The sequence below is a fragment of the Stackebrandtia sp. genome, assembly GCF_035643755.1.
In the GTDB taxonomy this organism is placed as follows: Bacteria; Actinomycetota; Actinomycetes; order Mycobacteriales; family Micromonosporaceae; genus Stackebrandtia.
In genome coordinates this window covers 1-41,253 of the sequence record NZ_DASQPW010000064.1, presented here as the reverse complement: position 1 = coordinate 41,253, position 41,253 = coordinate 1, and the positions used below count along the sequence as shown (strand labels likewise).

42 protein-coding genes, 1 tRNA gene and 1 pseudogene are annotated in these 41,253 nt (G+C 69.4%); 16 read left to right on the top strand and 28 right to left on the bottom strand.

What is annotated here, in order from left to right; all coding sequences use genetic code 11:
• Positions 1-402 precede the first annotated feature (402 nt).
• From VE172_RS04825 to VE172_RS04815, 3 genes are all read right to left on the bottom strand, one after another.
• Positions 403-1,434, bottom strand: a complete 1,032-nt coding sequence (locus VE172_RS04825; protein WP_349258258.1) for an SIS domain-containing protein — start codon at positions 1,432-1,434, stop codon at positions 403-405.
• A 163-nt stretch (positions 1,435-1,597) separates the two neighbouring features.
• Entirely contained in the window at positions 1,598-2,095 is a 498-nt protein-coding gene (locus VE172_RS04820; protein WP_324797949.1) for a GNAT family N-acetyltransferase, read from the bottom strand.
• Positions 2,096-2,104: 9 nt separating this feature from the next.
• Positions 2,105-2,320 (bottom strand): biotin/lipoyl-binding carrier protein, encoded by a 216-nt coding sequence (locus VE172_RS04815; RefSeq protein WP_324797945.1) that lies wholly within the window; start codon positions 2,318-2,320, stop codon positions 2,105-2,107.
• A gap of 122 nt (positions 2,321-2,442) precedes the next feature.
• Here VE172_RS04815 and VE172_RS25655 point away from each other — a divergent pair, with 122 nt between their 5' ends.
• Entirely contained in the window at positions 2,443-2,517 is a 75-nt protein-coding gene (locus VE172_RS25655) for a 50S ribosomal protein bL37 (protein ID WP_414715064.1), read from the top strand.
• Positions 2,518-2,593: 76 nt separating this feature from the next.
• Here the strand turns inward: VE172_RS25655 and VE172_RS04810 are convergent, their stop codons facing one another.
• Positions 2,594-4,222, bottom strand: coding sequence for an MDR family MFS transporter (locus VE172_RS04810; protein ID WP_414715063.1), 1,629 nt, complete (start codon positions 4,220-4,222; stop codon positions 2,594-2,596).
• Positions 4,223-4,319: 97 nt separating this feature from the next.
• Here VE172_RS04810 and VE172_RS04805 point away from each other — a divergent pair, with 97 nt between their 5' ends.
• Positions 4,320-4,904, top strand: a complete 585-nt coding sequence (locus VE172_RS04805) for a TetR/AcrR family transcriptional regulator (protein ID WP_324797938.1) — start codon at positions 4,320-4,322, stop codon at positions 4,902-4,904.
• A gap of 10 nt (positions 4,905-4,914) precedes the next feature.
• Here the strand turns inward: VE172_RS04805 and rsrA are convergent, their stop codons facing one another.
• From rsrA to VE172_RS04785, 4 genes are all read right to left on the bottom strand, one after another.
• A complete protein-coding gene (gene rsrA / locus VE172_RS04800; RefSeq protein ID WP_324797936.1) occupies positions 4,915-5,172 on the bottom strand; it encodes a mycothiol system anti-sigma-R factor in 258 nt (85 codons plus the stop codon).
• Positions 5,169-5,915 carry a sigma-70 family RNA polymerase sigma factor gene (locus tag VE172_RS04795; protein WP_349258255.1) on the bottom strand — a complete coding sequence of 249 codons (747 nt, stop codon included), beginning with the start codon at positions 5,913-5,915 and terminating at the stop codon, positions 5,169-5,171. Before VE172_RS04795 ends, rsrA begins: the two co-directional genes overlap by 4 nt.
• Before the next feature lie 275 nt (positions 5,916-6,190).
• A complete protein-coding gene (locus tag VE172_RS04790) occupies positions 6,191-6,526 on the bottom strand; it encodes a WhiB family transcriptional regulator (RefSeq protein ID WP_324797931.1) in 336 nt (111 codons plus the stop codon).
• Between the two features lie 152 nt (positions 6,527-6,678).
• The gene (locus VE172_RS04785) at positions 6,679-7,398 is read right to left on the bottom strand and encodes an SOS response-associated peptidase (protein WP_324797928.1); all 720 of its coding nucleotides are present in this window, start codon (positions 7,396-7,398) and stop codon (positions 6,679-6,681) included.
• Between the two features lie 48 nt (positions 7,399-7,446).
• On the opposite strand from VE172_RS04785, the gene aroA reads away from it, so the two are divergent.
• From aroA to VE172_RS04765, 4 genes are all read left to right on the top strand, one after another.
• Positions 7,447-8,742, top strand: coding sequence for a 3-phosphoshikimate 1-carboxyvinyltransferase (gene aroA / locus VE172_RS04780; RefSeq protein ID WP_324797926.1), 1,296 nt, complete (start codon positions 7,447-7,449; stop codon positions 8,740-8,742).
• Positions 8,712-9,725 carry a ribosome small subunit-dependent GTPase A gene (gene rsgA, locus VE172_RS04775; RefSeq protein ID WP_349258254.1) on the top strand — a complete coding sequence of 338 codons (1,014 nt, stop codon included), beginning with the start codon at positions 8,712-8,714 and terminating at the stop codon, positions 9,723-9,725. Before aroA ends, rsgA begins: the two co-directional genes overlap by 31 nt.
• Positions 9,726-9,735: 10 nt before the next feature.
• Complete coding sequence (gene hisN / locus VE172_RS04770; RefSeq protein ID WP_324797921.1) at positions 9,736-10,521, top strand: histidinol-phosphatase; 786 nt, start codon at positions 9,736-9,738, stop codon at positions 10,519-10,521.
• Positions 10,522-10,639: 118 nt separating this feature from the next.
• Positions 10,640-11,617, top strand: a complete 978-nt coding sequence (locus VE172_RS04765) for a hypothetical protein (protein ID WP_324797919.1) — start codon at positions 10,640-10,642, stop codon at positions 11,615-11,617.
• A 7-nt stretch (positions 11,618-11,624) separates the two neighbouring features.
• Here VE172_RS04765 and VE172_RS04760 read toward each other — a convergent pair whose 3' ends face one another.
• A complete protein-coding gene (locus tag VE172_RS04760; RefSeq protein ID WP_324797916.1) occupies positions 11,625-11,900 on the bottom strand; it encodes a DUF1876 domain-containing protein in 276 nt (91 codons plus the stop codon).
• Between the two features lie 188 nt (positions 11,901-12,088).
• Between VE172_RS04760 and VE172_RS04755 the strand changes: the two genes are divergently transcribed.
• The 4 genes from VE172_RS04755 to VE172_RS04740 all read left to right on the top strand — a co-directional run bounded on the left by VE172_RS04755 (position 12,089) and on the right by VE172_RS04740 (position 14,821).
• The gene (locus tag VE172_RS04755) at positions 12,089-12,922 is read left to right on the top strand and encodes a hypothetical protein (RefSeq protein WP_324797913.1); all 834 of its coding nucleotides are present in this window, start codon (positions 12,089-12,091) and stop codon (positions 12,920-12,922) included.
• Positions 12,923-13,023: 101 nt separating this feature from the next.
• Positions 13,024-13,884 (top strand): endonuclease/exonuclease/phosphatase family protein, encoded by an 861-nt coding sequence (locus tag VE172_RS04750; protein ID WP_324797910.1) that lies wholly within the window; start codon positions 13,024-13,026, stop codon positions 13,882-13,884.
• Positions 13,885-13,974: 90 nt separating this feature from the next.
• Positions 13,975-14,682 carry a M50 family metallopeptidase gene (locus VE172_RS04745; protein WP_324797908.1) on the top strand — a complete coding sequence of 236 codons (708 nt, stop codon included), beginning with the start codon at positions 13,975-13,977 and terminating at the stop codon, positions 14,680-14,682.
• A gap of 65 nt (positions 14,683-14,747) precedes the next feature.
• A tRNA-Met gene (locus VE172_RS04740) sits at positions 14,748-14,821 on the top strand.
• Positions 14,822-14,969: 148 nt separating this feature from the next.
• Here VE172_RS04740 and VE172_RS04735 read toward each other — a convergent pair.
• The gene (locus tag VE172_RS04735; RefSeq protein WP_324797906.1) at positions 14,970-15,452 is read right to left on the bottom strand and encodes a GbsR/MarR family transcriptional regulator; all 483 of its coding nucleotides are present in this window, start codon (positions 15,450-15,452) and stop codon (positions 14,970-14,972) included.
• A gap of 59 nt (positions 15,453-15,511) precedes the next feature.
• Here VE172_RS04735 and VE172_RS04730 point away from each other — a divergent pair, with 59 nt between their 5' ends.
• Complete coding sequence (locus VE172_RS04730; protein ID WP_324797904.1) at positions 15,512-16,384, top strand: SAM-dependent methyltransferase; 873 nt, start codon at positions 15,512-15,514, stop codon at positions 16,382-16,384.
• A 469-nt stretch (positions 16,385-16,853) separates the two neighbouring features.
• Here VE172_RS04730 and VE172_RS04725 read toward each other — a convergent pair whose 3' ends face one another.
• The 5 genes from VE172_RS04725 to VE172_RS04705 all read right to left on the bottom strand — a co-directional run bounded on the left by VE172_RS04725 (position 16,854) and on the right by VE172_RS04705 (position 22,381).
• Positions 16,854-18,863, bottom strand: coding sequence for a bifunctional copper resistance protein CopD/cytochrome c oxidase assembly protein (locus VE172_RS04725; RefSeq protein WP_324797902.1), 2,010 nt, complete (start codon positions 18,861-18,863; stop codon positions 16,854-16,856).
• Positions 18,864-18,985: 122 nt separating this feature from the next.
• Positions 18,986-19,771 carry an ABC transporter permease gene (locus VE172_RS04720; protein WP_324797900.1) on the bottom strand — a complete coding sequence of 262 codons (786 nt, stop codon included), beginning with the start codon at positions 19,769-19,771 and terminating at the stop codon, positions 18,986-18,988.
• Positions 19,768-20,502 carry an ABC transporter ATP-binding protein gene (locus tag VE172_RS04715; protein ID WP_324797897.1) on the bottom strand — a complete coding sequence of 245 codons (735 nt, stop codon included), beginning with the start codon at positions 20,500-20,502 and terminating at the stop codon, positions 19,768-19,770. The genes VE172_RS04720 and VE172_RS04715 overlap by 4 nt, the downstream gene beginning before the upstream one ends.
• Before the next feature lie 83 nt (positions 20,503-20,585).
• Positions 20,586-21,878: an ArsB/NhaD family transporter gene (locus VE172_RS04710; RefSeq protein ID WP_324797894.1), complete on the bottom strand. Its 1,293-nt coding sequence runs from the start codon at positions 21,876-21,878 to the stop codon at positions 20,586-20,588.
• The gene (locus VE172_RS04705) at positions 21,875-22,381 is read right to left on the bottom strand and encodes a CBS domain-containing protein (RefSeq protein ID WP_324797891.1); all 507 of its coding nucleotides are present in this window, start codon (positions 22,379-22,381) and stop codon (positions 21,875-21,877) included. Before VE172_RS04705 ends, VE172_RS04710 begins: the two co-directional genes overlap by 4 nt.
• Positions 22,382-22,577: 196 nt before the next feature.
• Between VE172_RS04705 and VE172_RS04700 the strand changes: the two genes are divergently transcribed.
• Complete coding sequence (locus VE172_RS04700) at positions 22,578-23,408, top strand: class I SAM-dependent methyltransferase (protein ID WP_324797888.1); 831 nt, start codon at positions 22,578-22,580, stop codon at positions 23,406-23,408.
• Between the two features lie 41 nt (positions 23,409-23,449).
• Here the strand turns inward: VE172_RS04700 and VE172_RS04695 are convergent, their stop codons facing one another.
• From VE172_RS04695 to VE172_RS04685, 3 genes are all read right to left on the bottom strand, one after another.
• Positions 23,450-24,253, bottom strand: coding sequence for an ABC transporter permease subunit (locus VE172_RS04695; RefSeq protein WP_324797884.1), 804 nt, complete (start codon positions 24,251-24,253; stop codon positions 23,450-23,452).
• On the bottom strand, positions 24,250-25,164 hold the full coding sequence (locus tag VE172_RS04690; protein ID WP_324797882.1) for an ABC transporter ATP-binding protein: 915 nt from the start codon (positions 25,162-25,164) through the stop codon (positions 24,250-24,252). The genes VE172_RS04695 and VE172_RS04690 overlap by 4 nt, the downstream gene beginning before the upstream one ends.
• 99 nt (positions 25,165-25,263) lie before the next feature.
• Positions 25,264-25,719 carry a MarR family winged helix-turn-helix transcriptional regulator gene (locus VE172_RS04685; RefSeq protein WP_324797880.1) on the bottom strand — a complete coding sequence of 152 codons (456 nt, stop codon included), beginning with the start codon at positions 25,717-25,719 and terminating at the stop codon, positions 25,264-25,266.
• 186 nt (positions 25,720-25,905) lie between these two features.
• Here VE172_RS04685 and VE172_RS04680 point away from each other — a divergent pair, with 186 nt between their 5' ends.
• A complete protein-coding gene (locus tag VE172_RS04680; protein WP_349258256.1) occupies positions 25,906-27,609 on the top strand; it encodes a chloride channel protein in 1,704 nt (567 codons plus the stop codon).
• Positions 27,610-27,613: 4 nt separating this feature from the next.
• Here the strand turns inward: VE172_RS04680 and VE172_RS04675 are convergent, their stop codons facing one another.
• Positions 27,614-28,129 (bottom strand): DUF2752 domain-containing protein, encoded by a 516-nt coding sequence (locus VE172_RS04675; protein WP_324797874.1) that lies wholly within the window; start codon positions 28,127-28,129, stop codon positions 27,614-27,616.
• A 116-nt stretch (positions 28,130-28,245) separates the two neighbouring features.
• Here VE172_RS04675 and VE172_RS04670 point away from each other — a divergent pair, with 116 nt between their 5' ends.
• Positions 28,246-28,827: a dihydrofolate reductase family protein gene (locus tag VE172_RS04670; RefSeq protein ID WP_324797873.1), complete on the top strand. Its 582-nt coding sequence runs from the start codon at positions 28,246-28,248 to the stop codon at positions 28,825-28,827.
• Here the strand turns inward: VE172_RS04670 and VE172_RS04665 are convergent.
• From VE172_RS04665 to asnB, 3 genes are all read right to left on the bottom strand, one after another.
• A complete protein-coding gene (locus VE172_RS04665) occupies positions 28,790-29,122 on the bottom strand; it encodes a hypothetical protein (RefSeq protein WP_324797872.1) in 333 nt (110 codons plus the stop codon). The genes VE172_RS04670 and VE172_RS04665 overlap by 38 nt on opposite strands.
• Before the next feature lie 48 nt (positions 29,123-29,170).
• The gene (locus VE172_RS04660) at positions 29,171-30,262 is read right to left on the bottom strand and encodes a hypothetical protein (RefSeq protein WP_324797869.1); all 1,092 of its coding nucleotides are present in this window, start codon (positions 30,260-30,262) and stop codon (positions 29,171-29,173) included.
• Between the two features lie 118 nt (positions 30,263-30,380).
• Complete coding sequence (asnB, locus tag VE172_RS04655) at positions 30,381-31,913, bottom strand: asparagine synthase (glutamine-hydrolyzing) (protein WP_324797867.1); 1,533 nt, start codon at positions 31,911-31,913, stop codon at positions 30,381-30,383.
• A gap of 79 nt (positions 31,914-31,992) precedes the next feature.
• On the opposite strand from asnB, the gene VE172_RS04650 reads away from it, so the two are divergent.
• Positions 31,993-32,748: an IclR family transcriptional regulator gene (locus VE172_RS04650; RefSeq protein ID WP_324797863.1), complete on the top strand. Its 756-nt coding sequence runs from the start codon at positions 31,993-31,995 to the stop codon at positions 32,746-32,748.
• 37 nt (positions 32,749-32,785) lie between these two features.
• Here the strand turns inward: VE172_RS04650 and VE172_RS04645 are convergent, their stop codons facing one another.
• Positions 32,786-33,442, bottom strand: a complete 657-nt coding sequence (locus tag VE172_RS04645) for a response regulator transcription factor (protein ID WP_324797860.1) — start codon at positions 33,440-33,442, stop codon at positions 32,786-32,788.
• Positions 33,439-34,569, bottom strand: a complete 1,131-nt coding sequence (locus VE172_RS04640; protein ID WP_324797857.1) for a sensor histidine kinase — start codon at positions 34,567-34,569, stop codon at positions 33,439-33,441. The genes VE172_RS04645 and VE172_RS04640 overlap by 4 nt, the downstream gene beginning before the upstream one ends.
• Before the next feature lie 86 nt (positions 34,570-34,655).
• On the opposite strand from VE172_RS04640, the gene VE172_RS04635 reads away from it, so the two are divergent.
• Positions 34,656-36,134, top strand: a complete 1,479-nt coding sequence (locus tag VE172_RS04635) for a DUF1349 domain-containing protein (RefSeq protein WP_324797854.1) — start codon at positions 34,656-34,658, stop codon at positions 36,132-36,134.
• Here the strand turns inward: VE172_RS04635 and VE172_RS04630 are convergent.
• The 4 genes and pseudogenes from VE172_RS04630 to VE172_RS04615 form a co-directional block, all read right to left on the bottom strand.
• On the bottom strand, positions 36,112-37,134 hold the full coding sequence (locus VE172_RS04630) for a zinc-dependent alcohol dehydrogenase family protein (protein WP_324797851.1): 1,023 nt from the start codon (positions 37,132-37,134) through the stop codon (positions 36,112-36,114). The two genes, VE172_RS04635 and VE172_RS04630, sit on opposite strands and share 23 nt — an antisense overlap.
• Before the next feature lie 36 nt (positions 37,135-37,170).
• Positions 37,171-38,166, bottom strand: coding sequence for a hypothetical protein (locus VE172_RS04625; protein WP_324797848.1), 996 nt, complete (start codon positions 38,164-38,166; stop codon positions 37,171-37,173).
• A gap of 140 nt (positions 38,167-38,306) precedes the next feature.
• Positions 38,307-39,308: a hypothetical protein gene (locus tag VE172_RS04620; RefSeq protein ID WP_324797845.1), complete on the bottom strand. Its 1,002-nt coding sequence runs from the start codon at positions 39,306-39,308 to the stop codon at positions 38,307-38,309.
• Between the two features lie 47 nt (positions 39,309-39,355).
• Positions 39,356-41,253: pseudogene (locus VE172_RS04615) on the bottom strand (NB-ARC domain-containing protein); the annotation flags it as partial.

The following is a 41,253-nucleotide window of genomic DNA, read 5'->3' as shown; positions in this document are numbered from 1 at the left end:
CCGATCACGGTCGCCAACAGGACACATTGGAACACCATGCTCGCGTGCTGATAAAACTCAAAGGACAGCTGATCGAAATACTCCCCCACATATTGAAAAAATCCCAATATCCTCCTCCGTCCTATTGCGTCAACGCGTCGGACCGGGACCATTTGGGCACTACCCGGCCGACTCAAGCACCTGACGATATCGATATTCAGCCGTTCGTGCGGTCGACGAACTCGGCCATTCGTTATCGAGTTGAAACAGTAGTGCCGAATTGTCGACCCGGCGTGGAGGCCGCGCTCACGCAATGTATGCCAAGTGCGGTACGGAGGCCTCTCCGATCGTTATCAAACGGAGACCTGGGGGCCATCTGGCGATGGTCTGTTTGTTGACAATCTTCAGTCCAGACAGTAGGACCTAGAGCGTCTCGGTGACCTTGCGCAGACCGCGCGGCGCGTCGGGGTTCTCGCCGCGGGTCAGCGCCAGCGCCAGCGCCAGCCGTTGCAGCGGAAGGATGTCCAAAAGGGGCGCGAAGCGCTCGTCGACGGACGGGGTGGGAATCCACATCGCGGCACCCTCCACTTCGTCCGGACCGACCGCCACGACGTCGGCGCGGCGCTCCCCCAGCCGGCCGATCACGTCGCGCATCGCCTCGCCGCCGGGACCGTTGCCGACGACGGCCAGCACCGGTACGTCGGGGTCGGTCATGGCCAGCGGGCCGTGCAGCAGGTCCGCGCCGGAGAAGGCCAGCGCCGACATGTAGGACGTCTCCATGAGCTTCAGGGCGGTCTCGCGCGCCGTGGGGTAGGCGTAGCCGCGGCCGGTGGTCACCAGGCGCTCGGCGAAGCGGAAGCGCGGCGCCAGCTGCGCGGCGGTCTCGTCGTCCAGGACGGTGCGGGCCAGTTCGGGCAGCGCCGCCACGGCCGCGGCCTCGGCGTCGCTGAGGCGGCCGTCGCCGGAACGGATTCCCTCGACGAGCATGAGCAGCGCCAGCAGCTCGCTGGTGTAGGTCTTGGTGGCGGCCACGGCGCGCTCGTGCCCGGCGGACACGTCGATGTGCAGTTCGGCCTGTGTGGACAGCGCGGAGTCGGGGTTGTTGGTGACGGCGAGGGTCTGGGCCCCGGATTCGCCGGCCACCCGCAGCACCTCGGCGATGTCGGGGGAGCCGCCCGACTGCGAGACCCCGACGACCAGAGCCTCGGACAGGTCGGGGCGGGCGCCGTACACGGTGATCGAGGACGGCGAGGCCAGCCCGGCGGGGATGCCGAGCCGGATCTCGGTGAGGTAGGCGGCGTACAGGGCGGCGTGGTCGGAGGTGCCGCGCGCGGCGAACAGCACGAAGCGGGGCCGCTTGGCGGCCACCCGCGCGGCCACCTCGGCGATGGGCGCGGCCTGGGTGTCGGCCAGCCGCGCGAACACCTCGGGCTGCTCGGCGATGTCGGCGGTCATCCCGGAACCGGGACGCGGCGCCGGCGCCGCGTCCGCCGTGGCGTCCGACGCGGACCTGGCGGCTTGTTCCTGGCTCATGACAACCCCTACACGCTCGTTGTATGCGCGAAACTGCGCACCACGAGCATATTCCGCGCAACAGCGATCGGGGGGCGGAGGGCTCCTACAGTGACGCCCGCAACGCCACCAGGTCGATGCCGGGGCGCGGCGACCAGTCGCGCTCGGGCAGTCGGGTGAATCCCAGGGACTCGTACAGGCGGTGGGCGGGGCCGGTGCCCCCGCCGCGGGTGCAGATCACCGCCGAGTGGCAGCCGAGCTGTCGGCCGCGCTCCAGACAGGCGTTCACCAGCGCCCGGCCGACGCCGCGGCCCTGGAAGGCCGGCGCCACGGCGAGCATCCGGAACTCCAGCTCGCCGACGCGGCTGACCTCGGCCATCGGGCTGCCGGGCGGGCAGATCGTCACGGTGCCCGCCGCCGCGCCCGTGTCGGGGTCCACGGCCACCAGCAGCTCGGCCTCGCGGGCGCGAAAGGCGGCGTCGCGCAGCCGATGGACGTACTCGTTGCCGTCGGCGAGCTGCCCGTCCGCGTCGTAGGCCGCCACGGAAACCTCCCCGATGGCGGCCAGCTCCGACTCGCGGGCCCGCCGGATCTCGAAGTCCATCGTGGACCCCTATTCGACCCTGGCGATCAGGTCGCCCTCCTGGACCACGTCGCCCTCGTTGACGGCGATCTCCACGACGGTGCCGCCGTCCTCGGAGTGCACCGGGATCTCCATCTTCATGGATTCAAGAATGACGATGGGATCGTCCTCGGTGATCTCGTCACCCTGCTTGGCGACGACCTTCCACACGTTCGCCACCATTTCGGCGCGAATTTCCTCGGCCACGACCGCCTCCTTCACTCTGGTTGGGCCAGCCGGATCACAATATACGGTCACGCGGTCAGCTCTCGGCCTGCTTCAACGGGTGCGTAAGCTGGACCGTCGACTTACCGCGAGGAGGGATCGAAATGGCGAAGCGTGCACGCAAGCGCAGGGCGCGTAAGAAAAAGGGCGCCAACCACGGCAAGCGCCCCAACGCCTGAGCGCCGAAACGCGAAGCCGGACCCTTGATTCGATCAAGGGCCCGGCATTTCGCTTTCCGGCGGGAAGAAGAAGTACCTACTTCGCGACGGCCCCCACCGGCTCGTCGGAGCCCTCGGCCGGCGGCGCCGCGTCCTCCTTCTTCAGGTTCGCGGTGGACCGCAGCGGCACCTCCTTGATGAACCAGGCCAGCAGGAACGCCACGGCCGCGAACGGGATCGTCCAGATGAACACCGTGGTGATCGCGTCGGTGACACCGCTGGTGATGATGCCGTGGAACGGTTCGGGGATCTTCGACACCTTGGACGGGTCGAGCCCGTTGCCGCTGCTGCTACCAGCGTCGCTGCTGGTGAAGGCGGCGGCCATCTTGGCGGGCAGCTGATCCTTGTGGTTGGTCAGGTAGTCGGTCAGGCGGTTGGAGAACACCGCGCCGAACATCGCCACACCCACCGAACCACCGATGTTCCGCAGGAACGTCGAGGTGCTGGAGGCGACGCCGATGTCGTTTTGCGGCGCGCTGTTCTGCGCCACCAGCATGGTGATCTGCATGAGCAGACCCAGGCCGATGCCGAACAGCACCATGTACAGCGCCAGCCGCCATTCCTGGGTGTCGACGGTCAGCGTGGTCAGCAGCGACATGCCGCCGATCATCACGGCGCCACCCAGGATCGGGAAGATCTTGTACCGCCCGGTGCGGGTGACGATCTGCCCGGCCGCCAGCGAGAAGGTCATGGCGCCCAGCATCATCGGGATGAAGAACAGCCCCGACTCGGTGGGCGTCAGCTTCTGGACGATCTGCTGATACATCGGCAGGAACGTCATGGCCCCGAACATCGCGAAGCCCTGCAGGAAGCCGATCACGTTGATCAGGCTGAAGTTGCGGTTGCGGAACAGCCGCAACGGAAGCACGGGCTCGGAGACGAAGCTCTCCACGATGAGGAACGCGACCAGCGCCGCCACCGAGACCCCGCCCAGGGTGAGGATCTGCCAGGAGTCCCAGTCGTACTGCGTGCCGCCCCAGGTGGTGACCAACACGACACCCGCGGACACGATGGACAGCAGGATGATGCCGAAGTAGTCGATCCTCGACTTGTTCTTGTGCTTGGGCAGGTGCAGCGTGAACGCGATGATGAGCAGCGCGATCAGGCCCAGCGGCAGGTTGATGTAGAAGGCCCAGCGCCAGTTGACGTGGTCGGTGAGGAAGCCACCGGCCAGCGGGCCGCCGATGGTGGCGACCATCATGACCGCGGCCATGAAGCCCTGGTAGCGGCCGCGCTCGCGGGGCGGGACCAGGTCGCCGAGGATGGCCATCACGCCGACCATCAGGCCGCCGGCGCCCAGGCCCTGCAGGGCGCGGAAGGCGATGAGCTGTTCCATGCTCTGCGCGGCGCCGGAGGCTGCCGAGCCGATGAGGAACACCCCGATGGCGAACATGAACAAACGTTTGCGTCCGTACAGGTCACCGAGCTTGCCGTACAACGGCGTGGTGATCGTGGCGGCCAGGATGTACGCCGTCACCACCCAGGACATGTGGTTATAACCACCAAAATCCCCCACGATCGTCGGCAACGCGGTACCCACAATGGTGTTATCCAGCATCGCCAGCAGGATCGCCAACATGAGGCCCGGCAACACCACCAGCACCTCCCGGCGCAGGGGCGGTTTGGACACGCCCTCGACTGCGCCGGTAATGTCCGACTTCGACATACGACTCCTTCACGAAAAACTGACCGGTCGGCAAGTAACTTCGTGAGCTACGATAGATCGGCAACTAGCCGGACGGCAAGTAAGTTTAGGGAGACCGATGAGTGAGGCGCGCGACACCCGCGAGCGAATCAAGCAGGTCGCCATGGAACTGTTCAGCGAACAGGGCTATGACGGCACCTCGCTGCGCGAGATCGCCGAGCGCCTGGGCCTGACGAAGGCCGCCCTGTACTACCACTTTAAGACCAAGGACGACATCGCCCTGAGCTACTTCGACGATTTCAACGCCGAGGTCACCGGGCTGTGCGAATGGGCGCGCGAACAGGAGCCGTCCCTGGACACCCGGCGCGAGATGCTGCGGCGCTACTCCGACCTGCTGGCCACGCACGGGCCCACCATGCGGTTCATGCACCACAACCAGCCCGCCCTGCAGAGGCTGCAGAAGGAAAAGGGCTCCAACAACTACAAGGAGCGGATGCGCCAGCTCAACCACCTGCTGGTCGCCTCGGACGCCCCGATGATTCAGCGCCTGCGCGCCGTCGACGCCATCCTCACCATGCACATCGCGTGGTTCGTGGAGCTCGAGGGCGAGCCCACTCCCGAGGAACTCCAGCAGCCCGCGCTGGACATCGCCATGGAGCTGCTGGACACCAACGAACGCGAGCTGTCGGCCGCGAACGGCTAGGAGGAGGAGTTCAGCCGAGGTTGAACTTGGAGAGTTTCTCGCGCAGCCGCGCCTTCACCTCGACCGGCGCGGTCTCGTTGGAGCAGCACCGGTGTACCAGGGCCCGCACATCCTGCTCGATGCCGTATTCGGCAAGGCAAGGAGAGCACTCGGCCAGGTGCTTCTTGATGATGTCCCGGCGCGCGGAGGCACACTCGGAGTCCAGATAGAAATAGACCTCCGCCAGTACCTCGCGACAGTCCACATCGTGCGGTTCACCGCAGCTCACCGTTTGACCTCCTCGTCATCGTCCGCGGCCGCGAAGCCCCGCTGCGCCGCGTACTCCTGAAGCATGTCCCGCAGCTGTCGCCGACCGCGATGCAGCCGCGACATCACCGTCCCGATGGGGGTGCCCATGATCTCGGCGATCTCCTTGTAGGCGAAGCCCTCGACGTCCGCCAAATACACCGCCAGGCGAAACTCCTCCGGCAGCCGCGCCAGCGCGTCCTTGACGTCGGAGTCGGGCAGGCTGTCCAGCGCCTCGGTCTCGGCCGAGCGCAGCCCCTTGGAGGTGTGCGACTCGGCGGCGGCCAGCTGCCAGTCGGTGATCTCGTCGGTCGGGGACTGCAGCGGCTGGCGCTTGCGCTTGCGGTAGGAGTTGATGTACGTGTTGGTGAGGATCCGGTACATCCAGGCGCGCAGGTTGGTGCCCGCGCGGAACTGGTGGAAGGCGCTGAACGCCTTCAGGTACGTCTCCTGGACCAGGTCCTCGGCGTCCTGGGGGTTGCGGGTCATCCGCAGGCCAGCACCATAGAGCTGGTCGACCAGCGGCATCGCGTCACGCTCGAAGCGCGCGCGTCGCTCATCGGTCGACTCGGCCTGCTCGACGTCGGCCACCGGCTCCCCTCTCGTTGCCTGCTGCGGCGAGGGTACGTCACTGGGGTGATCGACGGGCCAGTCAGGGGCATTGAGCAGTCGCTGCAGCCGCCGGGTGTCGATCGACTCGACTCGTTCGCGAGTGGAGGCCATCATCACGGTTCAGCCGTTCCTTTCCCAGCACCGCCAGCGGGTGCCGTCACGACCGATGTAACAGCGCCCCGCCTCGCGGCATTCCGGGTTCCGGGCGGGGTCATGTCACACCCCGTCTCGTCGCTCGGCGTAACCATCCGTATACGCGATCGTTATCCCCGGTGGACCCATTCGGGATCTCCCATCACAGGCCATTTGGTCTGTGCGCCAACCTCCCAGGCCCTGCCCGGGCCCTGCCGCCGACACCGCGGCGGGGTCCGGGATGGGAGGGGCCCAGGTCACGCGACCGGTACCGCGTCCCGCCAGGCCACGAACATCGCCTGGCGTTCCCGGGGCGTGGTGCCGCCCCACACGCCGTTGCGGTCGCCGGCCTCCAGCGCCGAGGCCAGGCAGGCCGAGCGCACCGCGCAGCCCGAGCACAGCGCCAGGGCGGCGTGCGGGGTCTGGTTGGATTGCGGTTCGGGAAAGAAGGTTTCGGGGTCGACCGACAGGCAGCGCCCCCGCATCCGCCATTCCGGGTCGGTGTGACCCACGTGAAGGGCTCGACGCAGCCGGGGGTCCCGGCGCGCCGTCTCGATCTCTTCCGGCTTCGGGCCCTTGTGTGACCGGCTCATTGGGCATCAGCCTCTCGCATCGATCGCTGGCTCTCGGGCGCGGACGATTATGGAATCCGCGCGTGCATAGTGCTGTGTTTTACAGCACAGGGCGAAGCGAAATCAAGGTATCAACTGCGAATTGGACCAAACGTACGGTACCGACAGGGCTTTTAGAACAGCGTCGGGCGCGCGTCGGTCCCGGCCGAAGTCCCGCCCGCCTCGGGTTCCGCCTCGATCAATTGTGGAGCGTCATTGCGGACGTTGCCGACCGCCCGGCCCACCGGCCGGATCTCCAATTCGGACAACAGCGCCGTGCCCGGGGGCTCCAGCAGGTCGCCGTCCGGTTCCTCCTCGCCCAGCCAGGCGGCGTACCGCTCCGGGCCCAGAAGGAGCGGCATCCGGTCGTGCACGCGTTCCAGGTCCCCGATCGCCTCGGTGGTCAGGATGGTGCAGCTCAGGATCGGCTCCTCCTTGTCCCAGAAGTCCCACAGCCCCGCGAACACCAGCGGCCGGCCGGGACCTGCGGTCATGAAGTATGGCTGCTTTCCCCCGTCGGGGAGCTTGCGCCACTCGTACCAGCCGTCGGCCGGGACCAGGCAGCGCTTGCGGGCGAAGGGCGAGCGGTAGGCCGACTTGGTGGCGACGGTCTCGCTGCGCGCGTTGAACATTCGGGTGCCCACCGACGGGTCCTTGGCCCACGACGGCACCAGGCCCCAGCGCGCCGCGCTCACCACCCGCGAGGAGTGCGTGCGGGAGCGGCGCACCACGGGGACCATCCGGGTGGGCGCCAGGTTGTAGCTGGGGTGAACGGCGTCGCCGGAGTCGTCGAGCGCCTCGAAAAGCAGCGCCAGGTCGGCCACGGAGAGCGTGGAAACGTAACGTCCGCACATGTCCTCACACTACGTTCGCCCTGAGACACCCCCAAGTACTCTGGGCGCGTGAGTGAAACCCGTGTTCCCGACGCCGTGCGCTGGGGCGCTCCCGTGGCGTCCGGGGCGGTGGACGGACGGGTGGGGCTGCCGGGTTCGAAGTCGATGACCGCCCGGGCCCTGGTGCTGTCGGCCGCGGCGCGCACCGCCGGTTCGCTGGCGGACCCGCTGGCCGCCCGCGACACCGCGCTGATGGCCGCGGCGCTGCGCGCCCTGGGAATCCGGGTGGACACCACCAACGAGGCACTGTGGACGATCGAGCCGCGCCCGCTGTCGGGCCCCGCCACCGTCGACTGCGGACTGGCGGGAACGGTGATGCGCTTCCTTCCGCCGCTGGCCGCGCTTGCCGACGGCCGCGTCGACTTCGACGGCGATCCGCACGCCCGCAAGCGCCCCATGGGTCCGCTGCTGCGGGCGCTGACGGCGCTCGGGGTGAGGCTCGACGGCGACCGCGCGTCGCTGCCGTTCTCCATATTGGGCTCCGGCAGGGTCACCGGCGGCGAGGTCACCGTGGACGCCTCGGCGTCCAGCCAGCTGGTGTCGGGTCTGCTGCTGTCGGCGCCGCGCTTCGACCGGGGCCTAGTGCTGCGGCACGTCGGCCCGCCGGTGCCCTCGGCCCCGCACCTGCGCATGACCGTGGACATGTTGCGCGCCACCGGCGCCACCGTGGACGACTCCCGTCCCGACGTGTGGGAGGTGGGGCCGTGCCTGGCCGACGGGCGCGGCTGGGACATCGAGCCCGACCTTTCCAACGCCGCACCCTTCCTGGCCGCCGCGGTGGCCACCGGCGGGACCGTGACGATTCCCGGCTGGCCCGCCCGCACCAGCCAGCCCGGCGACGCGCTGCGCGGCCTGCTCGACGCGCTCGGCGCCACCGTCGGCTTCGGACCCGACGGCCTCACGGTCGCGGGAACCGGAACCATCACCGGCATCGACGCCGACCTGTCCGAAGTGGGCGAGCTGACGCCCGTGGTCGCGGCGCTGTGCGCCCTGGCCGACTCGCCGTCGCGGCTGTCGGGCATCGCGCACCTGCGCGGGCACGAGACCGACCGGCTCGCCGCGCTGGCGACCGAGCTCAACCGGCTCGGCGGCGACGTCGCCGAGACCGACGACGGCCTGCGGATCCGGCCCCGGCCGCTGCGCGCGGCGGTGTTCGACACCTACGACGACCACCGGATGGCGCAGGCGGGCGCCGTGCTCGGGCTGGTCGTCCCCGGCCTCGAGCTGTCCGATGTGGCCTGCACGTCCAAGACGCTTCCGGACTTCCCCGACTTGTGGGCCGCACTGGTAGGGGCGCGGCCCTGACCCGGCGTCGGCAATACGACGAGGACGACGTGAGGGTTCGTCCCGGTCGCGGCACCCGTCCGCGCACCCGGATTCGCCCCAAGCACGCCGACGCCGTGGACGGCTTCGTCGTCACCGTCGACCGGGGCCGCTACACCTGCCGCGTCGCCGACGGCCGCGACGTGACCGCGATGCGGGCCCGCGAGCTGGGCCGCAAGGGCGTCGTGGTGGGCGACAAGGTGAGCCTGGTCGGCGACACCAGCGGTTCCGCCGGCAGCCTGGCGCGCATCGTGCGCATCGCCGAGCGCTACGGGCAGCTGCGCCGCACCGCCGACGACGACGACACCACCGAGCGCATCATCGTGGCCAATGTGGACCAGCTGGTGGTGGTGGCCTCGCTGGCCGATCCCCCGCCCCGCACCGGCTTCATCGACCGCTGCCTGGTGGCGGCCTTCGACGCCGACATCCCGGTCCTGTTGTGCCTCACCAAGGAAGACCTCGAGGACGGGTCGCTGGCGGAGGTGCACCACTATTACGGCGACCTCGAGGTGGACTCGGTGACCTGCCGCCCCGACGGTCCGCTGGGCGAGCTGCGAGACAAGCTGCGCGGGCGGCTTTCCGTCCTGATCGGGCATTCCGGCGTGGGAAAGTCCACGCTGGTCAACCGCCTGGTGCCCGCGGCCGACCGCGACGTCGGCGTCGTCAGCGCCATCGGCAAGGGGCGTCACACCTCCACCAGCGCCATCGCCGTCGAGCTGCCCAGCGGCGGCTGGATCGTCGACACCCCGGGGGTGCGTTCCTTCGGCCTGGCGCACGTCTCGGCGGACTCCCTGCTGCACGCCTTCGGCGATCTCGCCGAGGTCGCCACCGGCTGCCCGCGCGGCTGTGACCACACCGGGGCGACGGGAGACTGCGCGCTGGACGGCCTGCGCGACGCCGACGGGAACCTGCCGCAGCGCGTAGTGTCCTACCGGCGGCTATTGGATTCCTTGACAGGTCAATAGACTGACCGTCATGTCTTCCTACGCCGACGATCTGGGCCTTGCCCAGATGCTGGCCGACTCCGCCGATTCCCAAGCCATGGATCGGTTTCGTGCCCAGGACCTGCGCGTGGAAACCAAGCCCGACATGACGCCGGTGACCGACGCCGACATGGCGGTCGAAAAGGCGATGCGCTCCACGCTGTCGCGGGCGCGGCCCCGCGACGGCGTCTACGGCGAGGAGTTCGGCGACCAGCCCGGCACGGGCTCGCGCCGCTGGGTCATCGACCCGATCGACGGCACCAAGAACTTCGTCCGCGGCGTGCCCGTGTGGGCCACCCTGATCGCGCTGTTCGAGGGCACCGAGCCCGTCGTCGGCGTGGTGTCGGCGCCCGCGCTGGGGCGGCGCTGGTGGGCGGGCAAGGGCACCGGCGCCTACGCCGGGCGCCACCGCAACCGCACCCGCCGCCTGGAGGTGTCGGGGGTGCGCCGCCTGTCCAACGCCTCGATCAGCTACTCGAGCCTGCCCAGCTGGTTCGACCACCGCCGGGGACCGGAGATGGTGGACCTGCTGCGCGGCTGCTGGCGCAGCCGGGGCTATGGCGACTTCTACAGCTACGTGCTGGTCGCCGAGGGCGCCGTCGACATCGCCTGCGAACCCGAGGTGGCGCTGTGGGACCTGGCGCCGCTGTCGATCCTCGTGACCGAGGCCGGGGGCACCTTCACCGATCTGGGCGGCAAGCCCGGCCCCGACGGCGGCTCGGCGGTCGCCACCAACGGCCTGCTGCACGACCAGGTCCTGGGCATCATCGGCAATTAGCCGCGCCACCATCCGACCAGGCCGCCGGGCGGGTATCCGGAAAGCGGATTAACCTCACAGGAGTGTCACGATCGCAACGCACCGCCGTTTCTCATTGCGAAGGGGGCGGTGAATTCGAATGTCAGCGGGTTGGTTCTTCCTCGCGGTGATGATCCTCGCTTACGGCCTGGCGAACTTTCTGCAGGCCGTCGCGGCCAACCGCGAGCGCCCCACCACCACGTTCAATCCCCGGTTGCTGCTCAAGCTGGCCGCCCACAAGACCTATCTGGCGGGCATCGGCTTCCAGATCCTGGGCTTCCTGCTGGCCATCGGGGCGCGCGCCGACCTCCCGCTGTTTCTCGTGCAGGCCGCGGTCGCCGCGGGCCTGGGCGTCACCACCCTGCTGGGCGTGGTCTTCCTGAAGTGGCGGCTGCCGCGCGCCGAGGTGGCGCTGCTGGCGGGGCTGTCGCTGGGCGTGGTGGCGCTGGTGGTGTCGGCCCAGCCGTCGGTGTCGCGCGACCTCAACACCGCCTCGATCCTTTCGCTGGCGGGCTTTTGGCTGCTGATCGCCGTGGCGGGGTGGTTCACCGCCCGCAAGCTGTACGGCGTGCCCGGTTCGGTGGCGCTGGGGTCGCTGGCCGGGCTGGCGTTCGGCGCCGCGGCCGTGGCGTCCCGCCCCCTGGCCAGCGCGATCGACGTGACCGATCTGCTGTCCAACCCGCTTCTGTACATGATCATCGTGCAGTCCCTGACCGGGCAGCTGCTGCTGGCCCTGGCGATGCAGCGCGGCAGCACCACCGCCGCCGTGGCCTCCATGGACGCCGCCTTCGCCGCTCCCGCCGCCGGCGTCGGCCTGCTGTTGCTCGGCGACCAGATCCGTCCCGGCCTGGAGTGGCTGGCGGCGCTGGGCTTCGCGGCCACCCTGGGTACGGTGCTGGCCCTGACCCGCTACGCCGAGCCCCAGCACCACCCGCGGCAGCAGGAGTCGGACGCGCTCGAGGCGCAGGCTCCGCCCCGCGAACTGCCCACAATGGATCCCATTGCGGAGCTGGTGCCACCCGCCATCGACGCGTCCGCGCTCGACAAGCGCCGCGAGGACAAGCCCACCCGGGGCTAGGCCCGCCCTACGGCACGGGGTCCCCGCGCCGCACGTTGATCTCGATCTCGTTTCCCGCGTACGACAGCAGCGCCTGCGTCAGCTGCGACAGGGCGCGGGCGCAGGCGACCTCCTCGCCGATGCGGGCCATGGGCCGATCGGTCGGGTTGCGCCGGGCGTGGCCGGAGCCGTGCAGCTGGCGGCCGGCGGGCGTGTGGAGCGTCGCGGTCGCCACGGTCTGGTCCGGGTTCTCCTCGAACTGGACGTCGACGGTCCAGTGGGAGGTCACGGTTGCCATGGTCATGTCTGCCTCCTTCGTCGGCAGCTGTCCCCCCATTCTCCGCCTCGGCGGCGCCCGATGTTCCGCTTCGGCGACCCAAACCGTTCATCCGTGCCGATTGTCATGTGGCGAAACTCTCGATACGCTGAGTAGTAGGAGAAGTCATCCCCTTCACCTGGCAACCGCATCCAACCACATAGGACGTGACGCCCGTGGCCGAATACGCACCCGAGGGGCTCAAATGGCTCGCCAACGAGATCATCAAGGTGATTCCGTCCGCAGAACTCTCCGGAATCGTGGGGGACTCCAACCACACGTACGGTTACCATCGCGCCCGCGCCGTACTTCCGTCCAGCGACTACAGCGTCAAGACCGCGCCCGACAAGAAGGGCCCCTCGTGGGCCGCGTCCGCTTTGGACATGAAGTACAGCGCGTCATGGATGAAGAAGATCACCAAGCGCCTGCTGGACTCCGCCAAGGACCAGCACGATCCGCGCCTCAACTACATGCGCGAATTCTTCGGCACTTTGGACGGTAAGAAGGTCACCGGCTGGGACACCTACTACGGCAAGCCCGTAACCAGCGACGACTCTCACTTGTGGCATGTGCACATGTCCATCTTGCGCGAGTACTGCGACGACAAGAAGCACCTGGCGAACATCCTGTCCGTAATCAAAGGAGAAGACGACATGGACCTGTCCGACAAAGTCAAGGTCTCCGACTGGATCACCGAGCACTGGGATGGAATCGGCGACACCATCTCCGTCAATACGGCGCTGGGCTCCGGCTACGGGCATGCCCGTCAGGCGAAGGACATCGTCAAGGAGGGCGTCCCCAAGATCCTGGAGGGCCAGCAGGCCATCCTGGACGCCATCAACGGCAAGGGCGCCAGCGCCAAGAGCGCCGCGCTGCCCGATGGCCTGTCCGACAAGCTGACCAAGTCGATCACCGATTCCCTCGCCGACGACCTCGACGGCAAGATGGACCACGACGACCTGTCGGCCGCCGTGAAGAAGGCCGTCGCCAAGGCCCTCAAGCAGGACTGAACCTCCCTCCCCCGGGCGGGTCCGCGGCCCTCCCCCGCACTGGCCGCGGACCCGCCCACTCTTCGCTTGACCCCGCCCCCTCGCCCCGATAGGTTGCCGTCATGCGCTTTCGCCTGCTGCTTTCCGCCGCGTTGAGCGTGCTGACGCTCGCCGTGGCCGCCCCCGCCTTCGCCGCCGACAACGACGACGCGGGCGGCGGCATCCCGCTGACGGTGGCGACGTACAACATTCACGCGGGCGCGGGCATGGACAACGTCTTCGACATCGACCGCACCGCGGCGGCGGTCAGGTCGCTGCACGCCGACGTGGTGGCGCTGCAGGAGGTCGACGTGCACTGGATGGACCGCAGCCAGTGGCGCGACCTGGCCCGCGACCTGTCCCGCCGCACGGGCATGCACGTCTACTTCGGATACATCTACAGCCTCGACCCGCCGAGCCAGGGGGCGCCGCGTCGCGAGTTCGGCAACGCCCTGCTGTCGCGCTACCCGATCCGCCACGCCGTCAACCACGAGATCACGCGCCTATCCACACAGGACCCGAACCCGGTTCCCGCGCTGGCGCCCGGTTTCCCCGAGATCGACATCAAGGTGCGCGGCGAATGGGTGCGCGTGTACGCGACCCACCTGGACTACCGCGCGGACCCGTCGGTGCGCGAGGCCCAGGTCGCCGACATGCTATCCATCATGGACAAGCACCCCGGCACGCCCCACATCCTGCTCGGCGATCTCAACGCCTCGGCCGCCTCCCCCGAGCTGACGCCACTGTGGAGCACCCTGACGGACGCCTGGGGTGCCACCGGCTCGTCCGACCCGGGCTACTCCTACCCCGCCGACAAACCCGACAGCCGCATCGACGTGATCGCCCCCAGCAAGGGGATCGGGGTGCGCTCGGCCGCGGTGGTCGACACGCTGGCCTCCGACCACCGACCCGTCGTGGCCCGCCTGAACATCCCCCGCCACTGAACCCTCCACAAGGGTCGCGGTTAACCGCGCGATTCCCGTCGGCCGCGCGGTTCGGGTATCGTCGCCACCCTCACGCAGAAGGGAGGCGCGATGTCGGACCTGTGGGCCGCGATCGGGGCCACCAACCACCCCCTCGACGAGATCGCCGTCATCGCCACCGGCATCGCCGCGATCGCCGTCGTCCTGGTCCGCGTCACCTGGCGCTGGGCCCGCAACGTCATCACCATCGCCCACGAGGGCGGCCACGCCTTCGTGGCCGTCATCACCGGCCGCAGCCTGCACGGCATCCGCCTGCACGCCGACACCTCGGGCCTGACGTACACCCGCGGGAGCCGCGGCGGCCCCAGCGCCATCCTCACCCTGATCGCGGGCTACCTCACCCCGGCCGTGATCGGCCTGCTGGCGGCCTGGATGCTGTGGCTCGGCAAGGTGGTGCTGCTGCTGTGGATCATGCTGATCCTGTTGGCCGCCATGGCGATCTTCATCCGCAACCTCTACGGAGCCTTCGCCATCATCGTGGTCGGCTTCGCCGTCTTCGCCATCGCCTGGTGGGCAAGCGAAGACGTGCAGACCACAGTGGCCTACGCGGGCGCCTGGTTCATGCTCCTGGGCGCCGTCCGTCCGGTGTGGGAGGTCTGGCTCCAGCGGTCCCGTGGCCAGCAACGCAGCTCGGACCCCGACCAGCTCGCCGAGATCACCCACATCCCGGGCGCCGTCTGGTTGCTCTTCTTCGCACTGTTCAATGTGGCCGTTCTCGCCCTCGGCTTCCGTTTGATGATCCCCGACGGCCTCTGGTGACCCAACGCACGACCCCCACGTTTGCGACCCCCCATGACGTGTTGTAAAGTTGCAAACGCACTCGACGCGGGGTGGAGCAGTTCGGTAGCTCGCCGGGCTCATAACCCGGAGGTCACAGGTTCAAATCCTGTCCCCGCTACGGAAACGGGAAACCCCTGTTTGGCTTTGCCAAACAGGGGTTTCCTTCGCTATTTTTTGCCCGCGCGGAGCGCGGGCGGGCGGGGGCTTCGCCACCCGCACCCCCAACGCCAGTCACGCTTGGTGGGTTAGTGGGGCGGGGGTTTCCCTCAGTTGCGTCGTCGCGGCGGGGCGTTGTCGAAGACACGGGTCATCCATTCGAACGTGTCACGGGCCTCCCTGACGCGCGCGGCTCGGCGGGTGCGAGGCCCGAGAAGGTTCATGCCGTCGGCGGCCAGCTCGCGGAACGCGCCCAGCGAAGCGATCTGGCGACGCACCACGTTGTCCCACGCGTCATCGTCGACGCGGTAATACATCGTGCGTTCGCCCGCGCGGACGCGCGTGGTGACGAACCCCATGGCCACCAGCAGCCGCAGGTTGGTGGTCATCGAACCCCGGCTGGCGCCGATCGCCTCGCCGATCCGGGCGGCCGACTGTTCCGGCGGGTCGCACACCATCAGCCAGCCCAGGCAGCGCGCCGCGATCGGCGACACCCCGTCACGGGCCAGAAAGGCGGCCAGCCTCTCCACCCACTCCAGCAGCGCGGCATCGTCGTCGCGACCGATGGCCGGACGGCGGTCTTCTTTGCTCATGAGTTTTAGTATAAGTTAAAACTCATGAAGTCATTGCTTGAGCTGACGTCGAGGCGATCATGACCAATCCCGCCACCAAGACCGCCATCGGGCCGATGACGGTCGTCGCGATCGAACAACACGAGGCGCCACGGCGCCGCATCATCACCGATCCGCTGGCCCACTCGATGCTGCCTCTCGGGGTGAAGGCGATCGTCAGGGCCTGCGCGGTGCCGATGGTGCGCCGAGCGATGGTCAACGGGCTCGACGGGCAGGCCCCGGGCATGTGGGCATCCTTCTTGTGCCGCAAGCGATACATGGACGACCTGGTGGCCGAGGCGCTCACCGACGGACTACCCCAGGTGGTGATCCTCGGAGCGGGCTTCGACACGCGCGCGTGGCGCCTGGACGTCCCGGCCTCCGCCTCGGTGTTCGAAGTGGACCTCCCGGAGAACATCGCGCGCAAACGCGCCACCCTGCGGCGACTCCTGGACCGCGAGCAGGACAACGTCCACCTGGTGGAGTGCGACTTCGAAACCCAACCGCTCGCCGAGACCTTGGCGGGACACGGCTACCGAGACCAGGACCCGACGGTGTTCGTGTGGGAGGCCGTCACCCAATACCTCACCGAACCCGCCATCCGCGGCACCTTCGAGTTCCTGGCCACCGCGGCACCTCCGAGCCGACTGGCGTTCACCTACATCCGCCGCGACTTCCTCGACGGTGACAACGTGTACGGCGGGGCGGCCATGCGCAGGCGCTTCGTCGACAGGCAACGGTTGTGGAAATTCGGCTGGCACCCCGATGACGTGGCGCCGTTCCTGCGCGAATACGGATGGGCCGAAACCGAACAGCTCGGGCCCGAGCAATACGTGGCCCGATACGTCGCTCCTTCCGGACGCGACCTGCCGGTATCCGAGATCGAACGCATGGCCCGCGCCGACAGGCACTGACCGGCACCCCGACGGCGTACGGCAAACGGCGCGATTGCTCGCGCACCAGGGATTCCTGATGCACGAGGGTTTCGCCGAGGAGACCGCGACCGAACAGGCTCGGGAGGTCGGCGACACCAACCCGTTCGGCGCGTCGCGGGTGACCAACGAAGTGCTGCCCGGCATGCGGCGACGGCGACGCGGCCGTCATCACCGACTACGACGGATTGCGCGAGGCCGCCGGGAACCGCCCGCACGGGAGCCTGCGCCGGGGTGGCGATCCGCGCGACGTCGCGCGGCTGGTGGCCAGAATCGCCCGGGCGCGATCCCCGAGATCCAGATACGCCGCCGGGCGCGACCGACGCTGGGTGCCGCTGTTGACCGTCCCGCTGCCACAGCGCGTGGTGGACTACCTGCTGATGCGCGAATTCGGCCCCCCGCCCGGCGAGAACAGGGTGTCAGACCAGGTCCATGGGCGACAGGACGGGCCCTACTCGCGCAGTCCCGCCTTGCGGTCGGCCTCGGCGAGCCGCGCCAGGTAGGCGTTGTACTGCTCGTGCGGGTCGTCCTCGGGGTGGCCGCTTGCCTGGGCGCGGTCGGAGATGCGGTCGATGCGCCGCGCCGCGCGGTCCTCACTGCGCGACCACTGCCAGATCAGGGCGGCCTCGACTATCAGGCTGGGTGGCTCGCCGAAGGCCCAGGCGATTCCGCCGCCCGCGTGTTGACTGGCCAACAGCTGGGACTCGGTCAGCCGTCCGAGCGCGTGATACCACTCGTGCGCGATGATCCCCGTCGACATCATGAGCGTCAGGCCGAAAATGGTGTGGAAGACGATGGCGATGAAGTACAGCAGGGCCTTGGCGGGGTAGGGAATCGGGCGGGGCGCGGGGTCGGCTCCGATGACCACCCAGTAGAACAGGCCGCCCGCGAACATGAAGTGGAGGATCATGAACAGGTGGCCCACGTGGTCATGCATCGCCCAGTTGAAGAAGCCCGTGAAGTACATCAGGTAGAGGCTGGCGGCGTACTGGGCCAGCGCGATCAGCGGATGCGCCAGCCAGCGCACCGGCCGCGAGTGCAGGATCATCACCAGCCACTCGCGGGGGCCGCGTTCCTCGGCGGGTTTGAGCGCGCGCAGCGCCAGGGTGATCGGGGCGGCCAGCACCAGCAGGATCGGCACCAGCATGTTGAGCGTCATGTGCTGGATCATGTGGGCGCTGAACAGCACCATGCTGAACTGGCTGATCCCCGAGGACGTGGCGAACACCGCCACCGCCCATCCCGCGACCCACACCAGGGTGCGAGAGATCGGCCAGTAGTCGCCCCGGCGGTACAGCCGGACCACGCCCGCGAGGTAGAGACCGACCGCCGCTATCGCCATGCCGCACACAATCAGCTCGGGATACCAGTGCAGGACCACGGATTTCGCGGTCACGGGCGGCGGCATGTCGAAGCCGAGCAACGTTCGGGCGGCGGATTCGGTGGTGTACTTGGGCGGGGACGGGGTGCGTGCCAATGCCGCCGCCAGACCGAAGGTCGCGGCCATGATGACGATCTCGACGGCGGCGAAACGGCGGAAGAGCCCGGGGTTGATCTCCAATTTGGGCAGCGTCACCCGTCGGTGCCACAGTCCGAAGCCGCCCAGCAGAATCAGCGCCACGGCCTTGCCGACCACCTCGCGTCCGTACGCGGTCCTGAACAACTCCGTGATGCTCTCGAAGCGGGCGTAGGAGTTGATCAGGCCCGAGACCGTGACCGCGGCGAACGCGATCAGTGCCATGCGCGAATAGCGGCGCGGCGCCCGCGAGTCGATCCTGCGGGACAACAGTAGGGCCAGCAGACCTCCAGCCCACAACACGGCGCCCACCACGTGGTAGAGCATGGAGTCCACGGCGATCTGATGGTCGCCCGCGGAGGCGGAATGGCCCGTGAACACCTGCGGCAGCGCGGCGGCCAGGGCGAAGCCCGCCGCCACCGCGGCTCCCGTGACCGTCAACGTATTCAACGCGATGATCGCGGCGACGACGGCCAATACGGCGGCGATCCCGTAGGCGAGGCCGTTGGAGGTGGAGGCGATGTAGCTCCAGACCCCGTGGAGGCTCAGGGAGGACAGCGGCTGCACGGTCGTGTCGGCGAGGTTGGCGGGCGCCTGCGCGACAACCACCACGGCCCACGCCGCGGCGCACCAGCCGCCGATCCGCAGCCAGCGGTACGCCCGGGCCCGGATTCTCCCCTCGTCACCGTCGGCGAAGAACGCCGCCGCGACGCAGCACCCCACGACGGCGGCGGCCAGCAAATCGTTGCCCAGCTTGAGCATCGGCACCAGCCAGGTGACCACGGCGTCCCGCGCGGGAAGTCCCGGAACCGCCTCGGTGATCACCCCGCCGCCGAGCTTCAACACCACCACGGCCACCGCCACGGCGGCCACCATCGCGCCACCCACCGCGAGGGCGCGGGGTGGGGCGACGCGTGGTTTCGGAGCGGCGTCCTGCTGGGTCACCACCCGATCTTCTACGACCGGTCGACGACGCCGACACGGGGGCCGGTCACACCACGATTCGCCACAGTCCGAGTCGCGGACGTACCCCTTGTCCGCGATGCGTAAGCCGGGGCGGCGGGGCCTCACACGGCTTCGGGCGGGGGTGTGCGGTGCCACCAGGCGATGGTCGCGGCCGCCCCGGCCACGCCGACGAGTATCGGTACAAGGAGTTGGACGGCCGTGATGTGTGTGGCGGCTTCATGGCCGCCGAGGCCGAGCCACAGACCGGGTGCGGCGTAAGGAAACCAGCCACCGAGTCCGGCGGCGGTGGCAATTTGGGTGGTGACCACGAGGGCAAGGAGCACCGCGATCCCCGTCAGGTAGCCGCGGCCCGCGCTGGCCGCCAGAGCCAGGGGCGTGGTCATGGCGACGGTCAGCAGCGCCGCGACGGCGAGCTTGCCGAGCACCAACCAATCATGTGTGCGCGGTGAGCCGAGTCCGTTTGGCAGACCGGCGACCACTGTGGTCAACGTCGCGCTCACACAGACCGCCGCCGCCCAAGCGGCGACGACAACGAGTTTGGCGGAGGCGATCATGGTGCGCCGCACGGGAAGCGACACCAGCGCGCCGACGGCGTGGTCGGTGTATTCCCGGCCGAACACCCAACATGCCACGATGCCCACGACGACGAACACAGCGACGCTGAGGAACTGCCCGGCCACCGCGAACTGCGCGGACCAGCCGGTATCGGTGACCATGATGCGGGCCTTGATCGCCAACTGGCTGTCGGAGTCCGAGCGTGCGGCCAGCAGCAGCCCGGTCGCCAGCAACGGCGCCACCAACACGAGGACGATGCTGGCCGTCCATGCCACGACCGAGCGACGCAGCTTCAGCCACTCGAACCCGATGGCGGCGGCGAGGCCGGTCACGACTCCCCCCTCAGTTCGGCGGCGTACACCAGGTCGAAGAACTGTTTCTCCAGGTCGGCGTCTCCGGGGTCGATGGTGGCGATCACCCGGCCGCGATGGATGACGGTGATGTCGTCGGCTATGCGGGAGACCTCGTCAAGGTGGTGGCTGGACACCAGGACCGCCGCGCCATGTTCGGCGGTGAGCTGGCGCAGCATGTGCCGCAGCCTCACCACCGCCAGCGGGTCGAGGCCGATGGTGGGCTCGTCGAGCACCAGCAGCTCGGGACGGTGGGCGACGGCCGCGGCGAGGGCCACGCGCTGGCGGTTGCCCAGCGACAGGGTGCGCACCCGCCTACCGGCCTCGGTGTCGATGGCGAACCCGGTGATCACCTCGTTCGTGGCCTCACGGGCGGCCGTTCGCGATAGCCCGTGCAGTCGCGCGGCGGAGTAGATGTTCTCGCCGCCGGTCAACTCGCCGTACGAAAACGCGGTGCCGATCAGGTATCCGATGCGGGCCCAGACGCGGGCCGGTGCGGTGACGGCCGGGTGCCCGAACACCCTGACCGCACCGGCGTCCGGACGCAGCATTCCCAGCGTCGCGCGCATCACGGTGGTCTTCCCGGCACCATTGAGGCCGACGATCGCGTGGATCCTGCCCGCGTCAAGGGACAGGTCGATGCCGTGCAGCACCCGTCGGCCCCGGTAGCCACACTCGAGTCCGTCCACGTTGATCGGTTGCGGCCGGTTCATCGCCACCGCGTGCTCCCTTCGGCGGCCAGCTCGCGAAACGCGCCCGCGACGCGATCTGGTTCGCGTTTTTGACCATAGTTGCCTCACGACAGGACGATGTAGCGCAGCCACAGATAGGCCATGGCGATCGTGATGGTGACGACGGTGGTGATCAATCCGTACTTGGTGAACTGCCAAAACCCGATGGGGTGGCCGGCGCGTTGGGCCATGCCGACCATGACGACGTTGGCCGAGGCCCCCACCGCGGTGGCGTTGCCGCCAAGGTCGGCCCCCAATGCCAGGGCCCACCACACGATGTCGTTGCCGTGGGGTCCGGCGCCGTGCAGCTCGGCGACGATCGGGCTCATGGTGGTGACGTACGGGATGTTGTCCACGATGGCCGACAACCCCGCCGACCCCCACAAAAGCAGCATGGCCGCGCCGGAACCCTCATTGCCGACGGCGGCGGTGGCCGCGCGGGACACATGATCGATGACCCCCGTCGACACCAACGAACCGACCACGACGAACAGCCCGGCGAAGAAGACCAGCGTGTGCCATTCGACGTCCTTGACGACGCTGTTGACGTCCAGTCTCGACAGTGCCAGCAGCAACAGGCCGCCGATGAGCGCCACTATCGACGGCGCGACGCCGATCACGGTGTGGGCCATGAAACCCGCGGTCACGGCGACCAGCACCCCCAGACCGACGACAAGCAGCCGCCGGTCGCGAATGGCGTCGCGGGCGCGCAGGCCGGCGATGTGGGCGGCGGCGTCGGGGTCGTAGGTGAAGGCGGCGCGGAACATGAGGCGGCACAACCCGACGAACACCGCCAACAGGATCACCACCAGTGGCGCCAGGTGGATCAGAAAGTCGTTATAGGACAGACCGGCGCGGCTGGCGATGATGATGTTCGGCGGATCCCCCACCAAGGTGGCGGTGCCGCCGATGTTGGAGGCCAGTACCTCGGCTATCAAGAACGGCGCGGGCGGTGACTTCAGGCGTTCGCACACCAGGAACGTGACCGGCGCGATCAACAGGACCGTGGTGACGTTGTCCAGCACGGCCGACGCCACGGCGGTGATCAGCACCAGGAGCACCATGACCCGAAAGGGACGGCCCTTCGCGCGCTGGGCCGCCCAAATCGCCAGGTATTCGAACACTCCCGTGCGTTTGAGAACGGCGACGATCAGCATCATCCCCAGCAGCAGGAAGATGACGTCCCAGTCGATGCCCGTGTCCTTGTCGAAGAACGCGGTCTCGGCGGTGCCGGCGCCGATGGCGAGGATGACGGCCGCGCCGCCCAACGCGGCGGCGACGCGGTGGACCCTTTCGGTGGCGATCAGGACATAGGTGATGGTGAACGCCGCCACCGCGGCCCAAGCCAAGCCGCTCATGCGCTGAGCAGCCGATCCAATACGGCGTCCACAGTGATCGCGCCGACGAGAGCGTCGTTGGTGGACACGACGGCCACCAACGGAATGCCACACTCGGCCATGGCCGCGGCGGCCTCCAGAAGGCTGGCATCCACCCCCACTACCGGCAGGTCGGGCATGGGGCTGGGCAGCACGTCGTTGACCGTGCCCTCGGCGACGTCGCGCGGGAAGATACTCGCGGCCGGCTCCTCGACCATCCGAGCGCGCACGGAATCGTCACGACCCGACGTGGGAACGGCGTTGTGCAGCAGCCGCGTGCCCTCCAACATGGTCATCGGCCGTTGCGCGGCATCGACGACGATCAATCTGGTCACGTGATCACGGACCAGCAACCGGGCCGCGTCAATCGTCGCCGTGGACAACGTCACGGTGGGAAACGGGTCGGCGAGAACAGCGGCGCGCATCCGGAACACCTCTTCAGCATCGCGAAACATGGACAACGCCGACCAGACTTCCCGGCACACCTGCGGTAACCCTAACCGCCGCGACGCCACCTGGCCCTACTCCCCCGCCGCCGGTGACGCACGTCCTTGCCACCAGCGCCGTGTACTCCGGTGGTCGTAGGTTCAGATACCCGCCCCCCGTATGACGACGATTGGCCGGGAGCGCGCCAGCATTGTCGCCACACAACACGCGGCGCAAGGCGAAGGAGACGGCGTGATGACGATGCACGAGGCGACCAACGCGGCACAGCGGCTGGCGTGGAACGGGGCCGACGCCACCCATTGGGTCCATAATAGAATCCGGCTGGACGACATGTCGGCCCCCACCACCGACCGGCTGTTCGCGACGGCGGCGATCGCCGCGTCCGAGCGTGTGCTGGACATCGGTTGCGGCACCCGGCAGACCACTCGGCTCGCCGCTCGCATCGCCGCCCACGCGACCGGAGTGGACGTCTCGGCGCCCATGCTGGCCGCGGCGCGAGGCGATGCCGCGTCCGAGAGTCTGTCCAACATCGACTTCATCGAGTCCGACGCCCAGACTCACCGGTTCGACCCGGCGACCTTCGACGTGGCGATCAGCCGAGCCGGGGTGATGTTCTTCGACGACACGCGTGGCGCTTTCGTCAACATCTGCGCCTCGCTGAAACCCCACGGACGGTTGGTGTTCGTCTGCCACCGCCAGGCCCCCGGTCCCGCCGGCGAAGTCGTCGCGGCCCTGACCTCCCCACTACCGTCGGCGTCCCATCCCGCCGCGCCATCGGGCGCCACCGACTTCACCGACGCGGACCAGGTCCGTGACCTGTGCCGGGCGTCGGGATACACCGCCATCACGATCGAACCGGTCGACTACCTCAGCCGCTGGGGCACCGATGTGGACGAAACCGTCGACTTCATGGTCGACGTACACCTGGGGTTTCTGGCCCGGGCCATGGATCCCGCCCAGCGTGACGCGGCCAAGTCGACCGTCGCCGACATCCTGCGCGGCTGCCATACCGAAGCAGGGGTGCTCGTCCCGGCCGCCGGTTGGGCCGTCAGCGCCAGGCGATGAACCGGCGGAGCCACTGCGGCAAGCGCGGTGGCGCGACGAGGTCAGCGTAGATCCCGGCGGACGAAGGCGATGGTGCCCGCCGCCGCCAGGACCACGGCGGTGGCCACGGCGGGAAGCCAGGACCCGAGCGTGAGTCCGTGGTGGATCGGGTCGGCGTGGAACATCCAATGCCAGGGGCTGAACCGCCGCACCTGGCGCAGCGGCTCGACCTGTTCGGCGAGACCCTCGATGACGAAGCCCGCCACCGCGATCGCCGAGGCCACCGCCAGCGCCGCCGGTCGCGAGCCCGTGCCGGCACCCACCGCGAAGGCGATCGCGGCGAAGACGAACGCCATCGCCCCGGCCGACGTGGTCGCGGCCATCATGTGCCCGATCGGCAGGCCGTCGTCCAGACCGGCGGGGACGGCGAGCGCCGCCAGCGTCGCGGCACACACTCCCGACAGCCCCGCCAACGTGACCGTCACGGCGGCGAACCGTCCGATCCCGACCTTCCAACGGCTCACCGGGTTGGCCAGCAACAGTTCCAGCGTTCCCGCGGCCTCGTCACCGGCGATCGTCCAGGCGGCGAATCCGACGGCGAACACCAGCAGCATCACCGGCAGCACGTTGGCGAACAGATTGCTCTCGAGGTAGCCGGCGGGTGAGGTGAAGGCGGCCCCGGGAGCCAGACCGAGCAGGCGGAGCACGCTCGGCGGCAGCTTGGCGATGGTGCTGTCCAGTTCGGAGTTGTCGTTGAACGCCGGAAACGCCACCGCCAGCAGGCCCACCATCAGCACCATGCCGATGCTCCACATGAGAAAGCTCAGGCGGCGCCTGGTGACCGCGTGGCCGAAAACCGCGATCACGGCTGCCGCCCTTCGACCGACTCTTTGTCGTATATGGACAAAAAGAGGTCCTCCAGATCGTCGGTGGCGCTTCGGACTCGCAGCAGCGGTACGTGGAGTCCGCTGGCTTCCCTCATCAGTGGGCCGACCGGCCCGTCCACCGTCACCGTGGCGTGCGGTCCACGGACGTCCACTGTGACGACGCCGTCGATGCCCGACAACGCCTCGGCGGAGACGTCGCCGCCGAACCGCAGCTCCAGGCGACACAGCGACCGGTCCAGCAGTGTGTCGGTATCGGACACGGCCACGAGTCTCCCCGACCGGATGATCGCCACGTGCGAGGCGATTCGCTCCACTTCGGGCAGTACGTGCGAGGACATCAGCACCGCGGCGCCCCGCGCGGCGCGTTCGGAAAGGATCGCGCCGAACTCCCGCTGTACCAAGGGATCCAGGCCGCTGGTGGGCTCATCCAGGATGAGCACCTCGGGGTCATGGCACAGCGCCTGTACGATGCCGACCTTCTGCCGGTTCCCCTTGGACAGCGTGCCGAAGCGCCGCGACGGGTCCAGATCGAGCCGCTGGGTCAGCTCGTCGATCCCGCGGCGGTCGACGCCGCCGCGCAGCCGCGCGAACCAGGCGAAGAGCTGGGTCGCGGTCATGCCGGGATCGACCCGCAGGTCGCCGGGGAGGTACCCGATGCCGCGGCGCGGCCGGGTGTCGCGGGCGGGGTCGGAGCCCAGCACCCGGCAGCCGCCGGACGTCGGCGAGATGAATCCCAGCAGCATCCGGATCGTGGTGGTCTTTCCCGCGCCATTGGGTCCGAGGTATCCGACGATCTGCCCGGGGCGCACCGACAGGTCGAGGGCGTCAACCGCGGTGACCTTCCCGAAACGCTTGGTGAGGCCCGTGGTGGCTATCGCGGTGTCGTCCATCGGTCCGCCCCTTGACGATTCACGGTGAATATTTGCCCTATGCAAACATCATGCCACGTTTTCATCGTGAGGCGACGATCCGAGCCGGGACGCCCGACCTCATCCCGGCGGAACGCTCGTCCTGCCTCCGGCCTCGTTGAAGGCGTTCAGGGCCTCGGCCAGCGCACCGCGCTGCGCCGAGGGCATCCGGGTGATGATCGCGGCTATCTCGGCGCGCCGGTGGCTGGTGACATCGTCGACCAGACGCCGCCCGGCGGGTTTGAGCCGAATCACCCGCTCGCGACGGTTGTCCGGATTGACTTCCTGCACGACCAGGTCGGCCTTTATCAGGCGGGTGATCATGCGGGTGGCGGTGGAGGGGTTGACACCCAACTGGTCGGCCAGATCGACCAGCTTTGCCGAGTCTCGTGTGGACAACACAACGAGCATGCGGTACTGCGGGAGCGTCACGGTTTCCTCCATCGCCGCCAGCGATCGAGCCGAGATCGCGACAAACAGGCGCGACGTGGTCAGCACCGCCGCCGTCACCGCGTCGATGTCGTCGTGGGTGTGCATCACGTATTTGTACCCCGGCGGGCGGCCCATTCGCGATGTTTGCATAATGCAAACGATTCATGGAGAGGATGGGTATTGAAGTCGACACGCCAAGCGACCCCACAACCGAGGCGATCGGTCAAGCTACGAGCCCGCGGTGGGCTTCGCGCCGCCGCCAACGGACTGCGCCAGACCCATTGGGGCGTCATGGTGCTGGCGGTGTTCGTCGGCGCCGGGGCCGGTGGCGGGTCCATCGTGTTCCGCTGGCTGATCATGACGTTCACCCGACTGTTCACCGGTCACGACGACTATTCCGATGCCCACGGCGCGGCAAACTCCCTGGTGCCCGGGCTGGGCGCCTACTTCGTGCTGTTGGCCCCGGTGGTCGGCGGTCTCGTGTACGGACCGCTGGTGGACAGGTTCGCCAAGGAGGCGCGCGGACACGGCGTCCCCGAGGTGATGCTCGCCGTCACCCAACGCGGCGGACGCATCAAACCAAGCGTCGCCGTCGTCAAGGCCCTGGCTTCGGCGCTGTGCATCGGCTCCGGCGGCTCGGTGGGACGCGAGGGCCCCATCGTCCAGATCGGATCGGCGCTGGGCTCCACCGTGGGCAGGCTGGCCCGGGTGGCGGAGGGCCGCACCCGGCTGCTGGTGGCCTGCGGCGCGGCCGGAGGCATCGCCGCGACCTTCAACGCGCCCCTGGCCGGCGTGTTCTTCGCCATGGAGCTGATTCTCAGCGACTTCGCCATCGAGTCCTTCGGCGCCGTGGTGCTGTCGAGCGTGGCCGCCAGTGTCATCGGGCGTGCCGCCTTCGGCGACGTCGCGTTCCTGTCACTACCGTCATTCCATATCGAACACCTGGTGGAGTACCCCCTGTTCGCGCTGCTCGGGGTGGCGGCCGGCGCGGTCGGCGTCGGCTTCACCAGGGTGCTGTACCTGATCGAGGACGCCTGCGACTGGGGATGGCGGCTGACGCGCGGGCCCGAATGGCTGCGTCCCGCCGTCGGAGGCCTGCTGCTGGGCGGCCTGCTGCTGGTACTGCCACAAATGTACGGCGTCGGCTACCCGGTGCTGGAAAACGCCACCGTCGGCGGCTACGCCACGGGGTTCCTATTGGTCCTGTTGGTCGGCAAGGTCCTCGCCACCAGCCTCACCATCGGCATCGGAGGCTCCGGCGGCGTCTTCGCCCCCAGCCTGTTCATCGGCGCCATGCTGGGCGCCGCCTACGGCGCGGGCCTGCATCACCTGATGCCCACCGGCGCCGGACCCGCCGGGGCGTACGCGCTGGTCGCCATGGGCGCCGTGTTCGCCGGCGCCGCCCGCGCCCCGATCACCGCCGTGGTGATCCTCTTCGAACTCACCGGCGAGTACTCCATCATCCTGCCGCTGATGCTGGCCATCGTGACCGCCACCGTCACCAGCCGCCTGCTGTCGCGCGACACCGTCTACACCCTCAAACTCTCGCGGCGCGGCATCGACCTGACCGCCCCCGCACCGGGCGCCAGGCTCGGGACGCAACGCGTCACCGAGGTGATGGAGGCGCTTCCCCGTCCGCTGCCCGCCGATACGCCGCTGGAGATCGCGGCCCGGCTGCTGGCCGGCTCCGTCCACGGTGTCCTTCCCGTGGTCGACGCCGGCGGGTGCTACCTGGGCACCCTGACCGCCCGCGATGCCGCCGAGGCGCTGGCCGAGACCCCCGACACCGACCGCCCCGCCGGTCTCACCGCCGCGGACCTCGCCGAAGCGCCCATCCCGGTCACCGGGGACATGACACTGGCGGCGGCCCTGCACGGCCTGATGGCCGCCACGGGTTCCGGGCTGCCCGTCCTCAACACCGAGCGCACCGACCTCATCGGATGGATAACCCACCACGGGGTGCTTCGCTGTCTGGGCCCGGGAATCACCGGGTGAGCCGTCAGCCCAGCCACCCGAAGAGCCACGGCGTCATGTCGGGAATGTCGAACCACGTGAACGGCCCGAACGGGAGATTGCGCAGCACCGACGTGAACACCACCCAGGCGATGATGTAACCGTTGAAGACCCGGGGCGGAACGCGCACCACGGGCAGTCGGCGCCCGGTCCACGACCGCACCGTCCACCACACCAGCCCGTAGACCGCCAGCGGCACGGCCGCCAACGCGAAGGCGTGATACCTGAACGCCTGCACCAGATCGCCGTGCAGCAGGTACCAGATCATCCGGGTCCCGCCGCAGCTCGGACCGTTGACCCCGAACAGCAGGTGGAAGAAGCACGGCAGGCCGGGGTCGGGGCGGGAGTCGGCGGGGTCGTTGCCCCACACGTACGCCACGGCCGCCGCGATCCCGAGCCACATCATCACCGGACCCCACTTCGTGCGGGTCACCCAGTGCGGCAACAACAACCGCAGGGTCGCGACCTGGCCATCGGACCCGGGTAGCTCCAGTGTGGTCACGGCACCTGCCTTCATGACGGGATGGACCCCGCCATTGTGGCGCGCCGCGTCTTCGCGATGAGTTTCGGGTGCGGGCGCGGTCTACCTCCACAACCAATGAAAGGGACCGACTCACCATGAGAAACCTCAAGATCATCGAACACGTCTCCCTCGACGGCGTGATCCAGAATTCCGACGATGGAGACGGATTCCCCTATGACGACTGGACCGCGACCTATCGAACCCCCGCTGGCGGGGAGGCCGTCATGGCCGCGCACGGCGACAGCTTCGACCTGCTGCTGGGCCGTCGCACCTACGATATGTGGTCGGGCTTTTGGCCCAAGGTGCCGAGCATGCCGATCGCGGACCGCATCAACGCGGCGACAAAACACGTCGTCACCCACCGCCCCGAAAGCCTCGCATGGGGACCGGTCGAGGGCGTGGGGCCGGACATCGTCGAGGGCGTTCGCCGCGTCAAGTCGCAGGACGGCCCGGACCTGATCGTCTCGGGCAGCTCCACGCTGACGTCGACGCTGCTCGAACACGGGCTCGCTGACGAACTCCTGCTGATCGTCTACCCGGTCCTGATGGGCACGGGCAAGCGAATCTTCGCGGAAGGAACCCCCGCGCAGTCATTCACGCTCGGTGACACGACGACAACCCCGTCCGGCGTCACCATCGTCACGTATACGATCGCGGGTCCCCTGAAGACCGCGTAGTGCGGCGACCGGCCGTGTGGCCCAGGCGTCCCCGGGTCGCCAGGAGCAGGATCGCGGCCACGAGCCCGAAGGCCAGGTCCTGCACGAACTCGTAGGTCAGCGAGTTGGCGACGCCGGGGAACAGCACCGGCAGCAGGGAGGCGTTGACGAGGGTGTGCAGCAGGATGGCGATCGGTCCGCTGCCGGAGGCGTTGTTGTACACCCAGGTGAACAGGTACGAGACCACGACGGTGAAGACAAGGAACACCAGGTAGGGGACGCAGAGCCCCGCGAGGTCGGCACGGTCAAGACCCACGACGAAGGGCCCGGGGCCGAAGCCCCGGGCCCGCCGTGTGTCGCGAGGTCAGACCTCGCAGGTCCACATGTACGCAACGGTGACGGCGGATTCGTCGTCGCCGCGCAGCGCGTTGCCGACCACCACGTGGCCGTCGGAGCTGGCGTCTTCGGGATTCACCATCTTGAAGTCGCCGTCGCCGACCGGCAGCGGGGTGACCTCGCCGTCGGCACCCATCTCGGGCTTGCCGTCGGCGTCCACGCCGTAGACGCGGCCCTTGCCGTCGATCGCGGAGGCCTTGCCCGTCACGCTGCCGTCGTCGTTCTTGGCGGTGATTTCGTGGACGGTCGGCTCGCTGCCGTCGGCCCGATTCCAGCGGAACTCGTCGGCCAGCATCCAGTCGCCGTTGACGACCGGGAACGAGACGTAGTCCTGGACGATGGAATTGGCGTCCTTGATCTCGATCTGCTGGGACTTTCCGTCCTTCGAGATCGCCCACATCTTGGGGCTGTTGTACGGATCCGTGTAGCCATAGACGGTGCCGTCGTCGCCGAGGGAGGTGACCGCGATGTCGTCGGGGCCGCCGACCAGCGTGGCCGTGTCGCTGTCGGGCGCCCAGGTCGCGGCCACGGCGACGTTGTCGGACGACCTGGTCACGGTCCCGGCGGCGGTGCCGTCGTCGTCGATGAATGTCGCGGACGATTGTTCGTAACCCTTGGGCGCCTTCAGCGCGACGGCCTTGCCGTCCTGGTAGCGAAACGAGCCGTACCCCGACCCGTCCTCGGGGTCGGTGGTGCCAACGGCCGTTCCCGAGGAGTTGACGCTCCCGGCCACGGCGCTCTTGGCCTTCGGGATCACGTTTTGGACCTTGGACATGAACTCGGTTGGCTTGCCGTCGCGCCAGACGACCGGTTTCGAGTCGCCGGCACCGTCGTTGCCCGGGTCATACGCGTAGGTGCTTCCCGCGACGTATTCGCCTGAGGCGCTCACGCCCTGGGCGGAACCGAGGTCGTCGCTCAGCACGGTGAGTTCGCATCCCGCCTTCGCGCTCGCGTGGCCGGGCTTTGACGTGTCGGCCCAGGCCATACCGACTCCGGCCGTGGCGATCGCCACGCCGGTCACCGTCAGCGCCGACACCCAGATGGCTTTCTTCTTATGCACTCATACACCTCTCGATTTTTGCCGGGCGACCCCTATATCGGGATCCCCACAAGTACACGCCCCAAAAGTCCGTCTCGGTTGCGCCGTGTCCGGAATCCGCCAGATTTCCTCAAGCCGGTCAGACCGTGGCGAAGCGGGTCAGCACCGCGTCCGGGCGGACCGCCGGGAGGGCGCGGCGAAAGGCCCGGTAGTAGGCCAGCTCCTCCTTGGTGCGCAGGTTCTCGTCCGACCGGTTGTTCTCCACGGCGAGTTCGGCGTCGCTGACGTGCTCGTCGAAGTACGGCGTGAGCAGGTCCTGCGCGCCGCTGCCCGTGCCGAACTGCACCTTGCGCCGCCACAGCAGGTTCTCGGGCAGCCAGCCGACGAAGGCCCGCCGCAGGTGCCCCTTTTCCATGCCGTCCGGCTCCAGGCCCTTCCACTGCGGGGGCAGGGACATCGCGTGGGCGATGACGTCCGCGTCGAGGAAGGGGACGCGGGCCTCCAGGCCGTGCGCCATCGTCACGCGGTCGCAGCGTTGCAGGTTGAGGCCGTGCAGCTGGCCGAGGGTGCGCTCCAGCTCGCGATCGAGCTCCTCCGGGGCGCCGTGGTCGCGGTGGTAGTAGTCGTAGCCGGCGAACAGCTCGTCGGCGCCCTCCCCGGTCAGCACCGCCTTGACGTGGCGCGAAGCCAGTTCGGACAGGAACCAGTTGGGCACGGCGCTGCGGATCAGGCTCGCGTCGAAGGACTCGACGGAGGCGACGACCTCGTCCACCGCGGCGATGGCCCGCGCCGCGTCGAAGACGGCCTCGTGGTGATCGGTGCCGAGGAACCGGGCCGCCTGGCGCGCCGCCACCAGGTCGGGAGACCCGGCCGTCCCGACCGCGAAGGTCTTCAACCGCTTGCCGGCCTTGGAGTACTCGGCCGCGGCGACCGCGGCGATGAGGCTGGAGTCGAGCCCGCCGGAGAGGAACACGCCGACGTCGACGTCGGCCATCAGGTGGCGGCGGACCGAGTCGGCCAGCACCTCGCGGGTGGTCTTCTCGGCGACCTCGGCCGTCACGCCGTCCCACTGGCGGGGGTCGTGGTCACCGACGGCGTCGGCGAAGCGCACCACGCCGGTCCGCGGAGTCCAGTAGCAGCCGGGAGGAAACACCTTCGCGGACGATTGCACGCCCTCGGGGAAGGCCCGCAGTTCGGAGGCGAAGTAGACGGATGCGCCGCCGCGCGACCAGTACAGCGGCTTGATGCCGAGCCGGTCGCGGGCGGCGACGAAGCCCCCGTCGGCGGTGGCGGTGCACAGGGCCCACATCCCCTGGAGGCGGTCGAGCGCCTCCGGCCCACGCATCCGCAGCAACGCGAGCGCGGACTCGCTGTCGGAGGCGGTGGCGAAGTTCTCCTCGCCGAGTCGCGCGCGGACGCGACCGTGGTTGTAGATCTCGCCGTTGCACACCAGGGACCACCCGTCGGGGGATCCCAGGGGCTGTCGCCCCCCGTCAAGATCCACGATGGATAGTCGCGTGTGTCCGAGCCAGGCATGGCGCCCGATGCTCCAGTGGTCTCTGTCGTCGGGGCCGCGGTGCGCGAGGCGCGCGAGCATCAGCTCGCCCACGGCGCCGATATGGAGGGGGTCAGAGGCGTTCGGTTCGCTGTATACAGCGGCTATGCCACACATGAGAATCCATCCTAGGCCGCGGGAGTTTATACGGCAACGCTCGTTGCGCCATACACACGCCCTCGCCTAGACTCCGCGCATGAGCAACGACAGCCTCAGCAGCGTCCGCAGGGCCCTGAACGTCCTGTGCGCGCTGGGCGAGGGCCCGCAGCGGGTACAGGACGTGGCCACGGCCCTGGGAAAGGAGAAGTCCCAGGTCTCGCGCACCCTCAAGGTGCTCGCCGAACAGGGCTTCGTGGAGCGCGACCCCGAGACCATGGAGTACCGGCTCGGCCGACAACTGTTCGCCCTCGCGGGAACGGCGGGCGACGACCGGCTCCACCGCGACGGCCCGGTCGTACTGCGCTCCCTGGTGAGACAGCTGGGCGAGGCGGCCTACCTCACCGTGCTCGCCGGGGGCGCGGCCGTCACCGTCCTGACCGAGCGACCCCGGCGGGCGCTACAGGCCCACGAGTGGATAGGCCGCGCCACGCCGCTCAACTGCACATCCTGCGGGCGCGCGCTGCTCCTCGGCCTGCCCGACGACGAGGTCACGGACCTGCTCGCGGCCCATCCGCAACCGCTCCCGGGCTCGGGCCTCGCCCCCCGAACCACCCCCGAGGTGCTCCAGCGGCTGCGCGCTGAGCGCTCCGCCGGATACGTGGTGGCGGCGGAGGAATACGAACCGGGCCTCACCGCCGTCGCGGTCCCGATCACCGACTTCCGCGGCACGGTCGTGGCCGCTCTGAACGTCTCCGCCCCCGTCTTCCGCCTCCCGCCCGAAGCGCTGCCGCACGTCATCGAGGCGGTGACCATCGCCGGCACCCGCCTCTCCACGGCCCTGGGGGCGCGCTGAGTCGCGATTGTCCCGGGCTCCCGACATTGCTTACCGCTCAAACGATGCGGTACCCCACCGTCGGCGTTGTCGCGATGATCGGTGGGGGGCCGAGTTTGCGGCGGAGGCGGCCGATCGTTACCGCGACCGTGTTGGTGAAGGGGTCGGCGTTTTCGTCCCAGACCTGGTCGAGGAGGGTTTCGGCGCTGAGGTGGGCGGGGCTGGCGCGCAGGAGGGCGTGGAGGACGGCGAACTCCTTGACCGACAGGTCGAGCGGGCGGCCGTCGCGGGTCGCCGTGCGGCGCATGGGGTCCAGTTCGATGTCGGCGACGCGCAGGATCGCGGGGCGGGCGTCGGGGCGGCGGCGGGCGAGGGCGTGGATGCGCAGGACCAGTTCGGGGAAATGGAAGGGCTTGGCGAGGTAGTCGTCGGCGCCGAGGGTGAGGCCGCTGACCCGATCGCCCGGGGCCGAGGCGGCGGTGAGCATGAGGACCATGGGGCGGTCGGGGCGTTGGGTGATGAGCTGGCACAGGGCGTCGCCGTGCAGGCGGGGCAGGTCGCGGTCGAGGACGACCACCTCGGGGGTGGCGGTGTCGAGCTTGGCGGCGGCGTCGAGGCCGTCGTGGGAGAGGTCGACGGCCATGGCCTGGTCGCGCAGGCCCTCGGCGATCACCTCGGCGAGGGCGGGGTCGTCTTCGACGACAAGGATTCTCATGACGATGGTCCCTTGGGGAGGGTGACCGTGACGCGCAGGCCGCCCTCGGGGCGGGCGGTCAGGGCGAGGGTGCCGCGGTGGGCGGCGGCGATGGCGTCGACTATGGATAGTCCGAGACCCGAGGCGCCCGTGCGGTCGTCGCCGAGGCGTTCGAAGGGGCGGGCGAGGCGTTCCACCTGGGCGGGGTCGAGCGGGGGGCCGCCCGAGTCGACGGTGAGGGTGGCGACGTCGGCGGGATCGGTTGCGGCGATGTGGATCGCCGCCTCGGGGGTGGTGTGGGTGACGGCGTTGTCGACGACGTTGGCGACCAGGCGGGCCAGCAGCGCGGGGTTGCCGTCGACGGGGAGGCGGGTGGGGGCGGCGACGGTGACGTCGAGGCGCTTGGCGTCGATGTCGGTGGCGCGGTCGCGCAGCGCGGTGCCGACGAGGGCGGCGAGATCGACGGCGGTGGCGTCGGGGAGGCTGCCGTGTTGGGCGCGGGCCAGGACGAGGAGGCCGTCGAGGAGGTGGTCGAGGCGGTCGAGCTGGGGGCGGAGGCGTTCGGCGAGGGCCACCGTGGTGGTCGCGGGGTGGGGCTTGGCGGCGGCGACGTCGACGTTGGCCCGCATGGTGGCCAGCGGGGTGCGGAGCTCGTGGGAGGCGTTGGCGGCGAAGCGGCGTTGTGCCGTGAACGAGGTCTCGAGGCGGCCCAGCAGGTCGTCGACGGTGTCGGCGAGGTCCTTGACCTCGTCGTCGGGGCCCGCCACGGCGAGGCGGCGGTCCAGGCTGTCGGCGGTGATGCCGCGGGTGGCGGCGGTGATGAGGCGCAGCGGCCGCAGCACGCGGCGGGCCAGCAGGCGCCCCAGCACAAGGGACACCGCGATCATGATCAGCAGCGCGACCAGCGCGGCGCCCAGGAGCTGGCGGGACCGTTCGGTGTGGGCGCGGTCGAGTTCGCGCTGGAGCTCGGCGACGCGTTGGGACGCCGTGTTTTCGTCGGGGGGACCGCCCGCGTGCTGGGTGTCGCTGAACGTGGCTCCGCCCAGCACCGCGGTGAGCCCGAGCAGGGCGACCGCCGAGGCCAGGAACGTGGCGGCGTACAGCGCGGTGAAGCGGGTTCTGGCGGTCTTATCGCGCGGCCTGAACATCCGTCCAGCATGACCGCCGCGGCCTAACAGGGATATAACAACATCGATTCGGTCCGTGTTACGCGCCGCTGGGTAGAACCGTCGGCATGTCATTTTTCGCGAAACTGAAACAGGAGTGGGTGGCGTTTCGCCGCCCCGGTCGGCTCATCGCCCTGGGCTGTGCCGTTCTGGTGGTGATCGGGCTCGGACTGCTGTTCACCGCGGGCAACACGTCCACATGCGATGGACCATGCCCGTCCGATCCCGTGGCCGACAACGGGACCACGGTGAGCGACCACTTCTGGTTCCGCCACCGCGACCTGGGTCGCCACGGCAGCATCACCGTGCGGCTGACGTCGATGAGCGGGACGATCACCTATCCGCCGCCGCTGCACCAGTACTTCGTCGCGGGCCTGGTGCCGTGGGCGAAGACGGGCATCATCATCAAGGACGGCACCCGCCGGGGATCGCGCTACGCCGCGCTCATGATGACGGGCAGCCACGGCGTGCGGTTCCAGTACGACTACGACAAGGACGTGGCGGGAACCCGCGGCGGCGTGTCGAGGGAACGGCCACGCTGGCTGCGGCTGACCCGCGCGGGCGACACCATCACCGGCGCCGAGTCCCCCGACGGGAAGCGTTGGCACACCGTGGCATCGGCGACCCTCGACGGGCTGCCCGCCACCATGCAGATCGGCCTGTTCTCCGCCTCCCCCGGCGATCTCACCCTCCACGGGGTCGGCCTGGGCGGCGCGGTCGAGGAGGTGCGCACCACCGACACCATCGGCGTCTTCGATCACGTCACGGTGGACGGAAAATCGGGCGGCGGCTGGCACAGCGAACCCGTGGGCGACGCGAACCACACGGAGCTCGAGGACATCCACCCGTCGGGCGCCGTGGTGAAGGACGGGACGGTCACCGTCACGGGCCTCGGCGACATCGGGCCGGTGCCCGAGGAGGGCGGCGGCTTCTTCGTCACCATGGTCCTGTTGGGACTGGTGATCGCGTTGATCATCGTGCTGGTCGTGGCGGCGCGCTACGGCGCCAAGGCTTCGCGCCGCGGCCTCGCCGCGGGTGCCGCCGTGGTCGGGTCCGCGGGGCTCGTCACCGGGCTGGTCGCCGTCGGCATCACCCTGCCCATTGGCATGGCGATCCTGAGGTCCCACGACATCCCCGCGCCCGCGATGCCGTTGCCGCTGCTGGCGCGGGTGGTCGTCGGCGTCGCGGTGACGATCGGGCTGTGCGCCGTTTTCGCCTTCGGGGTGGGGTTTCGGCTGCGGCGCGGGTGGCTGTCGGTCCTCATCGCACTGTCGCTTGTCGAGGTTCCGTACGCGCTGGCGGCGCTGCCGTTGCTGCCCGACGGCGTCGCCGACTGGTTGCTGAGCAACACCCCCGCCGCGGGTTTCGCGACGCAGCAGGCGTTCGCGGAGTATCCACAGGCGACCGAGCACTATGCCCCGTCGTCGGGTTACTATCCGCTGCCGTGGTGGGGCGGGCTGGCCGTCCTGGCGTCCTACACGCTGGTGGCCCTGTGGGCGGCGCGGTTGATCGAGCGGCGGCGGGTCAGGGACGCAGCAGCGTCTTGACGGCGCGGCGCTCGTCCATGGCCCGATAGCCCTCGGCGACCTCGTCGAGCGGAAGCTCGAGGTCGAACACCCTGCCCGGGTTGGTCTCCCGCCGCCAGATCTGGTCGATCAGCTCGGGCAGGAACCGGCGCACCGGCGCGGGTCCACCGTGGAGGTGGATGCCGGAGAAGAACAGCTCCCGGCCCGGCAGCTCGACGCCGTGGGACACGCCCACGTACCCGAGGTGCCCGCCGGGACGGGTGGAGCGGATCGCCTGCATCATCGATTCCTGGGTGCCCACGGCCTCGATGACCGAGTGCGCGCCGAGCCCGTCGGTGAGCTCCTTGATCCGCTCGACGCCCTCGTCGCCGCGCTCGACGACGATGTCGGTGGCACCGAATTCGGCGGCCAGCCGCTGGCGGGATTCGTGGCGGCTCATGGCGATGACGCGTTCGGCGCCGAGCCGCCGGGCGGCCAGGACGCCGAGCAGGCCCACGGCGCCGTCGCCGACGACCGCGACGGTCCTGCCAGGCCCGGCCGCGGCGGCCTCGGCGGCGAACCAGCCGGTGCCCCACACGTCGGAGGCGGCCAGCAGACTCGGGATCAGGTCGTCGTCGGGAAGACCGGGCGTGGCCACGAGGGTGCCGTCGGCCATCGGGACGCGCAGCAGCTCGGCCTGGGCGCCCAGCGCCCCGATCGACGCGGCGTGCACGCACCTGCTCTGGTAGCCCGATCGGCAGATCGGGCAGGTGTTGTCGGAGGCGAGGAACGAACCCACCACGAACTGCCCGGGCTCGATGATCGACACGTCGTCGCCGACGGCCTCGACGACGCCGACGTACTCGTGCCCGATGGGGGACGGCGTGGCGACGGCGTCGGCGCCCCGGTACTGCCACAGGTCCGAGCCGCACACGCACGTGGCGGACAGCCGCAGGATCGCGTCGGTCGGGGCGGCGATGACGGGGTCGGGCCGCTGTTCCAGACGGATGTCGCCGGGGGCATGGAGAACCGCTCCGCGCATGGCACGACCACCCTTCGAGTCCGGCCCGTGTGCGATTCAGACCTTACAGGTGGTGGCGGCCCTGAGGACCACGGGCGCGAAAGCCGCCAGCCCCATGTTCTTCTCGGGCGAGCCCAGATTGGACAGCGCGTAGTTCTTCACCGGGGTGTAGGTCGCGGCGGCCTTGGAGCAGTCGTACGGGACGAGATCCACGGCGGACGTCGAACCGGTGTAGTGCCGCCAGTAGGCCGCCAGCGCGGTCGTGCCGATCGAGGGGTCGGCCTCGTACATCGCGGACACGGTGGCGCCCAGGTGGCCGGGGTCGTCCAGTTTGTTGGGTCCGTTCTCGATGTAGTTCCAGCCGCCCAGGGAGGTGCTGTAGTCCTCGCGCACGTGGTTGCGCCAGGTGCGCACCTTGGACAGCAGCGCGTCGCCGGTTCCGTCGGGGTAGAGGCCGTTTTGGTAGGCGCGCCAAAGGAACCAGGCGCTCGCGGCGCCGACGTTCCACACGCACGGGTACGTGGAGTCGTTGCGGCTGGTGGAGTACGCGACGCAGTCGCGCTTGGGAGACTGTGGAGTGTCCAACAGCGACTTCACCGCCGCGACGACGCGCGAGGCGGGGACCCCGCCGCCCTTGTACCCGTCGATCAGCATCCTGCCGACGTGCCAGGAGGTCGTGATGCTGTAGGTGGTGTCGGCGGGGTTGACCGTCCCGTCGCCGAAGTAGTCGTGGGCGATCCCCGTGCCGTAGCCGCCCGTGGGGGTGGCGCGGTCGTAGACGCGCTTCAGCCAGGTCTGGGTGCGGTCGTCCTTCCAGCCGGAGCGTTGGCCCGCGTACCAGGCGATCGCGGCGACGTGGAACGCCTGGACGTTCTCGCCGCGCGAGGTGACGGTGTCGTAATTGGACGAAGCGTTGGCGTAGATCTTGTCCGCCAGGGTCTGCCAGGTGGAGTCGCGGTCGTCGGCGCGGGCCGAGCCCGCGATGACGGCGCTCAGGGCGACGGCGAGGACGGCCACGGCCGCGGCGAGGACGCGCTTGGGGGTCTTGTTCATGATCGGCTTTCGGCTACCGGGTATACGGGTGTGGGCAGCCTATGGGAGCCGGGTCCGAAACACCAGTGCCGCACGAAAAGTGGCGCGAAAAGGCCCCACCCGGCAGACTCAGGTGGGGCCTTGGCGTGCGGTGCTCGGGCCTACACGGCGAAAACGTTGATGATTCCGTCGTCGGAGCGCCCGTGGATGTAGTACGGGTGGTCGGCGCGCAGCGTGTGCTTGGCGTAGACCGAGAAGATCGGGACGCAGCCGCCGCCGGTCACCACGGGGACCTTGGAGTTGTTGAGGTAGATCGGCTTGTGGTGCACGTACTGCGGGATGCGGGTGTCCTGGGTGTAACTGGAGGACTTGCACACCGACCCGTCCTTTTTGAACTGCGTGGCGACCAGGGTGGTGCGCACCAGGGATCCCTTGCCGTTCACCGAGGTGACGGGGCAGGGCGCCTTGTCCTTGCCGTAGCAGGTGGTGAGCTGGAAGTCGCCGAAGACGCTGAGGCGCTTGGCGCCGCTGGGGGCCGCCCACAGTCCACTGTGCTTCGGAACCGACGCGGTGCCCTTGACCGACGGGGTCCACACCGTCTTACCCGCCGACACCAGGGCCCGGGTGGAGGTGGCCGCGGTGGCGGTGTTGCGGTACTTCCCCGCCACCTCAACGAATCCGCTGGTGAGGCTGACGCGGCCCGCCGCGCCCAGGGAGCGCGTCCACACCGACACGTCGCAGCGGAAGTTGGCGGTCACCTTGCTGGGCAACAGGAAACGGCTGGTCAGCGACACCGCGGACAGCGATCCGTTGCCCTTGGCGAAGACGTTCTGGCTACGCAGCACCTTGCGTACCGACACGCCCTTGTTGTTGACGCACTCGAGCTGGTTGTCGACGAGGATGCGCGTAGATGCGTTGCTGAAACGCAGGTTGCTGTTGAGGTACGCGGACTGCCCGGCGGACACCGCGACCTTCACCGAGGCCAGCTTGACGTGAAGCATGGCGGCGCTCGAGGCGGGGGCGCGGAAGCTGGTGGCCTTGACGGCGACGCGAGTGGGGTCGGCCATGGCCTCGCGCGCCACCATCAACCCGGTGGCGGCGACGGCCACCGCCAGGGCGCCGTAAATCCACCGGCGCAGAGACTTCTTTCGATGGTTCAACATGCGCGAATGCTACCGAGCTTCGCCGCCCGTTCGGCTTCAAAACGGCTTCAGCGCCGCGCGGCGTCACGCCGGTCGACGTCTTGGAGCGGGGGCGGGGGCGTGGTTGCCAGGATGGTGTCGTAATCCTTGGGACCGATGACATCGCGCCTCAGCAGGATGTCGGCCGCCCGATCCCACAGCCGGCGGGCCCGTTGGGGTTCGCGCGCCGCGTAACAGGACTGGGCCATACCCCACAGGCGGTCGGCATGCACCGCCGTGTCCGTGAGCCCGTGCGCGTCGTCCAGCTCCAGGGCCTCGCCGTGGGCGCGGATCGCGGCGTCGTGGAGGCCCGCCCGCCGCAGGATGCTCGCCGCGGCGGCGATCGCCATCGCCTGGGCGTACCCGTGGCCCACGTCCGCCGCGGTGGCGGCGGCGCGCCGCATGGTGTCGAGTGCGATGTCCCTGTCGCCCGCGGCCTCCCGGACGAGCGCCTTTTGGATCAGGGCCACCGCGACGTTCGCCCATTGCCCGGCCCGGGTGCCGATCTCCACTGCCTCGTCGGCGTAGCGCTCGGCCGCGTCGAGGTCGCCCAGGTTGCTCGCCACCAACGCCAGCAACGCGAGGGGCCCGGCCTCCTCGGCGGGATCGCCGCGGCGCAGGTCGCGGGCGCGCAGCAAGGCCCGTCGGGCGCGGACCGCCTGGCCCGCCTTGACCAGCGCCGTTCCCAGGGCCTCGTTGGCGCGGGCCGCGACGGCGCGATCGCGGTAGCGGTCGGCCACGGCCACCATGTCGCGGCACAGGATCACCGCGTCGGCCGCGCCGCGATAGTTCGACACGACCACGCTGGCGGCCACGGTCAGGATCAGCGCGACCTCGGGGAGGCCCTCGGCGGCGGGACACGCGCCGACGGCGGCGGTGATGTTGGCGAGCTCGCCGTCGATCCAGTTCAGGGCTTCGGCGTGGGAGCCGATGCCCACCCGGTCCGACAGGCCGGGCGGCACCCGCAGAAACGGCGCGCTCGAGCCCGGGCAGGTCAGGTCGTGGCAGACCAGCGCGGCGTCCCGATAGGACTCCAGCATCCGACGCAGGGCGCGGTGACGCTCGGTCTCGGGCTCGGCGGCGGCGAGTTCCTTGGCGTACAGGTGAACCAGGTCGTGGCGGCGGAAGCGCCCGGGTTGGTGTTCGTCGACCAGCCGCGCCCGCGTCAGCACGTCGAGCAGCCCGCGGGTCTGCGCCGGCGGCGCGTCCGCCAGGGCCGCCGCCGCGTCGAGGCCCAGGTCGGGGCCGTCATGCAGGCCCAGCAGGCGAAACAGCCGGGCCGGCGCCCGCCCGCCCGGGTCGCCCAGCAGCTCGTCGTAGCTCACCTGGAGGGAGGCGCGCACCGCCAGATCGTCTACCTCCATCTCGGACAACCGATGCCGGGCGTCGGCCAGCCGCCGCGCCAGCGCCGACACCGATCCTCCCGAGACGTCCCGCAGCCGCGCGCCGCAGATCGTCAGCGCCAGCGGCATTCCGTCGCACCATTCGACGATTTTCTCCACATCGGACGACGCGGACGGGGCGGGGCCGCCGCCCGCGAGACCGTCGAGGAGTACACGGGACTCCTCGCCCGACAATCGCTCCAGGCCGATGTGTTCGGCGTTGGGGAGCGTCACCAGCCTCCGTCGGCTGGTCACCAGCACTACGCACCCCGGGCCCGAGGGCAACAGTGGACGGACCTGGGCGGCCTCGCGCGCGTCGTCCAGCACCATCAGCAGGCGCCGTTCCGCGGAAAGGCCACGGAAGCGGTTTCCCAGTTCGTCGGCGTCGGTGACGCGGTCGGCGTCGGTGACGCCCAGGGATCGAAGCAACCGCCGCAGCGCCTCGGCGGGTTCGACGGGCGGGGCGTCGGGGGCGGTGCCGCGCAGGTTGATGTACAACTGGCCGTCGGGGAAGCGCCGCTTCGCCAGGTGCGCGGCACGAATAG

Excerpts from the sequence above, each read along its gene's own strand:
- VE172_RS04715 (WP_324797897.1), bottom strand. The coding sequence starts at position 20,502 with ATGAACCGGCCGCAACCGATCAACGTGGACGGACTCGAGTGTGGCTAC.
- VE172_RS04735 (WP_324797906.1), bottom strand. The coding sequence starts at position 15,452 with ATGAGCAAAGAAGACCGCCGTCCGGCCATCGGTCGCGACGACGATGCC.
- VE172_RS04710 (WP_324797894.1), bottom strand. The coding sequence starts at position 21,878 with ATGAGCGGCTTGGCTTGGGCCGCGGTGGCGGCGTTCACCATCACCTAT.
- VE172_RS04810 (WP_414715063.1), bottom strand. The coding sequence starts at position 4,222 with ATGTCGAAGTCGGACATTACCGGCGCAGTCGAGGGCGTGTCCAAACCG.
- VE172_RS04730 (WP_324797904.1), top strand. The coding sequence starts at position 15,512 with ATGACCAATCCCGCCACCAAGACCGCCATCGGGCCGATGACGGTCGTC.
- VE172_RS04790 (WP_324797931.1), bottom strand. The coding sequence starts at position 6,526 with ATGAGCCGGTCACACAAGGGCCCGAAGCCGGAAGAGATCGAGACGGCG.
- VE172_RS04805 (WP_324797938.1), top strand. The coding sequence starts at position 4,320 with ATGAGTGAGGCGCGCGACACCCGCGAGCGAATCAAGCAGGTCGCCATG.
- VE172_RS04645 (WP_324797860.1), bottom strand. The coding sequence starts at position 33,442 with ATGAGAATCCTTGTCGTCGAAGACGACCCCGCCCTCGCCGAGGTGATC.
- VE172_RS04640 (WP_324797857.1), bottom strand. The coding sequence starts at position 34,569 with ATGTTCAGGCCGCGCGATAAGACCGCCAGAACCCGCTTCACCGCGCTG.
- hisN (WP_324797921.1), top strand. The coding sequence starts at position 9,736 with ATGTCTTCCTACGCCGACGATCTGGGCCTTGCCCAGATGCTGGCCGAC.
- VE172_RS04700 (WP_324797888.1), top strand. The coding sequence starts at position 22,578 with ATGACGATGCACGAGGCGACCAACGCGGCACAGCGGCTGGCGTGGAAC.
- VE172_RS04625 (WP_324797848.1), bottom strand. The coding sequence starts at position 38,166 with ATGAACAAGACCCCCAAGCGCGTCCTCGCCGCGGCCGTGGCCGTCCTC.
- VE172_RS04630 (WP_324797851.1), bottom strand. The coding sequence starts at position 37,134 with ATGCGCGGAGCGGTTCTCCATGCCCCCGGCGACATCCGTCTGGAACAG.
- VE172_RS04680 (WP_349258256.1), top strand. The coding sequence starts at position 25,906 with ATGGTGCTGGCGGTGTTCGTCGGCGCCGGGGCCGGTGGCGGGTCCATC.
- VE172_RS04785 (WP_324797928.1), bottom strand. The coding sequence starts at position 7,398 with ATGTGCGGACGTTACGTTTCCACGCTCTCCGTGGCCGACCTGGCGCTG.
- VE172_RS04650 (WP_324797863.1), top strand. The coding sequence starts at position 31,993 with ATGAGCAACGACAGCCTCAGCAGCGTCCGCAGGGCCCTGAACGTCCTG.
- VE172_RS04685 (WP_324797880.1), bottom strand. The coding sequence starts at position 25,719 with ATGCACACCCACGACGACATCGACGCGGTGACGGCGGCGGTGCTGACC.
- VE172_RS04750 (WP_324797910.1), top strand. The coding sequence starts at position 13,024 with ATGCGCTTTCGCCTGCTGCTTTCCGCCGCGTTGAGCGTGCTGACGCTC.
- VE172_RS04620 (WP_324797845.1), bottom strand. The coding sequence starts at position 39,308 with ATGTTGAACCATCGAAAGAAGTCTCTGCGCCGGTGGATTTACGGCGCC.
- VE172_RS04635 (WP_324797854.1), top strand. The coding sequence starts at position 34,656 with ATGTCATTTTTCGCGAAACTGAAACAGGAGTGGGTGGCGTTTCGCCGC.
- VE172_RS04670 (WP_324797873.1), top strand. The coding sequence starts at position 28,246 with ATGAGAAACCTCAAGATCATCGAACACGTCTCCCTCGACGGCGTGATC.
- VE172_RS04760 (WP_324797916.1), bottom strand. The coding sequence starts at position 11,900 with ATGACCATGGCAACCGTGACCTCCCACTGGACCGTCGACGTCCAGTTC.
- asnB (WP_324797867.1), bottom strand. The coding sequence starts at position 31,913 with ATGTGTGGCATAGCCGCTGTATACAGCGAACCGAACGCCTCTGACCCC.
- VE172_RS04765 (WP_324797919.1), top strand. The coding sequence starts at position 10,640 with ATGTCAGCGGGTTGGTTCTTCCTCGCGGTGATGATCCTCGCTTACGGC.
- VE172_RS04745 (WP_324797908.1), top strand. The coding sequence starts at position 13,975 with ATGTCGGACCTGTGGGCCGCGATCGGGGCCACCAACCACCCCCTCGAC.
- VE172_RS04690 (WP_324797882.1), bottom strand. The coding sequence starts at position 25,164 with ATGGACGACACCGCGATAGCCACCACGGGCCTCACCAAGCGTTTCGGG.
- VE172_RS04795 (WP_349258255.1), bottom strand. The coding sequence starts at position 5,915 with ATGATGGCCTCCACTCGCGAACGAGTCGAGTCGATCGACACCCGGCGG.
- VE172_RS04825 (WP_349258258.1), bottom strand. The coding sequence starts at position 1,434 with ATGACCGCCGACATCGCCGAGCAGCCCGAGGTGTTCGCGCGGCTGGCC.
- VE172_RS04820 (WP_324797949.1), bottom strand. The coding sequence starts at position 2,095 with ATGGACTTCGAGATCCGGCGGGCCCGCGAGTCGGAGCTGGCCGCCATC.